Source organism: Halorhodospira halophila SL1, assembly GCF_000015585.1.
GTDB lineage: Bacteria > Pseudomonadota > Gammaproteobacteria > Nitrococcales > Halorhodospiraceae > Halorhodospira > Halorhodospira halophila.
Genome location: NC_008789.1, coordinates 2,607,086 through 2,662,541, shown reverse-complemented (window position 1 = coordinate 2,662,541; position 55,456 = coordinate 2,607,086). Strand labels below are relative to the sequence as shown.

General features: G+C 68.8%; 54 protein-coding genes and 1 tRNA gene (2 of these 55 cut by a window edge). 28 read left to right on the top strand and 27 right to left on the bottom strand.

Translation table 11 applies throughout. From position 1 onward, the window contains the following. Positions 1 to 141: the 3' portion of a DNA helicase II gene (uvrD, locus tag HHAL_RS12250; protein WP_011815209.1), read on the top strand. It extends 2,037 nt beyond the left edge of the window; the window shows 141 of its 2,178 coding nt (coding positions 2,038–2,178); its start codon lies off the left edge, out of view; it ends in the stop codon at positions 139 to 141. Here the strand turns inward: uvrD and HHAL_RS12245 are convergent. Both HHAL_RS12245 and HHAL_RS12240 read right to left on the bottom strand, forming a co-directional pair. Next, positions 131 to 496, bottom strand: coding sequence for a DUF2782 domain-containing protein (locus tag HHAL_RS12245; protein ID WP_011815208.1), 366 nt, complete (start codon positions 494 to 496; stop codon positions 131 to 133). The genes uvrD and HHAL_RS12245 overlap by 11 nt on opposite strands. 13 nt (positions 497 to 509) lie before the next feature. Continuing rightward, positions 510 to 1,235, bottom strand: coding sequence for an LOG family protein (locus tag HHAL_RS12240; protein ID WP_011815207.1), 726 nt, complete (start codon positions 1,233 to 1,235; stop codon positions 510 to 512). Between the two features lie 90 nt (positions 1,236 to 1,325). Here HHAL_RS12240 and polA point away from each other — a divergent pair, with 90 nt between their 5' ends. From polA to HHAL_RS12200, 8 genes are all read left to right on the top strand, one after another. Next, positions 1,326 to 4,040 (top strand): DNA polymerase I, encoded by a 2,715-nt coding sequence (gene polA, locus HHAL_RS12235; protein WP_011815206.1) that lies wholly within the window; start codon positions 1,326 to 1,328, stop codon positions 4,038 to 4,040. Positions 4,041 to 4,190: 150 nt separating this feature from the next. Beyond that, entirely contained in the window at positions 4,191 to 5,603 is a 1,413-nt protein-coding gene (locus HHAL_RS12230; protein WP_011815205.1) for a cytochrome ubiquinol oxidase subunit I, read from the top strand. 9 nt (positions 5,604 to 5,612) lie between these two features. Next, positions 5,613 to 6,608, top strand: a complete 996-nt coding sequence (locus HHAL_RS12225; protein WP_011815204.1) for a cytochrome d ubiquinol oxidase subunit II — start codon at positions 5,613 to 5,615, stop codon at positions 6,606 to 6,608. A 9-nt stretch (positions 6,609 to 6,617) separates the two neighbouring features. After that, positions 6,618 to 8,351: a thiol reductant ABC exporter subunit CydD gene (gene cydD, locus HHAL_RS12220; RefSeq protein ID WP_244857306.1), complete on the top strand. Its 1,734-nt coding sequence runs from the start codon at positions 6,618 to 6,620 to the stop codon at positions 8,349 to 8,351. After that, positions 8,344 to 10,011, top strand: coding sequence for a thiol reductant ABC exporter subunit CydC (cydC, locus tag HHAL_RS12215; RefSeq protein ID WP_011815202.1), 1,668 nt, complete (start codon positions 8,344 to 8,346; stop codon positions 10,009 to 10,011). Before cydD ends, cydC begins: the two co-directional genes overlap by 8 nt. Before the next feature lie 77 nt (positions 10,012 to 10,088). Next, positions 10,089 to 11,843 carry an arginine--tRNA ligase gene (argS, locus tag HHAL_RS12210; RefSeq protein ID WP_011815201.1) on the top strand — a complete coding sequence of 585 codons (1,755 nt, stop codon included), beginning with the start codon at positions 10,089 to 10,091 and terminating at the stop codon, positions 11,841 to 11,843. Positions 11,844 to 11,852: 9 nt separating this feature from the next. Further along, positions 11,853 to 12,494 (top strand): SPOR domain-containing protein, encoded by a 642-nt coding sequence (locus HHAL_RS12205; RefSeq protein WP_011815200.1) that lies wholly within the window; start codon positions 11,853 to 11,855, stop codon positions 12,492 to 12,494. Positions 12,495 to 12,629: 135 nt separating this feature from the next. Further along, complete coding sequence (locus tag HHAL_RS12200) at positions 12,630 to 12,977, top strand: hypothetical protein (RefSeq protein ID WP_041595200.1); 348 nt, start codon at positions 12,630 to 12,632, stop codon at positions 12,975 to 12,977. 42 nt (positions 12,978 to 13,019) lie between these two features. On the opposite strand, the gene HHAL_RS12195 is transcribed toward HHAL_RS12200, so the two are convergent. Both HHAL_RS12195 and speA read right to left on the bottom strand, forming a co-directional pair. Then, the gene (locus tag HHAL_RS12195) at positions 13,020 to 13,889 is read right to left on the bottom strand and encodes an NAD(P)-dependent oxidoreductase (RefSeq protein ID WP_011815198.1); all 870 of its coding nucleotides are present in this window, start codon (positions 13,887 to 13,889) and stop codon (positions 13,020 to 13,022) included. Between the two features lie 35 nt (positions 13,890 to 13,924). Then, entirely contained in the window at positions 13,925 to 15,805 is a 1,881-nt protein-coding gene (gene speA, locus HHAL_RS12190) for a biosynthetic arginine decarboxylase (protein WP_011815197.1), read from the bottom strand. A 122-nt stretch (positions 15,806 to 15,927) separates the two neighbouring features. Here speA and speE point away from each other — a divergent pair, with 122 nt between their 5' ends. Further along, positions 15,928 to 16,764, top strand: coding sequence for a polyamine aminopropyltransferase (speE, locus tag HHAL_RS12185; protein WP_011815196.1), 837 nt, complete (start codon positions 15,928 to 15,930; stop codon positions 16,762 to 16,764). Between the two features lie 37 nt (positions 16,765 to 16,801). Here the strand turns inward: speE and HHAL_RS12180 are convergent, their stop codons facing one another. From HHAL_RS12180 to HHAL_RS12160, 5 genes are all read right to left on the bottom strand, one after another. Beyond that, complete coding sequence (locus HHAL_RS12180) at positions 16,802 to 17,599, bottom strand: ABC transporter permease (RefSeq protein WP_011815195.1); 798 nt, start codon at positions 17,597 to 17,599, stop codon at positions 16,802 to 16,804. Beyond that, positions 17,596 to 18,201, bottom strand: a complete 606-nt coding sequence (locus tag HHAL_RS12175) for an ABC transporter ATP-binding protein (RefSeq protein ID WP_011815194.1) — start codon at positions 18,199 to 18,201, stop codon at positions 17,596 to 17,598. The genes HHAL_RS12180 and HHAL_RS12175 overlap by 4 nt, the downstream gene beginning before the upstream one ends. 9 nt (positions 18,202 to 18,210) lie before the next feature. After that, positions 18,211 to 18,993: a hypothetical protein gene (locus tag HHAL_RS12170; protein WP_011815193.1), complete on the bottom strand. Its 783-nt coding sequence runs from the start codon at positions 18,991 to 18,993 to the stop codon at positions 18,211 to 18,213. A gap of 144 nt (positions 18,994 to 19,137) precedes the next feature. Continuing rightward, complete coding sequence (locus tag HHAL_RS12165; protein WP_420842058.1) at positions 19,138 to 20,307, bottom strand: ammonium transporter family protein; 1,170 nt, start codon at positions 20,305 to 20,307, stop codon at positions 19,138 to 19,140. A 111-nt stretch (positions 20,308 to 20,418) separates the two neighbouring features. Further along, entirely contained in the window at positions 20,419 to 20,757 is a 339-nt protein-coding gene (locus tag HHAL_RS12160) for a P-II family nitrogen regulator (protein WP_011815191.1), read from the bottom strand. Positions 20,758 to 20,981: 224 nt separating this feature from the next. Between HHAL_RS12160 and ubiK the strand changes: the two genes are divergently transcribed. Beyond that, the gene (ubiK, locus tag HHAL_RS12155) at positions 20,982 to 21,257 is read left to right on the top strand and encodes a ubiquinone biosynthesis accessory factor UbiK (RefSeq protein WP_011815190.1); all 276 of its coding nucleotides are present in this window, start codon (positions 20,982 to 20,984) and stop codon (positions 21,255 to 21,257) included. Positions 21,258 to 21,325: 68 nt separating this feature from the next. Then, positions 21,326 to 22,837, top strand: a complete 1,512-nt coding sequence (locus HHAL_RS12150) for a YifB family Mg chelatase-like AAA ATPase (RefSeq protein WP_011815189.1) — start codon at positions 21,326 to 21,328, stop codon at positions 22,835 to 22,837. 32 nt (positions 22,838 to 22,869) lie between these two features. Here the strand turns inward: HHAL_RS12150 and HHAL_RS12810 are convergent, their stop codons facing one another. Then, positions 22,870 to 23,532, bottom strand: coding sequence for a TorF family putative porin (locus tag HHAL_RS12810; RefSeq protein ID WP_011815188.1), 663 nt, complete (start codon positions 23,530 to 23,532; stop codon positions 22,870 to 22,872). A 294-nt stretch (positions 23,533 to 23,826) separates the two neighbouring features. On the opposite strand from HHAL_RS12810, the gene HHAL_RS12140 reads away from it, so the two are divergent. Continuing rightward, positions 23,827 to 24,213, top strand: coding sequence for a SirB2 family protein (locus HHAL_RS12140; protein WP_011815187.1), 387 nt, complete (start codon positions 23,827 to 23,829; stop codon positions 24,211 to 24,213). 55 nt (positions 24,214 to 24,268) lie between these two features. After that, the gene (locus HHAL_RS12135) at positions 24,269 to 24,727 is read left to right on the top strand and encodes an RrF2 family transcriptional regulator (RefSeq protein ID WP_011815186.1); all 459 of its coding nucleotides are present in this window, start codon (positions 24,269 to 24,271) and stop codon (positions 24,725 to 24,727) included. Between the two features lie 42 nt (positions 24,728 to 24,769). Here HHAL_RS12135 and HHAL_RS12130 read toward each other — a convergent pair. After that, a tRNA-Gly gene (locus tag HHAL_RS12130) sits at positions 24,770 to 24,843 on the bottom strand. Between the two features lie 104 nt (positions 24,844 to 24,947). On the opposite strand from HHAL_RS12130, the gene thiS reads away from it, so the two are divergent. Genes thiS through trmB form a run of 3 tightly spaced genes read left to right on the top strand, consistent with a single transcriptional unit; the run spans position 24,948 to position 26,668 of the window. Continuing rightward, positions 24,948 to 25,151, top strand: coding sequence for a sulfur carrier protein ThiS (gene thiS / locus HHAL_RS12125; protein ID WP_041595720.1), 204 nt, complete (start codon positions 24,948 to 24,950; stop codon positions 25,149 to 25,151). 36 nt (positions 25,152 to 25,187) lie between these two features. Beyond that, positions 25,188 to 25,976: a thiazole synthase gene (locus HHAL_RS12120; RefSeq protein ID WP_011815184.1), complete on the top strand. Its 789-nt coding sequence runs from the start codon at positions 25,188 to 25,190 to the stop codon at positions 25,974 to 25,976. Further along, positions 25,973 to 26,668, top strand: a complete 696-nt coding sequence (gene trmB, locus HHAL_RS12115) for a tRNA (guanosine(46)-N7)-methyltransferase TrmB (RefSeq protein WP_011815183.1) — start codon at positions 25,973 to 25,975, stop codon at positions 26,666 to 26,668. Before HHAL_RS12120 ends, trmB begins: the two co-directional genes overlap by 4 nt. 22 nt (positions 26,669 to 26,690) lie before the next feature. On the opposite strand, the gene HHAL_RS12110 is transcribed toward trmB, so the two are convergent. Further along, the gene (locus HHAL_RS12110) at positions 26,691 to 28,748 is read right to left on the bottom strand and encodes a M3 family metallopeptidase (protein ID WP_011815182.1); all 2,058 of its coding nucleotides are present in this window, start codon (positions 28,746 to 28,748) and stop codon (positions 26,691 to 26,693) included. A gap of 111 nt (positions 28,749 to 28,859) precedes the next feature. Between HHAL_RS12110 and gorA the strand changes: the two genes are divergently transcribed. Both gorA and HHAL_RS12100 read left to right on the top strand, forming a co-directional pair. Beyond that, positions 28,860 to 30,221, top strand: coding sequence for a glutathione-disulfide reductase (gene gorA, locus HHAL_RS12105; protein ID WP_011815181.1), 1,362 nt, complete (start codon positions 28,860 to 28,862; stop codon positions 30,219 to 30,221). A gap of 16 nt (positions 30,222 to 30,237) precedes the next feature. Beyond that, on the top strand, positions 30,238 to 30,768 hold the full coding sequence (locus HHAL_RS12100; RefSeq protein WP_011815180.1) for a gamma carbonic anhydrase family protein: 531 nt from the start codon (positions 30,238 to 30,240) through the stop codon (positions 30,766 to 30,768). Between the two features lie 74 nt (positions 30,769 to 30,842). Here the strand turns inward: HHAL_RS12100 and HHAL_RS12095 are convergent, their stop codons facing one another. From HHAL_RS12095 to HHAL_RS12085, 3 genes are all read right to left on the bottom strand, one after another. Continuing rightward, positions 30,843 to 32,204, bottom strand: a complete 1,362-nt coding sequence (locus HHAL_RS12095) for a sodium-dependent transporter (protein ID WP_011815179.1) — start codon at positions 32,202 to 32,204, stop codon at positions 30,843 to 30,845. Between the two features lie 72 nt (positions 32,205 to 32,276). Then, positions 32,277 to 33,110, bottom strand: coding sequence for an endonuclease/exonuclease/phosphatase family protein (locus tag HHAL_RS12090; RefSeq protein ID WP_011815178.1), 834 nt, complete (start codon positions 33,108 to 33,110; stop codon positions 32,277 to 32,279). 128 nt (positions 33,111 to 33,238) lie between these two features. Beyond that, a complete protein-coding gene (locus HHAL_RS12085; RefSeq protein WP_011815177.1) occupies positions 33,239 to 33,883 on the bottom strand; it encodes a c-type cytochrome in 645 nt (214 codons plus the stop codon). Positions 33,884 to 34,063: 180 nt separating this feature from the next. On the opposite strand from HHAL_RS12085, the gene yihA reads away from it, so the two are divergent. Further along, complete coding sequence (gene yihA / locus HHAL_RS12080) at positions 34,064 to 34,684, top strand: ribosome biogenesis GTP-binding protein YihA/YsxC (RefSeq protein WP_011815176.1); 621 nt, start codon at positions 34,064 to 34,066, stop codon at positions 34,682 to 34,684. 241 nt (positions 34,685 to 34,925) lie between these two features. On the opposite strand, the gene HHAL_RS12075 is transcribed toward yihA, so the two are convergent. Beyond that, positions 34,926 to 35,171, bottom strand: a complete 246-nt coding sequence (locus HHAL_RS12075) for a hypothetical protein (RefSeq protein ID WP_011815175.1) — start codon at positions 35,169 to 35,171, stop codon at positions 34,926 to 34,928. Positions 35,172 to 35,487: 316 nt separating this feature from the next. Between HHAL_RS12075 and gspK the strand changes: the two genes are divergently transcribed. From gspK to HHAL_RS12055, 4 genes are all read left to right on the top strand, one after another. Beyond that, complete coding sequence (gene gspK / locus HHAL_RS12070; protein WP_011815174.1) at positions 35,488 to 36,348, top strand: type II secretion system minor pseudopilin GspK; 861 nt, start codon at positions 35,488 to 35,490, stop codon at positions 36,346 to 36,348. Between the two features lie 31 nt (positions 36,349 to 36,379). After that, complete coding sequence (gspL, locus tag HHAL_RS12065; protein WP_011815173.1) at positions 36,380 to 37,612, top strand: type II secretion system protein GspL; 1,233 nt, start codon at positions 36,380 to 36,382, stop codon at positions 37,610 to 37,612. Then, complete coding sequence (locus HHAL_RS12060; protein WP_011815172.1) at positions 37,609 to 38,133, top strand: type II secretion system protein M; 525 nt, start codon at positions 37,609 to 37,611, stop codon at positions 38,131 to 38,133. Before gspL ends, HHAL_RS12060 begins: the two co-directional genes overlap by 4 nt. Positions 38,134 to 38,225: 92 nt before the next feature. Continuing rightward, positions 38,226 to 38,963: a type II secretion system protein N gene (locus HHAL_RS12055; RefSeq protein ID WP_041595199.1), complete on the top strand. Its 738-nt coding sequence runs from the start codon at positions 38,226 to 38,228 to the stop codon at positions 38,961 to 38,963. Positions 38,964 to 38,972: 9 nt separating this feature from the next. On the opposite strand, the gene HHAL_RS12050 is transcribed toward HHAL_RS12055, so the two are convergent. The 4 genes from HHAL_RS12050 to HHAL_RS12035 form a co-directional block, all read right to left on the bottom strand. After that, positions 38,973 to 39,560, bottom strand: a complete 588-nt coding sequence (locus HHAL_RS12050) for a hypothetical protein (protein ID WP_011815170.1) — start codon at positions 39,558 to 39,560, stop codon at positions 38,973 to 38,975. A 158-nt stretch (positions 39,561 to 39,718) separates the two neighbouring features. Next, on the bottom strand, positions 39,719 to 40,375 hold the full coding sequence (locus HHAL_RS12045) for an NYN domain-containing protein (protein WP_011815169.1): 657 nt from the start codon (positions 40,373 to 40,375) through the stop codon (positions 39,719 to 39,721). Positions 40,376 to 40,571: 196 nt separating this feature from the next. After that, complete coding sequence (locus HHAL_RS12040; protein ID WP_144446145.1) at positions 40,572 to 42,050, bottom strand: two-component system sensor histidine kinase NtrB; 1,479 nt, start codon at positions 42,048 to 42,050, stop codon at positions 40,572 to 40,574. Then, positions 42,047 to 43,411: a sigma-54-dependent transcriptional regulator gene (locus tag HHAL_RS12035; RefSeq protein ID WP_011815167.1), complete on the bottom strand. Its 1,365-nt coding sequence runs from the start codon at positions 43,409 to 43,411 to the stop codon at positions 42,047 to 42,049. Before HHAL_RS12035 ends, HHAL_RS12040 begins: the two co-directional genes overlap by 4 nt. A gap of 285 nt (positions 43,412 to 43,696) precedes the next feature. On the opposite strand from HHAL_RS12035, the gene HHAL_RS12030 reads away from it, so the two are divergent. The 4 genes from HHAL_RS12030 (at position 43,697) to HHAL_RS12005 (ending at position 50,551) form a co-directional block, all read left to right on the top strand. After that, positions 43,697 to 44,644 (top strand): DmsE family decaheme c-type cytochrome, encoded by a 948-nt coding sequence (locus HHAL_RS12030; protein WP_011815166.1) that lies wholly within the window; start codon positions 43,697 to 43,699, stop codon positions 44,642 to 44,644. A 31-nt stretch (positions 44,645 to 44,675) separates the two neighbouring features. After that, positions 44,676 to 46,721: an MtrB/PioB family decaheme-associated outer membrane protein gene (locus HHAL_RS12025; RefSeq protein ID WP_011815165.1), complete on the top strand. Its 2,046-nt coding sequence runs from the start codon at positions 44,676 to 44,678 to the stop codon at positions 46,719 to 46,721. A gap of 42 nt (positions 46,722 to 46,763) precedes the next feature. Next, complete coding sequence (locus tag HHAL_RS12805) at positions 46,764 to 50,099, top strand: multiheme c-type cytochrome (RefSeq protein ID WP_011815164.1); 3,336 nt, start codon at positions 46,764 to 46,766, stop codon at positions 50,097 to 50,099. 131 nt (positions 50,100 to 50,230) lie between these two features. Next, positions 50,231 to 50,551: a high-potential iron-sulfur protein gene (locus HHAL_RS12005; RefSeq protein ID WP_011815163.1), complete on the top strand. Its 321-nt coding sequence runs from the start codon at positions 50,231 to 50,233 to the stop codon at positions 50,549 to 50,551. Positions 50,552 to 50,624: 73 nt separating this feature from the next. Here the strand turns inward: HHAL_RS12005 and gspE are convergent, their stop codons facing one another. The 7 genes in view from gspE to gspF are tightly spaced (at most 18 nt apart) and all read right to left on the bottom strand, a layout consistent with a single transcriptional unit that may run on beyond the window. Further along, complete coding sequence (gspE, locus tag HHAL_RS12000) at positions 50,625 to 52,094, bottom strand: type II secretion system ATPase GspE (RefSeq protein WP_011815162.1); 1,470 nt, start codon at positions 52,092 to 52,094, stop codon at positions 50,625 to 50,627. Beyond that, positions 52,094 to 53,173 carry a type II secretion system protein N gene (locus HHAL_RS12800; protein WP_011815161.1) on the bottom strand — a complete coding sequence of 360 codons (1,080 nt, stop codon included), beginning with the start codon at positions 53,171 to 53,173 and terminating at the stop codon, positions 52,094 to 52,096. The genes gspE and HHAL_RS12800 overlap by 1 nt, the downstream gene beginning before the upstream one ends. Next, entirely contained in the window at positions 53,142 to 53,813 is a 672-nt protein-coding gene (gene gspJ, locus HHAL_RS11990) for a type II secretion system minor pseudopilin GspJ (protein WP_011815160.1), read from the bottom strand. Before gspJ ends, HHAL_RS12800 begins: the two co-directional genes overlap by 32 nt. Beyond that, positions 53,806 to 54,237: a type II secretion system minor pseudopilin GspI gene (gene gspI / locus HHAL_RS11985; RefSeq protein ID WP_011815159.1), complete on the bottom strand. Its 432-nt coding sequence runs from the start codon at positions 54,235 to 54,237 to the stop codon at positions 53,806 to 53,808. The genes gspJ and gspI overlap by 8 nt, the downstream gene beginning before the upstream one ends. Further along, positions 54,234 to 54,797, bottom strand: coding sequence for a type II secretion system minor pseudopilin GspH (gene gspH / locus HHAL_RS11980; RefSeq protein ID WP_011815158.1), 564 nt, complete (start codon positions 54,795 to 54,797; stop codon positions 54,234 to 54,236). The genes gspI and gspH overlap by 4 nt, the downstream gene beginning before the upstream one ends. After that, entirely contained in the window at positions 54,766 to 55,200 is a 435-nt protein-coding gene (gene gspG, locus HHAL_RS11975) for a type II secretion system major pseudopilin GspG (RefSeq protein WP_011815157.1), read from the bottom strand. The genes gspH and gspG overlap by 32 nt, the downstream gene beginning before the upstream one ends. Before the next feature lie 18 nt (positions 55,201 to 55,218). Continuing rightward, a protein-coding gene (gene gspF / locus HHAL_RS11970; protein WP_011815156.1) for a type II secretion system inner membrane protein GspF crosses the window boundary here: on the bottom strand, positions 55,219 to 55,456 show its final stretch. The gene runs 995 nt beyond the window's last position; 238 of the gene's 1,233 nt are visible here — the last part of the coding sequence; its start codon lies off the right edge, out of view; the stop codon is at positions 55,219 to 55,221.

Genomic DNA, 55,456 nt, shown 5'->3' with positions numbered 1-55,456 from the left:
CACCACCCGCGGTTCGGCGACGGCGTGCTCCTTCACTGTGAGGGCAGCGGCCCCAATGCCCGCCTGCAGGTCCGGTTCGATAGCGCCGGGACCAAGTGGCTGATCGCCGGCCGCGCCGGCCTGGAACCGGCTACCAGCTGAACAGCCGCCATAGCGGTGTGCGCGGCGGGTCGTGGGCGTGGTAGTCGCCCCCGCTGCCGTCGAGGACGCCGTCTCCGGTCGTGTCGTAGAGCAGGTACGGCGGCCCGACGGCGGGCTGGATGCGTACCGCGTAGATCTGTCCGTCCACCCGGTACTCCTCGATGACCGCCCAGTCGCGCTGGACGATGGTGACCGTCGGCTCGAGGTCCGGTTCGTCACGCACCAGGGCCTCGGGCGGCGGCGGTGGTGTCACCGTGATCCGCTCATCGGCCTCGAAGCCGCCGGCGGCCTGAGCGCTCAGCAGCATCGCCAGGCCGACCCCAGCGGCACCGGCGGCAACCCGCTTACTCATCATGGCGGGCGCTCCTCTAGAGATCGAGCAGGATCTCCCGCTCCTCGCGGGAGGGCTGGAAGCCGCGGTCCTCGTAGTGATCGAAGATGGCTGCCACCACCTCCTCCGGGGTATCCACGACCTTGAACAGGTGCATGTCGTCGGCATCGATGGCCGCCTCGGCCACCAGCCGCTCCTGGAACCACTCCACCAGCTTCTCCCAGAACGGGCTGTGTACCAGGATGATGGGGATCTTTGGCGTCTTCCCGGTCTGGACCAGGGTGAGGATCTCGGCCAGCTCGTCCAGCGTCCCGAACCCGCCGGGCAGCACCACGTAGGCCGAGGCGTACTTGACGAACATCACCTTGCGCGAGAAGAAGTGCCGGAAGTGCAGGGCGATGTCCTGGTACGGATTCGCCTCCTGCTCCTTGGGCAGCTGGATGTTGAGGCCCACGCTGGGCGACTTGCCCGCCTGGGCCCCCTTGTTGGCTGCCTCCATGATGCCCCCGCCGCCGCCGCTGACCACCGAGAAGCCGGCGTCGGAGACCTCCCGCGCCACCTGCTCAGCGAGCTGGTAGTAGGGATGATCCGGGGCAACCCGGGCCGAGCCGAAGATGCTCACCGAGGGTTTGATCGCCGACAGGCGCTCGAAGCCCTCCACGAACTCGGCCATGATCTGGAAGATCTTCCAGGACTCGCGGGTGAGGGTGGCACCGTTCAGCGGGATGCGCTCCTGGTGCGCGAAGGGGTTCTTGGGATCCATAGGGCTCCGTGGCTGCGCTGTTGATCGTGTCCGGGCCTGCAACCTTTATCATAGCCGCGTAGCCCGCTGACAGTCACAGAGAGCGAACGCATGACACAACCGGACGACCGCCTGGTCCTGGTGGACGGCTCCTCCTACCTCTACCGCGCCTTCCACGCCCTGCCGGCACTGACCAACGCCAACGGCGAACCGACCGGGGCGCTCTACGGCGTGGTTAACATGCTCCACAAGCTCCTTGCCGAGGAGCCCGAGGCGCGCTTCGCCGTGGTCTTCGACGCCCCGGGCAAGACCTTTCGCGATGAGCTCTTCGAGCAGTACAAGGCGCACCGGCCACCCATGCCCGATGAACTGCGTGCCCAGCGGGAGCCGCTCAAGGCGATCATCGCTGCGCTCGGGGTGCCGGTGCTCGAGGTGCCCGGTGTGGAGGCCGACGATGTCATCGGGACCCTGGCCGCGCGCGCCTCGGGGCCGGTCCTGATTTCCACCACGGACAAGGACATGGCGCAGCTGGTGGACGAACAGGTGACCTTGCTCAACACCATGAGCGGCACCCGTCTGGACCCGGAGGGGGTGCGCGAGAAGTTTGGTGTCCCCCCCGAGTTGATCCGCGACTACCTGGCCCTAGTGGGCGACACCTCGGACAACATCCCCGGTGTTCCCAAGGTCGGACCGAAGACCGCTGCCAAGTGGCTCAATGCCTACGGCAGCCTCGACGCACTGCGCGAGCAGGCCGACGAGATCCGCGGTAAGGTCGGCGAGAGCCTCCGCGCCCATCTCGACGAGCTGCCGCTGTCGGTGGATCTGGTCACCATCCGCTGCGACCTGGCCCTCGAGGTCGCCCCGGAGGACCTGGTTCGCCAGAGCCCGGACCGCGAGACCCTCGGTGGGCTCTATCAGCGCTACGGTATGCGTCGCTTCCTCGCCGAGCTGCAGGCCGGCGACGCCGCCGCCGCAGCCGACGGCACCGGCGCCAGTCTCCCCCCCAACGCGCCCGAGGTGGCCTACGAGGTGGTCCTCGACGACCACGGTCTCGCCGCCTGGATGGAGCGGCTACGCAACGCCGATGCCTTCTCCATCGACCTGGAGACGAACAGCCTCAACTACATGGATGCCGAGATCGTCGGCGTGTCGTTGGCTGTCGAGCCGGGGCAGGCCGCCTATCTGCCCGTGGCCCACTGCGGGCCCGGTGCCCCGGACCAGCTCGACCGGGACCGGGTGCTCGACGCGCTGCGCCCCCTGCTCGAGGCCGAGCAGCCGGAGAAGATGGGTCAGAACCTCAAGTACGACATGAGTGTCCTGGCCCGCTACGGGATCGAGCTGCGCGGGGTGGCCTACGACAGTATGCTCGAGTCCTACGTCCTCGACTCCACGGCGACCCGCCACGACATGGACTCGCTGGCCAGCAAGTACCTGGGGGTCGAGGTCACCAGCTACGAGCAGCTCTGCGGCAAAGGGGTGCGGCAGGTCCCGTTCGCCGAGATCGACGTCGAGCGTGCCGGCCACTACGCCGCCGAGGACGCCGACATCGCGCTGCGCCTTCATCAACTTCTTTACCCCCGGCTGCAGGCCGAATCGGGGCTGCTGCGAGTCTTCAGCCAACTCGAGATGCCCCTGTTGCCGGTTCTTTCGCGCATGGAGCGCCACGGGGTGCGGGTCGATTGCGACCTGCTGGAGCGCCAGAGCGAGGAGCTGGCCGGGCGCATGGCCGAGGTGGAGCAGCGCGCCCACGAGGAGGCCGGCGAGGCGTTCAACCTCGGCTCACCCAAGCAGATCCAGGAGATCTTCTTCGAGCGTATGGGATTGCCCGTGATCCAGCGCACCCCCAAGGGCCAGCCGTCTACCGCCGAGTCGGTGCTCGAAGAGCTCAGCGCGCGGGGCCACGAACTGCCGCGGTTGATCCTTGAGCATCGGGGGCTGTCCAAGCTCAAGTCCACCTATACCGACAAGCTGCCGCAGCTGATCCACCGGGACACCGGTCGTGTGCACACCTCCTACCATCAGGCGGTGGCGGCGACCGGACGGCTCTCCTCATCCGATCCCAACCTGCAGAACATCCCGGTGCGCACCCCGGAAGGGCGGCGCATCCGCAAGGCCTTCGTGGCCAGCCCCGGGCACCGGCTGATCACCGCCGATTACTCCCAGGTCGAGCTTCGCATCATGGCCCACCTCTCCGGCGATGAGGGCCTGCGCCGGGCCTTCGAGCAGGGCGAGGACATCCACCGCGCCACCGCCGCCGAGGTCTTCGCCGCCGATGAGGTCAACGACGAGCAGCGCCGCGCCGCCAAGGCGATCAACTTCGGGCTGATCTACGGCATGTCCGCCTGGGGCCTGGGGCGGCAGCTGGGCATCCCGCGCGACGAGGCGCAGACCTACATCGACCGTTACTTCGAGCGCTACCCCGGTGTGCGTGCCTTCATGGATCGGGCGCGCGAGCAGGCCCGGGAGCAGGGTTATGTGGAGACCGTGTTTGGCCGCCGACTGCACGTCCCGGAGATCCACAGCCGCAACCGTCAGCGCCGCGAGTACGCCGAGCGCACCGCCATCAATGCCCCTATGCAGGGGACCGCGGCGGATGTCATCAAGCGGGCCATGATCGACGTCGACGCCCTGCTCAATGAGCGCTTCCCGGAGAGCCGACTGGTGATGCAGGTGCACGATGAGTTGGTGCTCGAGGTCCCTGAGGCGCAGGCAACGGCGGTGGGCGATGAGGTGCGCCGGCTGATGGAGGGATCGGATCGCGGCATGGTGTCGGTTCCCTTGGAAGTCGAGCTCGGTGTTGGCGATGATTGGGAACAGGCCCACTGATGGCCGACCGGAAGCGCCGCATCGGCCCACGGACGGGTGGTTATTTAGAACCCCTTTAGTTAAGGTTTCGTTGATTCAAGCGCCCGATCGGCGCTGCATGCACCGCCCGGCGGTGCCGGATTCAGTTCTCAGGCAGGAGGTGCCGCTACGATGGAAGCCCTCGACCCGCTGCTCTTGTCGCGGATGCAATTCGCTTTCGTGGTCTCGTTCCACGCCCTGTTCCCGGTGTTCACCATCGGGCTGGCGGCCTACATCGCCGTCCTCGAGGCGCTGTGGTACCGCACCGACAGCCCGACCTACCGGCGCCTGTCGGAGTTCTGGATCAAGATCTTCGCCGTGGTCTTCGGTATGGGCGTGGTCTCCGGCGTGGTCATGTCCTTCCAGTTCGGCACCAACTGGAGTGAGTTCTCCTTCGCCACGGCCAACTTCCTCGGCCCGATCCTCTCCTACGAGGTGCTGACCGCCTTCTTCCTCGAGGCCGTGTTCCTCGGCATTCTGCTCTTCGGCCGCGACCGGGTCCCGCGGGGAACGCACCTGTTCGCCGCCTGTATGGTGGCCATCGGCACGTTCATCTCCTCGTTCTGGATCCTCTCCGCCAACTCCTGGATGCACACCCCGCAGGGCTTCGAGTTCCGCGATGGCATCGTCCACGTCACCTCCTGGGCCGAGGCGATCTTCAACCCCTCGCTGTGGCCCCGCTTCGGGCACGTGGCGCTGGCCTCGCTGCTCACTGGTGGTTTCGTCGTTGCCGGCGTCAGCGCCTACTTCCTGCTGCGCAACCGCGCCGTGGAGATGAACCGCAAGGCGCTGAGCATGACCCTGTGGCTGCTGCTGCTGGTCGCCCCGGCGCAGATCTTCATGGGCGACATCCACGGGCTGAACTCCTTTGAGCATCAGCCCACCAAAGTCGCCGCCATGGAAGGCGCCTGGGAGACCCGCGAGGGCGCCCCCTTGTACCTCTTCGCTATCCCCGACTCGGCCGCCGAGACCAACCACCTGGCCGTGGGCATTCCCAATCTCGCCAGTTTCATCCTGACCCACCAGTGGGACGGTGAGGTGCCCGGGCTCAAGGAGGTCAGTGCCGAGGAGCGGCCGCCGGTGGGGATCGTCTTCTGGTCGTTCCGCATCATGGTCGGGATCGGCGTGGTGATGCTGCTGGTGGCTCTGTGGAGCGCCTGGCTGCGCATGCGCGGTCGGCTGTTTGAGAGTCGACCGTTCCTGCACACACTCCAGTTGATGATCCCGCTGCCCTTCGTGGCGGTGCTCACCGGCTGGTTCGTTACCGAGATCGGCCGTCAGCCGTGGTTGATCTACGGCCAGATGACCCTGGCCGAAGGGGTGACGCCGTCGCTGACCGGCTGGATGGCGCTGGTGACCCTGATCGGGTATGTGGTGGTCTACGCCGTGATCTTTACTGCCGGCCTCTACTACGTCACGCGGATCGTGCGTAACGGGCCGGAGGGGGTGGGCTCCGTGGAGGAGCCGGCGCACGCCAAGCGCCCCTTCTCGGCGGCGGATGTCCCGTTCGACGACGACCCGGATTTCTCCACCAGCTCGCGGTGAGGTAGCGACATGGAACTAATCGACATCACCATCATCTGGATGGGGATCATCGGCCTCGGGGTGTTCATGTACATCCTGCTCGACGGCTTCGACCTCGGCGTCGGGATTCTCTATCCGTTTACGCCCAGCGAGCAGGTCCGGGACGACCTGATGAACAGCGTCGCCCCGGTCTGGGATGGCAACGAGACCTGGCTGATCCTCGGTGGCGCTGGCCTGCTGGCCGCCTTCCCGGCGGTCTACGCCATCTACCTGCCGGCGCTCTACCTGGGCGTCTTCCTGATGCTCGCCGGCCTGATCTTCCGCGGCGTGGCCTTCGAGTTCCGTTTTAAATCCTCGAAGACACGCGGATTCTGGAACGCCGCCTTCGCCGGCGGCTCGATCCTCGCCGCCGCGGCCCAGGGCTTCGTGGTCGGCACCTACATCCAGGGCTTCGAGGTGGATGGCTTCACCTACGTCGGCGGGCCCTTCGACTGGCTGACGCCGTTCACCGTCTTCACCGCGGTCTCGCTGGTGGTCGGCTATGCGCTGCTTGGCGCCGCCTGGGGCATCCTCAAGACCGAGGGTGCCACGCAGCGGTGGCTCTACCGTGTGGCCCCGTGGCTGCTCCTGCTCTTGGTGGTCTGTCTGCTGGGCATCTCGGTCTGGACCCCGCTGACCTCCGAGCGTGTACTGGAGCGCTGGCAGGAGGCGTGGACCATGCTCTGGCCCTTGCCCCTGCTCGGTGCGTTGGCCGTAGGGCTGTTCTGGTCCGCGTTGCGCAAGCGCCAGGAACTGGTGCCGTTCATCGCCGGGCTTGGCCTGTTCGTCACCGTCTACCTCGGGTTGGTTGCCAGCCAGTGGCCGTACATGGTGCCGCCGGAGATCACTTTCCGGGACGCGGCATCGGCCCCGGAGGCGCAGCTCTTCCTCCTGCTTGGCATCCTCTTCCTGCTGCCGATCATCATCGGCTATACGGTCTGGACCTACTGGATCTTCCGCGGGAAGGTGCAGGGCGGCTACCACTGAGCCTTGCCGGTGGCCGATGAACCCCGCGGCGGCGAGCGGGCGGCGGGGCGCTGGCTGCTCGACCAGGCCCGCCAGGCCCGCCCCGCGATGGCCGCGACGGTCGGTGCGGGCCTGGCGGACACGGTCCTGGTCGTCCTCCAGGCACTGCTCATCGCCTGGGTCATCGATCAGGCGGTCATCCGCGCCACCCCGCTCGCTGAGCTTTGGGGGGCACTGGCCCTGCTGGCTGCGGTCTTCGCGGCCCGGGCCGGTGCCACCTGGGCGCGGGCGGCGGCCGGTGCCCGCGCCGCCTGGGTCATCACCGCAGCCGTCCGCCGACGGCTCTACCGCCACATCGCCGCCCTCGGCCCAGTGCGCCTGCAGGGCCACCACAGCGGGGCCGTGGCCAGCGCCCTGGTCGAGCAGGTCGAGGCCCTGGAGGGCTACTACGCCCACTACCTGCCGCAGATGGTGCTGGCAGTGGTCGCCCCGTTGGTGTTCATCGCCCTGATCACCGGCGTCGACCTGCTTGCCGGGCTGCTGCTGCTCATCGCTGCGCCGCTGGTGCCGCTGTTCATGGCGCTGGTGGGGATGGGGGCGGCGCGTCTGTCCCGGCGTCAGCAGCAGAGCCTGGCCCGGATCAGTGCGCACTTCCTCGATCGCCTGCGCGGCCTGGCCACGCTGCGTATCTTCCGCGCCACCGATGCCGCCGCCGAGGCGGTGGAGGGGGCCGCTGAGGAGTACCGGCGCCGGAGCCTGTCGGTCCTGCGCGTGGCCTTCCTCTCCTCGGCGGCGCTCGAGCTGATCGCCGCCATCTCCATCGCCCTGGTGGCGATCTACGTCGGTTTCTCCCTGCTCGGTTATCTGCACTTCGGTCCCGGGCCGGAGCTGGGCCTGTTCGCCGGGCTGTTCATCCTGCTCCTTGCCCCGGAGGTCTTCTTCCCTCTGCGCCGCCTGGCGCAGCACTACCACGATCGGGCCGCCGCCGTGGGGGCCGCCGCGGAGATCCTGGAACTGCTCGAGGACCCCCTCCCGGCGGCGGACGAGCCCGCCCCGGCGGCGCCCGGCCCGGTGCGACGCGATCCGCAGACCGACCTGCCGGTGCCCGACCCCCGGCCCCTCGGCTTCCACCGGGTTACCGTCGCCTTCCCCGGGGCGGAGGCGCCGGCGCTCGACGGCCTGGAGCTGCACATCCCCGCCGGCCAGCGGGTGGTCATCTCCGGCCCCAGCGGTGCCGGCAAGTCGACCCTGCTGCACCTGGCTGCGGGTTTCCTCCGCCCCGACACCGGTCGCGTGACCATCGGGGAGTCGGCGCCAGCGGCGGGGGCGGTGGCCTGGGTGGGGCAGCGGCCGTGGCTGTTCCACGGCAGCGTGCGCGAAAACCTGCAGCTGGCCGACCCCGGGGCCGACGACCGGCGGTTGAGGGCTGCCTTGCGCCACGCGGACCTCGACGGGGTCATCGCCGCCCTTCCGGAGGGGCTCGACACCCCGCTGGGGGAGGACGCGTACGGCCTCTCCGGCGGACAGGCCAGCCGTCTGGCGCTGGCCCGGGCGCTGCTCTCCGGGGCCCCGGTGCTGCTCCTCGACGAGCCCACTGCCGGCCTCGACCCGGACAGCCGCGAGCGCGTCCTGGCAGCCGTCGCCCGACTGGCCGACGGTCGGCGCACGGTGCTGATGGTCGCCCACGACCGAGACACCCACGACTGGGGGGATCGCCACCTGGTGATCGAGGCCGGCCGCTGCGTGGAGGATCGCCGTGCGTGAACTGATGCCCTTCCTGCGCGATCTGCGCCCGGAGTGCTGGCGCCTGGCCCTCGGCACGCTGCTGCTGATCGTCAGCCTTGCGGCCAGCATCGGCCTGATGGGGCTTTCCGGCTGGTTCATCACCGCCACCGCGGTCGCCGGGCTGACCGGGGCCTACCTGGACATCTACCGGCCGAGCGCCGGCATCCGCTTCTTCGCCCTGGCGCGGTCGATTTCCCGTTACTTCGAGCGCCTGGTCCACCACGATGCGGTCCTGCGCACCCTGGCGCGCCTGCGCGGCTGGCTGTTCCGAACCCTGGCGCCGCTGCCTCTGGCCCGCGTCGGCCGGCTGCGCCGCAGCGACCTGCTCAATCGCATGACCGCCGACGTCGAGGCCCTGGACAACCTCTACCTGCGGATCATCGGCCCGAGCCTGGCCGCCGTGGTGACCTTGGGGGGGACCATCGCCGTGCTGGTCCTGCTGGCTGGTCCGGCGGGGCTGGCGGTCGGAGCGGTGCTGCTGGCCGGTGGGATTCTCCTGCCGCTGTGGGCCTGGCGTCGCGGTTCGCCGCACGGCGAGGCGGTGGACCGGCACCTGCCGGCCCTGCGCGGGGCCGGTGTCGATGCCGTCCAGGGGCTGGCCGAGTTGCGGGCCTGCGGTGCGGTGGGCCGCCACGAGCAGCGCCTGATGGCGGCCGCTGATGGCCTCGCGGCGGCGCGGGCCCGGGCGGCCCGCCTGACCGGGGCCGGCGAGGGGGCGGTGGGACTGCTCGCCCACGGTGCGCTGCTCGCGGCGCTGGTGGTCGGTATCCCGCTCTACCAGGCCGAGGCCATCAGCGGTCCGCTGCTGGCGCTGGTGGCCCTCGCCGCCCTGGCCGGTGGCGAGGCGCTGACTGCGCTGCCGGGGGCGTGGCAGCACCTGGGTCGCACCCGGGCCGCGGCACGCCGCCTGCTCGAGCACGCCGATACCGCCGCCGACGAATCCGCGGCGGTGGTGGATCCGCCCCCCCGCCAGGCCCTCGGCCTAGCCCTGGCGGGGGTCACGTTTCGCCACGCGGCGCATACGCCCCCGGTCCTCCGTGATGGCTCGCTGACCGTCGCCCCGGGCGAGACGGTGGTGATCCACGGTCCTTCCGGCTGCGGCAAGTCGACCCTGCTCGATCTCGTGGCGGGCTTGATCCGGCCCGATGCCGGGACGGTCACCCTGGAGGGGGTCCCCGTCCACGCCCTGGCCGAGGCGGAGCGTTTTGCGCGCATCACCTACCTGACCCAGCGCACCGAACTCTTCGCCGACAGCGTTGCCGGCAACCTGCGCATCGTCGATCCCCGGGCGGACGAGGCCCGCATGTGGCAGGCGCTGCACACCGTCGGCCTCGACGAACGGGTGCGTAGCGCCCCGCGGGGCCTCGACGAGTGGGTCGGGGAGGGGGGCGGACGCCTCTCCGGCGGCGAGGCGCGGCGGCTGGCCCTGGCTCGTCTGGTGCTGACCGACGCCCCGGTAGTCCTTCTCGACGAGCCCTTCCGCGGACTCGACGATGCCACGGCCGCCGAGGTCGCCCGGCGGCTGGCGCCATGGCTGGCCGAGCGCACCGCGCTCATCATCAGCCACGACCCGGACAGCGCCCCGCCGCACGATCGGCGCCTGCCGTTCTTCGAACTTATCGCCCCTGGCGGCGAATAATCCGCCCTCCGGCTTGGCATTTTGCCCGGCGCGGCGGGATAATACCGGGCTTTTCCTGACCCGAGCGGAGACCCTCCATGAAGCGACACGTGGCCAGTCTCCTGGCGCAGGCCCTGAAGGCCATGCGCGAGGCCGGCGAACTGCCGGCGGACCTCGAGCTGCCCGAGGTACAGGTGGAGCGCGCCCGCGACCGCGCCCACGGTGATTACGCCGCCAACACCGCGATGGTCCTGGCCAAGCCCGCGCGGCAGAAACCGCGGGACCTGGCCGAGACCATCCGCAGCCGCCTGCCGGCCTCCGAGGCCATCGCCGGCGTGGAGATCGCCGGCCCCGGCTTCCTGAACTTCACCCTGACCACCGCGGCACGTCAGGAGAGCGTCCGCGTGGCCCTGCGCCAGGGCGCCGAGTACGGGCGCAGCGACGTGGGGGCGGGGCATCGGGTGCATATCGAGTTCGTCTCCGCCAACCCCACCGGTCCGCTGCACGTGGGCCACGGGCGGGGGGCCGCCTTCGGCGACGCCCTGGCCAGCGTTCTCGAGGCGGCCGGCTACCACGTCCACCGCGAGTACTACGTCAACGACGCCGGGCGGCAGATGGACATCCTGGCCGCCTCGCTGTGGCTGCGCTACCTCGAGGCCGCCGGCGAGCCGGTCTCTTTCCCGAACAAGGGGTACCAGGGGGATTACATCGTCACCCACGCCCGCGAACTGTTCGAGGCCGACGGCCGCGAACACGTGCGGACCGCCGCCGAGCTCGGTGCCGGGCTGCCGGCGGAGGACGATGACCCGGAGGGGTATCTCGACGCCCTGGTGGCCCGTTCCCGCGAGCTCCTCGGCGAGACCGCCTATCGGCGCGTCCTCGACTTTGCCCTGGAGGCCATCCTCGGGGACATCCGCGCCGATCTGGACGCCTTCGGGGTCCACTACCATCGCTACTTCTCCGAGCGGCAGCTGGTCGATCAGGGCCGTATCGAGCATGCCCTGGAGCGGCTCGATCAGGCCGGCTACACCTACCGGGCCGACGGCGCCCTGTGGTTCCAGGCCTCGGTATTCGGCGACGACAAGGACCGGGTCCTGCGCCGGGACAACGGCCTGACGACGTACTTCGCCGCCGACGTCGCCTACCACCTGGACAAGATCGAGCGCGGCTTCGACACCCTGGTCAACGTCTGGGGGGCCGACCACCACGGTTACGTGCCGCGGGTCCAGGCCGCCCTGAAGGCGCTGGGGGTGGATGCGGAGCGCCTGGATGTGCGCCTGGTGCAGTTCGCCATCCTCTACCGCGGCGGCGAGAAGCTGCCCATGTCCACCCGTTCGGGGGAGTTCGTCACCCTGCGCGAGCTGCGAGACGAGGTGGGCAAGGACGCGGCGCGGTTCTTCTATGTCATGCGCCGCTCGGAGCAGCACATGGACTTCGACCTGGACCTGGCCAAGTCGGAGTCGGCGGACAACCCCGTCTACTACTGCCAGTACGCCCACGCGCGCATCTGCAGCGTCTTCCGCCAGCTCGAGGAGCGCGGCCTGGCCTGCCGCGTCACTCCCGACGAGGCGGCGCTGGAACGCCTCGACGCCGAGCACGAGGCGATCCTCCTCGATCTCCTCGGCCGGTACCCGGAGGTGATCGAATCGGCGGCGCTGGCGCGGGAGCCGCACCAGGTGGCGCAGTACCTGCGCGAGCTGGCTGCCGCCTTCCACACCTACTACAACGCGGTGCCGTTCATCATCGACGACGAGGCGCTGCGTGACGCCCGCCTGACGCTGGTGCAGGCCACCCGGCAGGTCCTGGCCAACGGCCTGGGGCTGCTCGGTGTCGACGCCCCGCAGAGCATGTAGCGACGGACCATGGCGCAGAAGAGCACCAAGCCCCGGGGCAACACGCGCAGCAAGGCCCGCACCCCCGCCCGCAGCCGCGGTGGCGGGGCCCAGGCACGGCGAACCGAGCGGCGCGCCGTGCCCGGCTTCGTGTGGCTGCTGATCGGCGGGGTGATCGGTGCCGTCGCGCTGCTCTTCGTCCAGTACCAGCAGGGGCGCGAGGATGCCGCCCCGGTGGATCCGGCTGCCGAGATGGAGCCGGAGCCGGAGGACGAGCCGGCGGCCGAGGAGAGCGAGCGCAGCTACGACTTCTACGAACTGCTGATGCAGGATGAGGTCACCGTCCCCGAGGAGGATCTGGGCCGCGCCGATGAGCGGCGCACCCAGGACGAGGAGGAGGACGAGATCTCCCGCGCCGCCACCTTCGAGGAGGGGCGCAGCTACCTCCTTCAGGCCGGCTCATTCCAACGGCACGACGACGCCGAGAGCATGCGCGCCACCCTGGCCCTGGTCGGCCTGCCGGCGCAGATCCACACCGTCGAGCTGGATGAGGGCGAGGAGTGGCACCGCGTCCGGGTCGGCCCGTTCGAGGATAGCGATCGGCTGGAGGAGGCGCGGACGCGCATGGAGGACAACGACATCCAGCCGCTGATGCTGCGGCAGGATGGCTAACCCTTCGGGGTTCAGGGATCAGCGTTCAGCGTCGGGCTCGGTGCTGGGCGTTGGATGTTCAGGGTTCAGCGGTTTGGTGCCGGGCCGCTCGGCGGCGGGTCGGGCGCCCCGGTCTATTTCTGGAGGAGGGACTTCATGATTGTGTTGCGCAGCATCCTGTTGCTCGCCACCGTCGCCTGCCTGGGGTTTCTGGGCTACACCCTCTACGCCACCGACGTCTTCGGTGACCCGGCAGGCGTGGCGATGGAGCTGGAGACCCTGATCGACAGCCCCTGGGTGCAGGTGGTGCTGGCCGCCTACTACTTGGGCGTGCTCTGCTTCCTGGCGGCCATCGTCGTGATCGAGAAGCGGCCGGTGCCGCGGATCATCTGGGCCGTGGTCGGCCTGCTGCTGACCTACCCGGCCCTGGTCTTCTGGCTGCTCCTGCGCGGTCTGCCGGAGATGGGCGAGCGCAGCAGCCGCCGTCTGCGCACCCTCGGCTAGGGGCCGCGTTGCGGTCCCCGGGGTCGGCCCGGGGACCGGCGCTCAGTCGGCGCCCAGATCGGTCTTGCGCAGCCGGTAGAGCGCCGAGATGTCCTCATCCCCGTGCCCCTGCTCGACCAGACGGTCGTAGTCGGCCAGGGTGCGCTCGATCAGCTCCAGCTCGATCCCCTCGGCGGCGAGTACGTCGCGGACGATGCCCAGATCCTTGCGGTGTAACGCCAGCCGGAAGCCCGGCGGGAAGTGGTCCTCAACCATATTGGGGCCGCGCTGGAGCAGCTGCCAGTTGCTGGCGGCCCCCGAGCCGACCACCTCGATGACCTGCTGCAGATCCAGCCCCTGCCCCTTGCCGTAGGCCAGGGCCGCAGCGACCCCCTGCATGATCCCGGCGACCATGATCTGGTTGACCGCCTTGGTGGCCTGGCCGGCACCCACCGGCCCCATGGCGTGGGCGGCGCTGCAGATGGGGTCGAGCACCGGGCGGATGCGCTCGAGTACCGCGCTATCGCCCCCGACCATCATCACCATGGTCCCCTGACGGGCCCCCTCCGGACCGCCGGAGACCGGGGCGTCCAGGAACACGCCGCCCCGGGGGGCGATGCTCTCCGCAGCCTGGCGCGCGGTATCCGGCGCCACGGTCGAAGTGTCCACCACCACCTTGCCCGGCTCCAGGCCGTCCGCCAGCCCGTCGAGCACCTCCAGCAGGTCGGCGTCGGCGTCGACGCTGATGAAGATGACGTCGGCGGCCGCGGCCACGGTGGCTGGCTCGTCGGCCAGGGCGACGCCGTGCTCGCCGGCGAACGCCTCGGCCTTCTCGCGGGTACGGTTCCAGACCGCCGCCAGCTGACCGGTGCGGGCCAGATTGCCGGCGATGCCGCTGCCCATCGCGCCCAGGCCGATGACCCCTGCCTTCATGCCGTTGCCTCCTTGTTTGCGCCCCGTGCCCCCGCTCAGGGGCCCTCCAGATAGGTGCCGCCGAGCAGCCCGGCCTCGAGGTCGGCCAGGCAGGCGCGGCGGGCCGCATCATCGAGATCGGCGGCGGCGATGCGGCGCCGATACGCGCCGCTGAGCTCCCGCTCGTCGAAGCCCACCGAGCGCAAGACCCCGCCGATGCTGTCGCCGCGCGTGGCGGTGATGAATCGGTGCCCCTGCTCATCGACCTCCACGTTCACCGAGTCGGTGGCGCCGAAGAGATTGTGCCGATCGCCGAGGATCTCCTGATAGGCACCGACCAGGAAGATGCCCAGCCATAGCGGTTCGCCGGGTTCCGGCTCGGGCAGGGGCAGGGTGCCCTCCACCCCGTCGCCGTCGACGTAGAGCGAGACGGTGCCGTCGGAGTCGCAGGTCAGATCCTGGACCACGCCACGCCGGCAGGCCGGCCGGTCGAGCCCCGAGAGGGGGACGATGGGAAAGATCTGATCGATCGCCCACACGTCGGGGATCGACTGGAACACCGAGAAGTTGGCGAACAGCTTGTCGGCCAACCCCTCGTTGAGGGCGTCGAGCACCTCTCGCTGGTGGGGGCGACCGGGGTTGAGCCGCCCGCGCAGCCGCGTGCCGATGGCCTGATAGCAGCGCTCGGCGTAGGCCCGCTGGGGCAGATCCAGGACCCCGTGGAGGTAAAGCCCGCGCGCCTCCTGCAGGTAGTGGCAGGCGTCGTGGTAGGCCTCGGTGGCCGGGCGCTGGGCGTGCTCCTCCAGGGTGCGGTAGAGCTCGCGCAAGACCTTGGGGGCGTCCGCCGGCGGCGGTTCCGGGGCGCTGGCCTCGCGGCTGTCGGTGTCGATCACCGGCGTCACCAGCACCGCATGGTGGGCGGTCATGGCGCGGCCGCTCTCGGTGATCAGCGTCGGGTGTGGCAGCCCGGCCTCGTCGCAGACCGCCTTGAGGGCGGCCACCACGTTATGGGCGTACTCGGCGATGCTGTAGTTCATCGAGCAGAAGGCCCGGGAGCGCGTGCCTTCGTAGTCCACCCCCAGGCCGCCGCCCACATCCACCTTGCTCACCGGCGCCCCCAGGCGGCGTAGCTCAGTGTAGAAGCGTGCCCCCTCCGAGAGACCCGCGCGGATATCGTGGACGTTGGCGATCTGCGAGCCGAGGTGGAAGTGCAGCAGCTCCAGGCGCTCCAGCAGATCCGCCTCGCGCAGCTCCTCCACCACCGCCAGGGCATCGGCGGCGGTCAGGCCGAACTTCGAGCGTTCCCCGCCGGTGTTCTGCCACTTGCCGGCACCCATGGAGGCCAGGCGGACCCGCAGCCCCAGCCGCGGCGCCACCCCCAGCCGGCGTGCCTCGCGGATGATCATCCGCGCCTCGGAGCGTTTCTCGAGGACCAGGTGGACCTGCAGCCCCAGCTGCAGGCCGCGCAGGGCCAGGCGGACGTACTCGGGGTCCTTGTAGCCGTTGCAGATCACGGTGCCCCCGGTCGGGGCCAGGGCCAGCACCGCCATCAGCTCGGGCTTGCTGCCGGCCTCCAGGCCCACCCGCCGGCCATCGCCGACGATCTCCTCGATCACCGAGCGCTGCTGATTGACCTTGATCGGGTAGACCGGCTGGTAGGCGCCGCGGTAATCGGCCTCGGCCATGGCCGCGCCGAAGGCGTCGCACAGGGCGTCGACGCGATCGCGCAGGATCGCCGGGAAGCGGATCAGCACCGGCGGGGAGACGCCCTGATCGGGCAGGTCGGCGACGATCCGGCGCAGATCCACGGCCGGCCCGCTGCCGCGGTGGGGGCGGACCTGCAGTCGCCCGGCGGCCGAGATGTCGAAATACCCCTCGCTCCAGCGAGGGACGTTGTACACCTCGCGGGCGGGTCGGTTGCTCCAGTCGTCGCTCATTGGGTCGTCTGCAACTGGTGGAGGAGAGACTGCGGCGCGACGCGCCACACTGCCCGAGGATGGTAACATTCGCGCATCCGCAGCGAGCGGAGCCGGACAACAACCCCATTGGCGGAGGCGCGATGCGCGAGGGATGGTTTACCGAAGCGGTCGAGGACGAGGGCGTCGCCTTCTCTTTGGCCATCGACGAGCGGGTCCACGAAGAGCAGAGCGAGTACCAGCACATCGAGGTCTACCGGACCCGGCGCTGGGGACGACTGCTGGTCCTCGACGGCTGCGTCATGCTCACCGAGCGGGACGAGTTCCTCTACCACGAGATGATGGCCCACCCGGCGCTCTTCGCCCACCGCGAGCCCCGGCGCGTGGCCATCGTCGGCGGCGGCGACTGCGGCATCCTGCGCGAGGTGCTCCGCCATCCGGGCGTGGAGCACACCCTGCAGGTGGAACTCGACGAGCGGGTGACCCGGGTCGCCGAGACCCACTTCCCGGACCTGTGCACCGCCAACGACGACGAGCGCGCCGAGCTGCGTTTCACCGACGGCCTGCGCTGGATCCGCGAGGCGGAGCCGGAGTCGCTGGACGTGGTGATCGTCGACAGCACCGACCCGGTCGGCCCGGCGGCGGGGCTGTTCACCAAGGAGTTCCTCACCGACGTGCGCAGCGCCCTGGGGCCCGGTGGCATTGTGGTCCAGCAGAGCGAGTCGCCACTGCTCCATCGCGATTCGGTCATCGCCCCGCTGCACCGCGCCGCCAGCGAGGCCGGCTTCGACGGCGTGCACACCTTGACTTTCCCGGTGCCCAGCTACCCCTCGGGGTGGTGGTCGGCGACGCTGATGGTCAACGGCGGCGACCCGCGCAACTTCCGCGAGGCCGATTCGGAGGAGAAGCCCTTCGAGACCCGCTACTACAACGCCGACATCCACCGGGCGGCTCTGGCGGTGCCGGAACTGCTCAAGTAGTCGTGGAGGTGCCTGCGTCAGGCGGCCCCGCGGGGGCCTAGCGCAGGCGGTCCAGGCGCAGGCGTTCGCGCTCGTCGAAGAGTCGGCGGGCGGCGAACCAGACCGCCGCCAGGGTGCCGAAGCCGGTCCCCACGGTGATCAGGAACATGATCAGGATCTGGTACTTCACCGCCTCCATTGGCGGCGCCCCGGCAAGGATCTGACCCGTCATCATGCCGGGGAGGCTGACGATCCCCGCTGCGGCCATGGCGTTGATCATCGGGATCATCCCCGAGCGCATGGCGTCGCGGCGGATCTGCTCCACCGCTACCCCCCACGGTTCGCCGAGGGCCAGTCGGGCCTCGATGACGTCCCGCTGCTGCCAGGCGCCGTCGGTCAGCCGGTCTACCGACAGGGCGATGCCGTTCATGGTATTGCCCAGGAGCATGCCCAGTAGCGGGATGGCGTACTGCGGCTGGTACCAGGGTTCCGGCTGGACCAGGGCGATCAGCGCCAGCACCGCCACGCTGAACGACGACAGGAACATCGCCGCGGTACCCAGGCCGAAGCCCCAGAAGCCGGCGAAGCGCCGCTTCTGGCGGGCCATCACCTCGCGGCCGGCCACCAGGAGCATCACCGCACTCATCAGCGCCACCCAATAGAGCGTGGCGTGGGCGAACAGGGTCTCCAGGACCAGGCCGACCAGCAGCAGCTGGATCACCGTGCGCGCCGCCGCGACCAGCAGTGAGCGCTCGACCCCCAGACGCCCGGCCCAAGAGAAGCCGGCCAGGGCCACCACCAGGGCGCCGGCGAGGACCAGATCCAGCGGGTCGAGGCGAATCAGCTCCTGGGTCACGGTGAGCCCTCCTCGGCGGTGCCGTGGTGGATGGTGAAGCGCTGGGCATCCAGGCGGCGGACCTGGTCGGGGTCGTGGGTCACCCAGACCATGGCCACACCCCGTCGGCGCTGGGTCTGAATCACCCGTTCCACCGCCTCGGTGGTGGCGCGATCCAGGTTGGCGGTGGGCTCGTCGAGCAGCAGCACCTGCGGCTGCAGCGCCACCGCACGGGCCAGGCCCAGGCGGCTGCGCTCGCCGGTGGAGAGCCGGCGCACCGACCACTGCGCCACGTCGGCGTCAAAGCCCAGTGCAGCCAGCGTGTCGGTCTCTAGGGTAGCCAGGTGCTCACCGACCGTCTCGGCCCACCACGCGCAGTCCGCTGCCAGATAGATGACCCGGCGGCGCCACTCATGGCCGGTGAAGGTCTGCCGCGGGCTACCGTCCAGGTGCACCTCGCCTTCGTTGGGATCGAGGTCGGCGATGGCGCGCAGCAGCCGGCTCTTGCCCGAGCCGGAGGGGCCGGCGAGGGCGGCGCAGCCCCCGGCCGGCACCCCGAGCCGGGGCCAGGCCGCCACCGCACAGCGCAGATCGCGGACCGACAGGCGGTCTCGGGCGGTCAAACCGGTGCCTTACAGCGGCAGGCTGGCGCCGATGCCGAAGGAGACGTCAGGGCTGGCGTCGTAGAGGCCCAGGCCCAGATAGGGGCGCAGGTGGACCTGTTCGACCTGCAGGCCGGCGCCGACGATCAGGTCCATGTGGTTGCCGTCCCCAGTGGGGCTCTCGTCGCCACGCAGCTCGACGTTGAGGTTGGTGCCGGTGTCCAGGGGGTGGGCGTAACCGATGCCCCAGTTGGCGTAGGTACCGCCGATGTCGTTGTCCTGGATGGTGTAGCCGAGCTCGCCGTAGACCAGCCCGGGACCCAGGCTGCGCTGCATGGGCAGGTTGACGTAGAAGTCCAGGCCGTCGTTGGGGTAGGGGGCCACGTCGTCGGCGCCGCCGGCCCGGGCGCCCACCTCCAGGGCAAAGTGCTGGTTGAGCTGGAGCTTGGCGAAGCCGGTGATCCCCTCCAGGCCCGAGTCGTCCGGGGCGCCGTCGTCGTCATCGGCGTTGCTGTTGAAGGTGAAGTAGGCGCCGTACTCGAAGTCGTCGGTGAGGCCGTAGCGAAAGCCCAGCGGACCCAGACGCAGGTTGTCGTAATCACCGGTGCCGATGTCGTTGCCGGGACCCTGCCCCGCCCCATCACTGGCCTCCCGCCCGAACTCGAAGGCCGCGTGGCCGAACAGCTCGGTGTTGTCGGCGCCGATCACGGAGACGCTGGAGATCGTCAGCGGCCGGTAGTCGGCGGCGCTGGCGGTCGAGGCGGCGACGACCGCGGTGAGGGCGCAGGTCCATGGGATCCACTTCGATTGCATGGTTTTTCTCCTCGGAACGGGGACTTGGATGCTGGCACGCAGGGTACAGGATAGCGGTTCCCTCTGCCCCCGCAGCAAAGAAAAGCGGGCGCCGAAGCGCCCGCAAGGTCTCCCGTTCGGGAGAGGAGGAGAGGAGCGGTTGCCCTACTTGCGACCGGCGGTGAAGTCCGGGTAGGCCTCCATCCCGCACTCGGTCACGTCCATGCCCTTCTGCTCGTCCTCTTCGCTGGCGCGGATCCCCAGGGTGAAGCGCAGGATCAGCCAGACGACCAGGCTGGCCAGGAAGACAAAGGTGAAGATCGATAGCAGCCCGGCGATCTGGGCACCGAAGGTGGCGTCCGGGTTGGAGAGCAGCACCGCCAGGATGCCCCAGATGCCCGCCGTGCCGTGGGCCGAGATGGCGCCCACCGGGTCGTCGATCTTCAGCTTATCGAGGGCGACGATGGAGAAGACCACCAGAACACCACCGACACCACCGATGAACGCGGCCAGCAGCGGCGACGGGGTGTCCGGCCCGGCGGTGATGGAGACCAGACCGGCGATGGCGCCGTTGAGGGCCATGGTCAGGTCGGCCTTGCCGAACAGGGCGCGGGCCAGCAGCAGGGCGGCGACCACACCGCCGGCGGCGGCCAGGTTGGTGTTCATGAAGATGGTGGCTACCGCGTTGGCTGCACCCGCCGAGGAGACCGACAGCTCCGAGCCGCCGTTAAACCCGAACCAGCCGAGCCAGAGGATGAAGGTGCCCAACGTGGCCAGCGGCAGGTTGGCGCCGGGGATGGCGCGTACCTCGCCGCGGGGGCCGTATTTGCCCTTGCGGGCGCCCAGGACCAGAACACCGGCCAGGGCCGCCGACGCGCCGGCCATGTGGACGATGGCCGAGCCGGCAAAGTCCGAAAAGCCCATCTGATCGAGGAAGCCGCCGCCCCAGCTCCACAGCCCCTGGATGGGGTAGATAAAGCCGGTGAGCACCACCGCGAAGATCAGGAAAGACCAGAGCTTCATGCGCTCGGCGACGGCGCCGGAGACGATGGACATGGCCGTGGCGACGAAGACCACCTGGAAGAAGAAGTCCGAGAAGTAGGACTCGGTGGCCTCGCCGCTGCGCGCCATCTCGGCCGTGACCGGCTCCGAGGCGGGCAGCAGGAAGCTGAAGGTGGGCAGCAGGCTGCCCGAGCTCTCGTACATCAGGTTCCAGCCGATGAGCATGTACATGATCACCGCGATGGAGTAGAGCCCGATGTTCTTGGTGAGGATCTCGGTGGTGTTCTTGGCGCGCACCATACCCGCCTCGAGCATGGTGAAGCCGGCGGCCATCCACATGACCAGTGCGCCCGAGAGCAGGAAGTAGAAGGTATCGAGGGCGTAGGCAAGTTCGACTACGTCTTCCATGGTTCAGGTCCTCTGCATTGGTTGGGGGCGGGCCGGTTACAGTGCGTCCGAACCGGTGTCGCCGGTGCGGATGCGGATGGCCTGCTCGACGTCGAAGACGAAGATCTTGCCGTCGCCGATCTTGCCGCTGTTGGCGGCCTGGCGGATGGCGTCACAGGCGCGGTCCACTAGACTGTCGTCAATGGCGACCTCCAGCTTCATCTTGGGCAGGAAGTCGACCACGTACTCGGCACCGCGGTAGAGCTCGGTGTGTCCCTTCTGCCGTCCGAAACCCTTCACCTCGGTGACCGTGATACCTTGGACGCCGATAGCGGAGAGGGCCTCGCGGACGTCATCGAGCTTGAAAGGCTTGATGATTGCCGTTACCAATTTCATGAGCGTCGTCCTCGTTGTACGCGTTGGCCGGAGCCGCAGCGGCGTGCTGATGCGGCTGCGGTCGAGAAGGACCTTGCAGGAGGCGTGCCAGGCCCTCGGATCGGCCGCGAAACCGCGTCGTGCCGGGGGGATAGGCTGGTGGCGCGGGCGGCCTCTGCACCAAACGGGGGCGGCGACAGGGCAACCGCACGGATTCGGTGCGTGACCACAGGGTTGGAAAGGCGATGATCGATCAGAAAACCATCGACGAACTGGCGCAGAAGCTCACGGCGAGCCTGCCGGCCGGCGTGCGCGAGTTCCACGACGAGGTGGAGAAGAACGTGCGCGCCTCGCTGCAGTCGGGCTTCTCGCGGCTCGATCTGGTGACCCGCGAGGAGTTCGATGCCCAGGCCAAGGTCCTGGCGCGGACTCGGGCCCAGCTCGAGGAGCTCAACCGCCGCGTCGCCGAGCTGGAAAAGGACCAGGGTGGCTCGGGCGGCGCCGGCGGTAGCGGGAGCTGATCCGCAGGCGGGCCTGCGGGCTCGCCGCGTAGGTCGTCCTCTGTGCCCATGAACCAGGGAGGGTTCCCATGGCACTGGCGGTTACCCGGGCGCGGGCGGCGCTCGGTGTGGCGGCCCCCGAGGTCCAGGTGGAGGTCCACCTGGCGCCGGGGCTGCCTGCGTTCTCACTGGTCGGCCTGCCCCAGGCCGAGGTGCGCGAGGCCCGGGACCGGGTCCGCAGCGCCATCATCAACAGCGGCCTGGAGTTTCCCGTCGGCCGCGTCACGGTCAACCTGGCCCCGGCGGATCTGCCCAAGGGCGGCGGACGCTTCGATCTGGCCATCGCGGTCGGCGTGCTGGCGGCGTCGGGTCAGGCCCACGGCGAACTCGAATCGCTGGAGTTCATCGGCGAGCTGGCCCTGGGCGGCCAGCTCCGCGAAGTGGGCGCCATCCTCCCGGCGGCACGGGCCGCCCGCGAGGCCGGCCGGCGGCTGATCATCCCGGGCGGCGACGCCGCCGAGGCGGCATTGGTTCACCCCGGGGGCACGGTGGCCGCGCAGCGCCTGCTGGCGGTGCTGGACCACCTGGACGGCCGCGAGCCCCTGCCCCCGGTGGGGTCGCCGACCGGGGCGCAGGAACGCTCTCCAGGCCCCGATCTCGCCGACGTCCGCGGCCAGGCCGGCCCGCGCCGGGCGCTGGAGGTCGCCGCCGCGGGGGGGCACAACCTGCTGCTCAGCGGCCCGCCCGGTACCGGCAAGAGCATGCTCGCCGAACGCCTGCCCGGGCTGTTGCCGCCGCTCCCGGAAGACGAGGCCCTGGAGGCGGCGGCGGTGCGCTCGGTCAGTGGCGAGGGGGTGGATCCGGCCAGCTGGCGGATCCCGGCCTTCCGGGCCCCCCACCACAGCATCTCCCCGGCGGCGCTGATCGGTGGCGGGCAGCCGCCCCGCCCCGGCGAGGTCTCCCTGGCCCACCGCGGCGTGCTCTTCCTCGACGAGTTCCCCGAACTGCCCCGCAACGCCCTGGAGGCGCTGCGTGAGCCCCTGCAGGCGCGGCGGGTGAGCATCGCCCGCAGCAACGCCCGGGTCACCTACCCGGCGGCCTTCCAGCTGGTGGCGGCCATGAACCCCTGTCCCTGCGGCTACCACGGCGACCCCCGCGGCGAGTGCCGCTGCACCCCGGATCAGGTGGCGCGCTACCGCGACCGGATCACCGGGCCGCTGCTCGATCGCTTCGATATCGCCGTCGAGGTGCCGCGGCTCAGCGCCCGGGAGCTGACCGCCGCGCCGGCGGCTGAGGCCACCGAGCAGGTGGCCGAACGGGTGGCCCGGGCCCGGGAGCGGCGGCGGGAGCGCTCCGGGCGGATCGCCGCCGAGCTCAGCGGGGAGGTCCTGCACGCGGCCTGCCCCCTCGAGCCGGAGGCCGAGGCGACCCTGGAGCGGGCCACCGAGGTCATCGGCCTCTCGCCGCGGGGGCACCACCGCCTGCTGCGGGTGGCGCGGACGATCGCCGATCTGGAAGGCATGGATGCCATCGACGCCCGCTACGTGGCCGAGGCGGTGGGGTTGCGCCGGGGGCTCGAGCAGCGGGGCGGGGTGGGGTGAAAGGGGGGCGCCGGCGGCGCCCCCGGCTCAGGTTAGAAGGACCGTGAAACCATTACTGCGAACTGGTCGTCACTCCCAGATTCATCCGTATCTGTCCACATCACACTGAAGTCCAGGGTCTGATAGGTGTAGCTGGCCCCCACGGCGTAGTAGATGTAATCGCCATTGTCGTCATCGGGCTCCACGAAGCCCAGCTGACCCAAAGCCGATACACCGGCCCCGATGGGGTGAGCCAGATTTAACTCGCCGGTGATGTCGGGCTCGCTATTGGAGTAGAGGTAGAAATCGTAGTCTAGTTCGCCGAATGACGAAGCGATCCCGGCGTAGAGTTCCTCGTCGTCCGAGTCCCCCGCTGGGTAATAGGTATAAGCCACGGCGCCAAGATCCAGGCTGAGGCCAGGGGCGAACTCAAAGGCATACCCGGCATAAAAGTCGATTTCCGTTGCGTCCTCCCCGAGGACGACACTGCTACCCCAAGTCCCGATGTAGAACCCGCTAGCGTGGTCGAGATCGAAACCGCCCTGGATGGCGGGATCCTCGTCGCTTTCGGACCCACCGCGGAGAAGATAGTTGGAGGTGATCGCCACGTTGGACGACAGGCTCCACCCGGCGCCGAGCTCTTCGGCCTGGGCGTTGGCGGAGAGGCCGAGGAGCAGGCCGCCGGCGGCGGCGAGGAACGGGAGAGGCTTCTTCATGATCGGGCACCTTGTCTAGTTCTGGGTCCGTGGGTCGGGGCGGCCACCGCCGGTCTCGGCGTATGGCGCGCTCACGGAACCCTTAAGCATGATGCGTGCCAGCGAGGGGTGGTCCCCAAGAGTCAGGGGGTTACGGCGTAGCGAAGGCGCTGTGGGGATGCTCGGCGGCCGCCCTGCACCAGTCCGGCACGGTGGCCGCACCACCCCGGTGCGTGGGCCCGGCGTGGTTGCAGGCGGCCCCGACCGGCAGGAAGAATAGCCGCTTTCTGATGCGGACGATGCGAGGGGGTAGGAATGCACCAGGTGCTGCTGTCGACGCACGTGCTGGCCGCCGTGGCCAGTCTCGGTCTGTTCATCGCCCGGGGGATCCTGATGTTCCGCGGTTCTGCGGCCCTGGATCACAAGGTCCTGCGCGTGGCGCCGCGGGTCGCCGACACCGTGCTGCTGCTCACAGCGGTGGTGCTGATGGTGATGATCGCCCAGTACCCGTTCGTCGACGGCTGGCTCACCGTCAAGCTCCTCGGCCTGATCGCCTACATCGCCCTCGGGGTGGTGGCCCTGGGGCGGAGCCGTCCCCGGCCGATCCGCATGGCCGCCTTTGTCGGCGGCATCGTGGTGATCGGTTACCTGTACCTCTACAGCGTCACCCGCGAACCGCTGCTGATCGTCGGCCTGGGCTGATCCGGAAGGCCCCGGGCACTGCTATAGTGTCCGGGGCAGCCAACGGAGCCGGATCATGCGTCTAACCCGCCACAGCGACTACGCCCTGCGGGTCCTGCTCTTCCTGGGGGCTGCACAGGGCGAGCTGGTCACCATCGGGGCCATTGCCGAGCGCTTCGAGATCTCGCGCAACCACCTGATGAAGGTGGTCAACCGCCTGGCCGCCCACGGCTTCGTGGAGACCGTGCGCGGCAAGCGCGGGGGGATTCGGCTGGCCCAGCCGCCGGAGACGATCCCACTGGGCGAACTGCTCCGGCGCACCGAGGAAGACTTCACCCTGGTGGAGTGTTTCCGGGAGGAGGACCAGCGCTGTCGGATCGAGGGCACCTGCGCCGTCCGTGCCGTCCTGGACGAGGCCCTGCACGCCTTCCTGGCGGTACTCGATCGCTACACGCTGGCCGATCTGCTGCACAACCGCGGCGCCCTGGCCGTGGACCTCAATCTGATCGACCGGCGCGCGGCGGAGACCGGCTGAACGCAGCCCGGGGGTCGTCGAGTCGAAGAGCAAGGAAGGGTCTGGAGCGGGTGATGGGAATCGAACCCACATCGCCAGCGTGGGAAGCTGGAGCTCTACCATTGAGCTACACCCGCTGCGGACAGTCGAAATCATAGCGCTGTAAGCCGCCGAGGACAACCGGTGCCGCAGTGCCGCACGCCGCGTTACACTATCTGAGATGAGTAGTATGGCAACCAGCATACAGGTTCAGGTCAACGGCGAGGGCATGACCCTGCCGGCCGGGGCGAGCTGTGCCGACGTCCTGCAGCGGCTCGGTGTCAGCGAAGAGCAGCGCCTGGCGGTGGAGGTCAACGAGACCATCGTCCCCCGCAGTCAGCTCGGCGACCACCAACTGGCCGATGGCGATCGCGTGGAGGTCATCCAGGCCATCGGCGGCGGCTGACCCGAGTCCCGAAACAGCACGGAGTCCAAGAGAAAGATGGCGGATCGCGATCCCCTGGTCATCGCCGGGCGTGAGTACCACTCGCGTCTGCTGGTCGGTACCGGCAAGTACCGTGATATGGAGCAGACCCGCGCGGCCATCGAGGCGAGCGGTGCAGAGATCGTCACCATCGCCCTGCGTCGCAGCAACATCGGCCAGAATCCCGACGAGCCGAACCTGCTCGACGCCGTACCGCCGGATCGCTACACCATCCTGCCCAATACCGCCGGCTGCTATACGGTCAAGGATGCGGTGCGCACCTGCCGGTTGGGCCGCGAGCTGCTTGACGGCCACAACCTGGTCAAGCTCGAGGTCATCGGCGACGAGCGCACCCTCTACCCGGATGTGCCCGGGACCCTGGAGGCCGCCGAGCAGCTGGTGGCCGAGGGCTTCGAGGTCATGGCCTATACCAGCGACGACCCCATCACCGCCAAACGGCTCGAAGAGATCGGCTGCGTGGCCGTGATGCCGCTGGCCGCCCCCATCGGTTCGGGGCTCGGGATCCAGAACCGCTACAACATCCTGGAGATCGTCGACCGCCTGGAGGTCCCGGTCCTGGTGGACGCCGGGGTGGGGACCGCCTCCGACGTGGCCGTGGCCATGGAGCTCGGCTGTGACGCCGTGTTGCTCAATACGGCCATCGCCGGTGCGCGGGATCCGGTGCTCATGGCCTCGGCCATGCGCAAGGGCGTCGAGGCCGGGCGCGAGGCGTACCGTGCCGGTCGCATCCCCAAGAAGCGCTACGCCGCGGCGTCGTCGCCCGAGGAAGGGACCTTCTTCGAGTGAGCCAGCCGCGACAGACCCGCACATTCGTCCGCCGCGAGGGGCGCCTGACCCAGGGCCAGCAGCGGGCCCTGGAGGGGCTCTGGCCGCAATTCGGGGTCGATGTCCCCGAGCGCGGGGTGATCGACCTCGACGGCCTGTTCGGTCGTGCCGCGCCGCGGGTGCTGGATATCGGCTTTGGCGACGGCGAGGCCCTGGTGGAGATGGCTGCCGCCGACCCGGAGCGCGATTACCTGGGGGTCGAGGTCCACCGGCCGGGGGTGGGGCACTGCCTGCTCTGCGCCGAGCAGGCCGGGCTCGACAACCTCCGCGTGGCGACGGTGGATGCCGTCGAGCTGGTGCGCCACCACCTGCCCGGGCCCAGCCTGGAGACCGTGCAGATCTTCTTTCCGGATCCCTGGCCGAAGAAGCGCCACCACAAGCGGCGGATCATCCAGCCCGCCTTCCTCGACCTCCTCGCCGAGCGATTGGTGCCCGGGGGGGCGCTGCACCTGGCCACCGACTGGGCGGACTACGCCGAGTGGATGCTCGACACGCTGGAGGCCGACGCGCGCTTCGAGAACACCTGTGGTCCGCGCGCCTTCGTGCCGCCTCCGCCGCCGCGCCCGCAGACCAAGTTCGAGCGCCGCGGCCTGCGCAAGGGGCACCAGGTCCACGATCTGATCTACCGTCTGCGGCCGGACACCGCCGGCTAGCCGGCCCGCCTCGGCGGGCTGGCTAGCCGCGCGTCGGGGGATCTTCGCTGAGCCCGCTCTGGCGCAGCAGCGGCTCGATGCTCGGCGAACGGCCGCGGAACCCCTGGAACAGCTCCCGTGCCGGGGCGGCGCCGCCCATCTCCAGGATGTTCTCGGCCAGCGACTGGCCCACGCTGCGCTCCAGCAGGCCCTCCTCGCGGAACCGCTCGAAGGCGTCGGCCGAGAGCACCTCCGCCCACTTGTAGCTGTAGTAGCCCGCGGCGTAGCCGCCGGCGAAGATGTGCGCGAAGCTGTGCGGGAAGCGCTGCCAGGCCGGCGGATGGACCACCGCCACGCGGCGGCGGACATCCTCGAGGGTGCTCAGGATGCTGGCCGCCTCCGGCGCGTCTTTGCGCTGGTGGAGTTCCAGATCGAACAGCGAGAACTCCAGCTGGCGGAGCATGTGCAGGCCAACCTGGAAGTCGCGGGACGCCCGTAGCCGCTCAAACAGCTCCCGGGGGAGCGGCTCGCCGGTCTGGTAGTGGGCGGCCATCAGGTCCAGCCCCTCGCGCTCCCAGCACCAGTTCTCGAGCAGCTGGCTGGGTAACTCGACGGCGTCCCACTCCACCCCATGGATGCCCGCCACCGGACGCCAGTCCTGCCGGGTGAGCAGGTGGTGCAGGGTGTGGCCGAACTCATGGAAGAGGGTGACCACCTCGTCGTGAGTGAGCAGGGCGGGCTCGCCCTCGGCGGTGGGCGTAAAGTTGCAGGTGAGGAAGGCCACCGGCGGCTGGATGTCGTGCTCGCGCTGGCGGCGACTGCAACACTCGCCCATCCAGGCGCCGCTGCGTTTGCCGGTGCGCGCGTAGAGATCGGCGTAGAGGCCGCCGCGCGGGCTGCCGTCGGTGTCCAGCAGCTCGTAGTAGCGCACGTCCGGGTGCCAGGTGTCGACGTCGTTGCGCAGGCGGAACCGGGCCCCGAACAGTCGCTCGGCGATGGTGAACAGCCCCTCGACCACGTGTTCGGCCGGGAAGTACGGTCGCAGCGTCTCGTCGGAGAGCTGGAAGCGCTCCTCGCGCAGCCGCTCGCTGTAGTAGGCGACGTCCCAGACCTCCAGATGGTCGATGCCGTCACGCTCGAACGCGAAGCGCTGCAGCTCGTCGAACTCGGCCTGTGCGCGGGGACGGGCCCGCTCGGCCAGATCGGTGAGGAAGCCGTGCACCTCCTCCGGGGAGTCGGCCATGCGCCGTGCCAGCGCCTGATCGGCGTAACTCCGGTAGCCGAGCAGCTCGGCCTGCTCCGCGCGCAGGCGCAGGATCTCCTCCATGACCGGGGTGTTGTCGTACTGCCCGGCGTGGGGGCCGGCGTCCGAGGCGCGAGTGGCGTGGGCGGTGTAGACCTCGCGGCGCAGCTCGCGATCCTCGGCGTGCTGCAGCACCGCCAGCACGCTGGGCATCTGCAGGGTCAGCCGGTAACCCCCGGCGCCGGCCTCGGCCGCGGCCTGGCGCGCCATGGAGCGGGCCGAATCGGGTAGCCCGGCAAGTGCTGCTTCGTCGACATCCAGGTGCCACGCCTGGGTGGCATCGAGCACGTTTTCCTGGAATCGGGCGCCCAGTTCGGCCAGACGCTGGGCATTGGCCCGGAAGCGGCTGCGGGCCGGCTCCTCCAGCCCCACTCCGGCGAGTTCGAGATCGCGCAGGGTGTCGGTGATCACCTTGCGCTGCGCGGCGTCGAGCCCGAGGGCGGCGGCCCGCTCGGCCAGGTCCTGCACCGCCTGGAAGAGGCGTGGGTCCTGGGCCTGTTCGGCGTAGTGCGCGCTAAGCGCCGGCAGTGCCGCGTTGTAGGCCTGACGCAGGGCCGGCGAATCCGCCACGGCGTGCAGGTGCGAGATCGGTGCCCAGGCCCGGGCCAGCCGGTCGTCGGCGTCCTCAAGGGGCCGCATCAGGTTGTCCCAGGTGTAGGGTGGGCCGGCGGCCAGGGCCGTCTCGAGGGCCTGGCGACTGGTCTCGATCAGAGAGTCGACGGCCGGCTCGACGTGCTCGGCCTGGATGCTCGAAAACGGCGGTAGCAGGTGATCGCTAAGCAGCGGGTTTTCCGACATATCACCACCTTTGGAGCGGACGCGTTACACTCTAGCACGCGTGCGGCGAACGATCCCTGTACCCGAGCCGGGGCGATCCGTTCGCCCGAAGCTGCTTGTCGAGGAGGGTCCATGACGGACGAGTACGATCTGATCGTCATCGGTGGCGGTAGCGGCGGCATGGCGACGGCACGACGCGCCGCGGCCCACGGTGCTCGCGTGGCCATGGTCGAGCGCGATCGCCTGGGGGGCACCTGCGTCAACGTCGGCTGCGTGCCCAAGAAGGTGATGTGGTACGCCAGCGAGACGGCGGCGGCGCTGGAGCGCGCTGCCGACTTCGGCTTCAGCCTCGAGCAGGCTCCGGAGTTCGACTGGGGGGGGCTGTGCCGGGCCCGGGACGCCTACGTCGAGCGGCTCAACGGCATCTACGCCAGCAACGTCGAGCGCGCCGGCATCGATCTCTACCGGGGCACCGGAGAGCTCCGTGACGCCCATACCGTGGCGGTGGATGGCCAGCCCCTGCGCGGCCGCTATATACTCCTCGCCCCGGGCGGGCGGCCGAGCCGGCCGGACATCCCCGGCGCCGATTACGGCATCGACTCCGACGGCTTCTTCCAGCTCCACGAGCAGCCGCGTCGGGCCGTGGTGGTGGGGGCCGGTTACATCGCCGTGGAACTGGCCGGCGTGCTCCACCACCTGGGCACCGAGACCACCCTGACCGTGCGCCGGGACGGTCCCCTGCGTGGCTTCGATCCGCTGCTACGGGAGTCGCTGGCCGAGAGCCTGGAAGTGGACGGGTTCGACCTGCGCACCCACTTCGTCCCCGCCGCCTGCGAGCGCCAGGCCGATGGGCGGCTCACGCTGCTGGCCGAAGACGGTCAACGGATCGAGGACGTGGATACCGTCATCTGGGCCATCGGCCGGGATGCCGCCACCGCGGACCTGGGTCTTGAGCGGGCCGGCATCACCCCGCGGGCGGATGGCACCATTCCGGTGGACGACTACCAGCGCACCGAGGTCGACTCGGTGCTCGCCGTGGGGGACGTCACCGGCAACGACTTCCCGCTGACCCCCGTGGCCATCGCCGCCGGACGCCGGCTGGCCGACCGGCTCTTCGCCGGCCAGAGCGACAGCCGGCTGGCGTACCGGGACATCCCCTCCGTGGTCTTCACCCACCCGCCGCTGGGCACCGTGGGCATGACCGAGCCGGAGGCCGAGGCCGCCTACGGCGCCGATCAGGTCACCTGCTATCAGACGCGGTTCTTCCCCATGAACTACGCCCTGGCCCCGCAGGCGGTGAAGCGGCGCACGGCCATGAAGCTGGTGACCGTGGGTGCCGAGGAGCGGGTGGTCGGCGTGCACATCTTCGGCGAGGCCGCCGACGAGATGCTCCAGGGTTTCGCCGTGGCGGTGCGCATGGGGGCCACCAAGGCCGATTTCGACAACACAGTGGCCATCCACCCCACCAGCGCCGAAGAACTGGTCACCCTGTGAGCGCAAGGGAGCCGACATGATCCGCGAATTCGGAGGCATTCGCCCGCAGTTGGGGCCCGGCGCCTGGGTCGACGCCACGGCCCTGGTCATCGGCGATGTGAGCCTGCACGAGGAGGTCTCGGTCTGGCCTACCGCCGTGCTGCGGGGGGACGTTCACCGCATCGAGGTCGGGGCACGGACCAATATCCAGGACGGCGCGGTGGTCCACGTCGCCCACGACGGCCCCTATAGCCCGGGGGGGTTCCCGGCGCTGATCGGCGCCGAGGTCACCGTCGGCCACAAGGCCGTGATCCACGCCTGTCGGGTCGGGGACCACTGCCTGGTGGGGATCGGTTCGGTGATCCTCGACGGCGCCGTGGTCGGCCCAGAGAGCATCATTGGCGCCGGCGCCCTAGTGCCGCCGGGCAAGGAGCTGGAGGGCGGCTACCTCTACCTGGGCAACCCCGCCAAGCCGGTGCGCGAGCTTACTGATCAGGAGCGCGAGCACCTGCGCTACTCCGCCAACCACTACGTGGGCCTGAAAGAGCGACACCGCGGCAGCGCCTAGGCCACCGCGGTGTCGGTCCAGCGACTCCGGCGGTGCGAGCCGGGACCGCCGCGGCGGTCCCGGCTCGCGGCTGGTCAGCCGAGCAGCCCGAGGCTGTTGGCGAAGACCACCAGGATGGCCGCCGGCACGACGAAGCGCACCAGCACCAGCCAGCCCCGGTAGACCCAATCGGGCAGCGCCAGCTCCTCGGTGGTCACGCTGCGCGGCAGCACCCAGCCGGCAAACAGGGCCATCAGCAGGCCGCCTAGGGGTAGCATGACGCTGGTGGAGAGGTACTCGGCCAGCTCCTGGAAGTTCAGCCCGGCGATGGTGAAGCCGGCCCACACGTTGAAGGCCAGCAGCGAGCCGATGCCCACCAGCCACGCCGCGGCGGCGACGGCCGCGGCCGCCTTGGGCCGCTTCCAGCCGCGGGTCTCCACCAGGTAAGCGGTGGCCGGCTCCATGATGGAGATCGCCGAGGTCAGCGCCGCGAAGGAGAGCAGCAGGAAGAACAGCGTGCCGAACAGTGCCCCCAGCGGCATCTGCCCGAAGCCGTAGGAGAGGGTCACGAAGACCAGCCCTGGCCCGCTGTCCGGATCGAGCCCGGCGGCCAGCACGATGGGGAAGATGGCCAGGCCAGCGAGCAGGGCGATGACCGTGTCGGCGCCGGCGATCAGTCCGCTGTTGCCGGGGATCGAGGAGCGCTTCGACAGGTACGAGCCGTAGGCCATGATTGCCCCCAGACCCAGGCTCAGGGTGAAGAAGGCCTGGCCCATGGCGACCAGCACTGCATCGCCGCCGATGGCGCTGAAGTCCGGCGAGAACATGAAGTCCATCGCCTCGACGAACGCCCCGGCACCCATGCCGTAGCCGACCATCACCAGCAGGAGCAGGAAGAGGATCGGCATGAGCAGGCGCACGGCGCGCTCCAGCCCGTTCTGCACCCCGCGCAGGACGATGAAGGCGGTGGCCCCCATGAACACGGTATGCCAGAAGAGCATCTGCCACGGGCTGGCCAGCAGGTCGTTGAAGATCGCCTCGACCTGGCTGGTCTCCGTGCCGGTGAAGGTGCCGGCGGCGGTGTACGGGACGTAGGCCAGCGACCAGCCGGCCACCACCGAGTAGAACGAGAGCACCAGGAAGCCGGCGATCACCCCCAGCCAGCCGAGGATCTGCCACCAGCGCCCGGCGCCGAACTCGGCGGGCAGCGCCCGCATGGTGTTGATCGGGCTCTGGCGGCCGCGGCGGCCGATGAGGATCTCGGCCATCATCACCGGAATGCCGATGGCGAGGATGCAAGCCAGGTAGATCAGGATGAAGGCGCCCCCGCCGTACTCACCGACGACGTAGGGGAAGCGCCAGATGTTGCCCAGGCCCACGGCGGACCCCGTCGCCGCCAGGATGAAGGCCCATCGCGATCCCCACTCTCCGTGGATCGACTGCCGCAAATCCTTCATGGCCGTGCTCCCCGTCGGAACTTGACGCGGGAGCGTAATACAGTTCCGCGGGCGGCAACAAATCCCTGCGCGTTATGCCGCAGGCAGGCGGACCGCCTCGGGCAGGGCCAGCTCCATGGCGATCGGCAGATGGTCGGAGAGCGCGTGTTCCAGGACCCGGGCCCGCTGCACCTGCAGTGTGGAGCTGATCAGGATGTGATCGATATTGTGCTTCGGGCGCCAGCTGGGGAAGGTGTGCAGGCCGTGGATGGGCTCGGAGAGGTCTGTGCGCCGGCCGAGGCGGAGCAGCTCGGGGCTGTCCGCCTGGCAGTTGAGATCGCCCATCACGATGATGTGCCGGTGGGCGTTGACCAGCTCGGCCAGGAAGTCCATCTGCCGCATCCGGGTGCGTCGTCCCAGGGCCATGTGCACCTGGATGACGTTGAGCGCCTCGCTACCGGACCCGAAACGGATCTGCAGCGCCCCGCGCCCGGGGATCAGACCGGGCAGCCGGTGCTCGCGGATCTCTGCCGGCCGGTAGCGGGCCAGCAGCCCGTTGCTCTGCTGCGCCAGGCGGCCCATGTTGCGGTTGGTCTGGATGTACCAGTAGGGGAAGTCCGCCTTGTAGGCCAGGTGCTCCACCTGGTTCATGAACCCGGTCCGGAAGCTCCCGGCGTCCACCTCCTGCAGCCCGACCAGGTCGTAGGGCTCGATCCAGCCGCCGATGCGCTCCAGATTCCCCTGTCGCTGGCGGTCCGGGAGCACGTGCTTCCAGCCCCGCGTGAAGTAGTGGTGGTAGCGCGAGGTGGCGATGGCGTTCTGGATGTTGTAGCTGACCACTCGAATGGTGGCCGGCGCCTCGGGCGAGAGCGTGGGGTGGAGGGTGGCGTAGGCCCCCTCGCGCAGCCGGTAGGAGATGTTGGTCATGGGTGCCGAAGTCTGGAGCGAGTGAGGTCGGTTCTGCCTGTTGCACAGGAAAAAGCCCGACTATCCCCGCGGGTACGGGGGACAGCCGGGCTTCTCGGCGGCCGGGCCGGAACAGCGATGCCCCGCGATCACTCGTCCTCGTCGTCGAGCAGCGTCATGCTCGCCATGTAGGCGGAGACGGCCTCGATGTCCTCCTCGGTCATACGGCCCGCGGTGTCGCGCATCATGCGGTTGCGATCGCTCTCGCGGTCCTCGTTCTTGAACGCCGTCAGGGAGTCGTTGAGGTAGATCTCTTGCTGACCGGCCACCGCAGCGAACTGGCCGCCCTTGATGCCCTCGCCGTTGGGCCCGTGGCACGAGGCGCAGGAGGCGACGTTCTGATCGGCGATACCGCTGTGGTAGATCTCGCGGCCCTGCTCGGCCAGCTCTTCGTCCACGTCCTGGGACGGCGGCGGATCCTGCTTCTCGAGCCAGGCGGCCACGTTGCGGATGTCCTCATCCGAGAGCTCCGTGGCGTTGGGCGTCATCAGGAACTCCGGGTCCCAGCGGTTCTCGTCCCGGAACAGTTCCATGTGGTAGACGATGTAGTCCTTATGCTGCCCGGCGTGGCTCGGCCACTCGGGCACATCGCTGACACCGGTGGCGCCGTGGCAGGCCACGCAGACCTCGTTGTTGAGCTGCTCGCCCGCATCCAGGTCGATCTCGGCCTGGGCGGTGGTCGCGCCGAGCGCGAGGGCAGCGACCGTGTAGCCGGTCAGGGTGCGCTTGTGCATGACTTGTGTTCGCTCCGCTAATGGAGTGGGCTTTCCTTGTGCGTAACTCGGACGCAGAACGCTGCCACTTATATCAGCAGCATCCGCAAGCGTCAATTTGTCCGGCGGCGCCTGAACCGGCGACGATGCGTTCCGCCTATGAAACCATGATCCGACCGAATCCTGGCAAGAGAGGCAGGCATGACAGCAGACCGTATCTACCGCCGGGCGCAGTTCCGGCTAAGCGCCCCCACACCCGCCGACCTGGGCCCGGATGAGGGGGTCGAGGTGGCCTTCGCCGGGCGCTCCAACGTGGGCAAGTCCAGCGTACTCAACGCCCTCACCGGCCAGCGCAAGCTGGCGCGGACCAGCGGCACGCCGGGGCGCACCCAGGCGATCAACTGCTTCGACCTGGACGAGACGCGCCGGCTCATCGATCTGCCCGGGTACGGCTACGCTAAGGTGCCCCAGGCGGTCAAACGGCGCTGGGAGCGCGCCCTGCCCGACTACCTGCGGAACCGGCAGTCGCTCTACGGCGTGGTGGTGATCATGGATGTCCGGCACGCCCCCACTGACCTGGATCTGCAGATGCTGCGCTGGTGCGCCGACGCCGGGCTGGTGCTCCATGGGGTGCTGACCAAGGCGGACAAGCTCAAGCGGGGCGCCGCCCACAACCGGTTGCAGGCGGTGCAGCGGGCCACCGCCGAGGACGGGGTGACGCTGCCGAGCGTGCAGCTGTTCTCGGCGCTGAAGGGCGAGGGGATCGACGAGCTGACCGGCGTCCTCGATGAGTGGTTCGCGGTGGGGAACTCTCAGGCGTGACCGATGGTCGCACCTAGTGAGCGTCGCTGATGTGCGGTCCACAACCTCCTCTCTAGCGTGGCGCACACAACCCGGCTCCCCCCAAGGTCGGGTTGGCTGTTGGCCCCGGATCCCTCCCCCCGGATTCCGGGGCTTTTTTTGGGTATCGGCACCGTTCTGGCGGCGCAAAAAAAGGAGGCCCAATCCGTCCTGGATTGGGCCTCCCGATAGAGAGCCCGATAGGGGTTACAAGCAGCCAGTATTAGAAGTCCAGCTCCTCGTCGCCGGCATCAGTATCGTCGGCATCCTCGTCCCAGGGGTCGATCTCGTCGTCCTGCTCCTCGAACTCGAAGCCGTCGTCTTCGAAGCCGTCATCCTCAAAGCCGTCATCAGCCGGCTCTTCCCACTGGTCGTCTGCCTCGCCCTCGGTGTCGAACGCCATGGCGGCGGTGGAGCCCATGCCGACCATCAGGGCCAGGAGACCGGCGATCCAGTGCTTGTGATGCATACGTTACCTCCGCTTTCGGTTGCTTCGTTGCTCTGTCGTGTGCGTCGTCGCCGTGATCGACTTCGACCACTCGCCCTTCTCTAAGCAGGGTGCGTGCCAACATCTGTAAAAAACCGGGAAAACAAGAAGATAGGATCGGCGGCCCGGAGCGGAGGCAGGCCGGGGCGCCCCGTTTTGTCGCCGTCAGGCAACACTACGGCAGGGAGCGCGCGCTAAGTTGCTGATCTGCAGTGCTCGAGATTGTCGCTGCACGGCGACGCCGCCCTGCGACCGGATCGAGACGGCTTCATGACGCTCGGTGTAAGCTTGAGTGACCATGAGAGCGTATGGCGATATTCCTGGCCCTCAGACTCCACCTTGGACTCAGCGCGGTGTTGCGCTGATCACGGCCCTACTGGTGGTGGCACTGGCCTCGGTGGCGGCTGTCTCGCTGACCGCCAGTCACCAGATCGACCTGCGCCGGGCGCAGACCAGCCACGCGGCCAGCCAGGCGCAGCTCCACGCCATGAGCGTCGAGGCGCTGGCCGCCGAGGCGGTCCAGGAGGCGCAGATCGACACCGATCAGGCGGCGCAGATGCTCGACGAAGACTGTCGTACACCGCCTTTTACTACAGAGGTGGGGGGAGCCGTCGTGGAGGTGCGCCTGGAAGATCTCCATTGCCGGATCAACCTCAATAACCTCATCGACGAGGAGGATGAGGAGACCGAGGTCGGCTTCATCGAACTGGTCGAGGCCCTTAACCGCGACCACGGCGACTTCCGGCTGGACCCGGATGAGGTCATCCGTGCCCTGCGCGACTGGGCTGATCCCGAGGTGGAAGACGACTGGTACAGCCGGCAGGCCCCCCCCTACCGCCCTTCCAATCGGCCCTTGGCGGTGCCCAGTGAACTGCTGCAGATCCGCGGCGTGGATGCCGACTCATACCGCATCCTGGAGCCGTATGTGGCTGCGTTACCGGAGGTGGGCACCCGGTTCAACGCCCTGGCTGCGCCGGAACGGTTGCGCGAGGCTTACAACCTGCCGGATCCCGAGGATATGGACCCGGGGGATGAGGGCCTGGGCGATTACGTCCAGGTGGCCCTGAGGCTGGAGGTGGACGGCCGCCTCCACCACCAGTGCAGTGTGGTGCACGCCCCGAGCGGCGAAGTGGTGGTGCGCCGTCTCCGCCCCTGTTAGCGGGGCCGAGTGGCGATGGTACGGTGACCCCATGCCCGAGTATCTGCTGATCCAGCTCCCGCGGTGCGACGATGGCCGGTATCGCTTTGCCGTCGTTGCCGAGGGGGGCGCGATCCTGGATCAAGGTCTTCTGCGGCCGGAGGTGGTCGCACCCCACCGCGCTGGCCGGCGCTGTGTCGGCGTCGTCCCCGGGGCGCAGGTCCTGGTGACCCGGGTCTGGCTGCCCACTCGGCGCCGTCCGCGCGTGCTCCAGGCCTTGCCGTACGCGCTGGAGGAGCAGCTGACCAGCGATCTGGAGGCGCTGCACTTCGCCATCCGGCGGATCGATGCGGACGGCGGCGTGCACGCCGCCGTCGTCGAGCACGCTGCCATGCAGGCGTGGCTCGATGAGTTCGCATCCCTGGGGCTGGAGGTCGACGCCCTGGTCCCGGAAAACGGGCTGCTCCCGGCCGACTCCGGGCACTGGCGCGTCGAGGCGGACCGCAACCAGGTGGTGCTCGCCCTCGGGGCGGACGGCTTTGCCCTGGAGCCGGCCTCGGCGCCGGTGACCCTCGAGGCCGCGCTGGCCGTTGCCGAGCGACCGCCGCAGCGCCTCACGCTGCAGGCACCGGCGGCGCTGCAGACGCGCCTGGAGTCGGCGGCGGCAGCGGCGGAGCCGGCGCCGGAGCTGGAGTCGCGGGCGGTGGATGCCGATCTCCTGCCTCGTCTGGCCGCCTGGTACCACCCGCGCACCGCCGTTGACCTGCGCCAGGGGCCGTACGCCCGCCGCGAGCGCTGGGGTTGGTTATGGCGGCCCTTACGCCCAGCGGCTGCGCTCCTCGCTGTCTGGCTGCTCGGTCAGGGGGCGCTGCAGTGGCTGGAGGTCCAGCGGCTGGAACGCGAGGCTGAACAGCTCACGGCGGAGATCGAGCAGGTCTACCGGGAGACCTTCCCGGAAGGTCGGGTGGTCAATCCGCGGGTGCAGATGGAGCACCACCTGCGCACGATACGCGGCGATCGCGGCGGTGAGGGGGGCGGGCACCTCGCCCGCCTGCTGGGCAAGGCGGCACCCGCCCTGGCCGGCGACGGACTCCGGGTGCGGACCCTGCGGCTGCGTGACGGCAGCCTGGAGGTGGAACTGGATACCGTGGACATCGAGACCCTGGAGGGCCTGCGGAGAGCGCTGGAGGGCGACGCCGGCCTGGCCGTCGAGATCCGCTCGGCGTCGGCGCGGGAGGGTCGCGTGGACGGTCGCCTGGTCATTCGCGAAGAGGAGTCGGCGTGATCCGCGAGGCGCTGCAGCAGCTCCGCGCCGAGGCTGAACGCTTCTGGTCGGCGCGTAACCCTCGGGAACGCTGGCTGCTGGGTAGCGGCGGCTTGCTGGTGCTGGTGGTGGTGCCGTACGTGGCGGTTTGGGAGCCGTTGACCGAGCGTCGGGACCAGCTCCAAGCTCAGGTCGCCGAGCAGCGCCAGGATCTGGCCTGGATGCGCTCGGCCGCGGAAGAGATCCACGCCCATGATGGGGATAACGGTTCGGCAGAGCCGGTCACCGACGAGCGATCCCTGCTCAGCCTGGTGGATCGGGCCGCCCGGGAGGCCGGGATCGATGATCAGCTCAGCCGGGTGCAGCCGGACGGGGATGGCACCCTCCGGGTGTGGATGGACCGGGTCCCCTTCGATGAGCTCATGAACTGGCTCGACGGCCTGCAGCGCGCCGCCGGCGTTGAGGTAGATGCCTTGACTGTGGAGCGGACGCAAGAGGACGGCTTGGTCAACGTGCGCCTGACCCTGGAGGTGGGCACGTGACCGCCGCCCGCCCGTGGGTCCGGTTGTTGCGACGTCGAAGCCGGGGTGCGCCCCGGCTCAGGTGGCCGGGGCGACGATTCTGGGGGTTCACGGTGCTGGGCCTCGGTGCCTACTGCGCCTTCCTCCTGGCGCACTGGCCGGCGGCCCACGCCTGGTCGTTGGCCGAGCGCTACCTGTCCGTGCCGCCCGAGGTGCAAGTGGGCACTCTGGACGGTACCGTCTGGGACGGCCAGGGCATCCAGGTCGGGACGACAGACCTGCAGGCGGAGCAGATCCGCTGGCGCGTCCGTCCGGCGGCGCTGCTCACCGGTCGGCTGGAGGCAACGATCGAGGCCTCAATGGGGGACGGGTTCGCCGAGGGGCGGGCGACCCTCGCCGCCGGCGGGCTGAGCCTGCGCGATGTCCACGGCCGCTTCCCGGCGGCGCCGTGGAGCCGGTTGGCCGCCCAGTTCGGCGAGGAAGTGCTGCTCGCCGGGACGTTCGCCTTTGCCATCGACACCTTACGGGTCGACCGTGGAGGTCGCCTGCAGCAGGTCGATGGCCGCCTCGCCTGGCACGACGCCGCCGTCACTGTTGACGAATACGTTGAGCTCGGCGGCCTGACCACTCAGCTGCGGGCCGAGGACGGCGCGCTGGTTGGTGAGCTCGGCGATACCGGTGGCCCGCTTCAGTTGGGCGGGGGCTGGCGGCTGGATCCGGCCGGTTCCTATGAGCTGGATGCCGTCGTGGATACGCGGGACGGCGCCGCGGACATCCTGACCCGCAGCATCGAGATGGCCGGGCCCCGCCGGGAAGACGGGGTGCACGTGGGTATCGAAGGGACCCTTTAGCCCGGGGGGTCAGAAGCGAAACTGCAGCGAGGCGCGGTACTGGCGTGTCTCGTAGCCAAGGGTCAGGTCGCCAAACTCCGGATCGGGGTCCGTCACCAGGGCGTCGACCTGGAAGCCGAAACGGCCGGACCCGCGGTAGCCGGCGATGACCCCGGCGGTGAATCCCAGGTCACGATCGGAGCCGGTGTCGGCCGGCTGGATGCTCGTGCGCGTCAGCGCCACGTGCCAGCCGAGGAACCAGGGCGACTCGCCGAATAGCCGCCGCGCCTGGTAGTAGGCGTCCGTCTGGTTGACGCGGACGGTCTCCCCGCCGGCCCCCTTCGGGTGGGCGGCGGTCTGGGTGTAGGCCAGGCCGACCTCGAAGTCCCAATACCGCCCACGATCGTTGATCACATGGGCCCCGTTGGCCAGGGCCACGGTGCGGGCCGTTCCGGTATCGGTGCCGTCGGATACCGCCAGCGTCCCGGTGACCACGGCTACCCGCCAGCCGTCTTCGAGGACCCCGCCGTAGGCGCGCTCGTCCGCGGCGGCGTTGCCGCCCGCGGCCACCCCGGCCACCAGCAGACAGCCGGCCGTCGTCGCCCACCTGCGCCTCATCGGCGGACCTCGGCAGTACCGCGCCATCCAGCGTTCCGGATCAGGGCGTCAGCAGGGCGGGTTCCGGGCGTCTTCATGGGCTGGTGTCCATGGCGATCGGGTGGTGCCAGAGTGGCGGGTGGCTCGGGATGGACCCGAGCCTATCAGGGCCAAACCACTTACCATGTATCGGGTTTTCGAAGAGTTGAGTGTGGGATGCGTTCAGGTAGTTGAGCGTTGCTCAGGTGTACGGGGCTAAGGGTTTTGGACCAATGTGTGTGCTTGGCTAGGTCGGCTGGGATGCGCCGGTGATCATGGCCGGGGATGGGCGCGACGAGGCCTAGGCGGATACTGGGCTGATAGCGGCGTACGGTCGCAAGTGCCGCGTCGAGATCTGTGTCGTTGCTGCACACAACCGCCTGCTCATACGAACCAACCCAAGACCCGGCGATTAAGTCAGCGGCGAGGTTGACATCGGTTTTTTTCTCATGGAAGTCAAGGACCTGAACTCGCTCGAGATCCGGACGCTCTGGGATAGGTTGGGCTAGGCGCTTGAAGGGGGTCGTTGCGATGATTTTGCCCTCGATGATGGAAAGTCGTTCGGGGTGCATCGTGCGCAACGCCTGTAGGTAGCGCCGTTGGCGCTGGGGTGATTTGGGGTCGTCGCACATTCGCCCAAGCACTGGGGCGGTGTAGTATCGGACTTCCACCAGATCGACTTGCGGATCCAGGGCGTGATCGCGGAACAGAACGACGAGATCCAACCACTTGAACGCGGTTTTTCTCAGCAGTCCGTAGTACAGGTTGTACCCATCGACGTAGACGACGGTTCGCAAAACCCATCTCCAGAAATGACAAAGCCGCCCGGAGGCGGCTTGTCGCCCCGAGAGCACTTGGTCGAACCAAGCGGTCACGGGGTGAGTCGTGGAAAAAGTATACTCCAAACCTGCGTGGCGTGTCAACGGCAGTGTCGTCACGAGCGGTTTGGACCCATCCAGCGCCTAGCCGCCTGATACGGAAGGATCCAAGGCGTCAGCCCGCAGAGGCGATCCCGGCGTGGTGGGTGAGTGTACGGCCTGTGGTTTCCCCGGCCCCCGGCCAGTGGACCGTGAAACTGGTCCCGGTGCCGGGGGTGGAGTCGCAGACCACCTCACCGCCGGCCTCCTGCACATAGCGCTGGACCAGTGGCAGTCCCAGCCCAGTGCCGTCGGCGCGACTGGTGGCAAAGGGCTCGAACAGCCGCTCGCGTAGCGCCTCGGGGATGCCCGGGCCGTTGTCCGCCACCTGCAGCACCAGGGTGTCGCGGCGATCCACTCGGGCGTCCACCCACACCTGGCCGCCGGCGGGTACGGCCTGGACCGCGTTGCGCACCAGGTTGGCGTAGACGATCCGAAAGCCCCCCGGCAGTTCGACCCGCGCGTCGGCGAACGCCGCCGTCAGGGAGACGCCCTTGGCCTGGGCCTCGTTGCGCAGGACCGTGGTCCAGCTCTGCAGGATCTCGGTGAGAGCGCCGCTGCGCGGTTCGCTGCTGCGCCCGCAGCCGAAGGCCATAAAGTCATTGACCAGCTCGTGGATGTGATCCAGCGAGCGGAAGATCGCCTGCCGGTCTTCGGCCTCCAGCGGGGCCACCTCGCAGAGCAGGCGCACCGGCACGATGCTGTTCTTGATGTCGTGGGCCAGCTCGGTGGACATCTCGCCCAGGGTGGAGAGGGCCTGGAGCTTCTCCAGATGTTCGTTCAGCCGGCGGTACTCGCTCAGGTCGGTGATCTTGACCAGGGTCAGCTCCCCGAGACGGCGGTAGGAGACCAGGGCCGGCCAGGACCGCCCGTCCAGCCGCACCTCCTGCTCGAAGGTCCCGGTCTCGGCGCGCTCGATCCCGGTGCGGATGCGCAGCCACAGTCCGCCGCCGAGGAGATCCGGCACCGTGGCCCCCATGCAGTCGGGAACCGGACAACTCGCGCAGTGTGTGCCGATGGCGGCGTTACCGTGGCGGATGGTGCCATCGGCGTCGACCAGCATCACCAGGTCCTCGACGCTGTCGAGCAGCCACTGCGAGCGGCCCAGCTGGTCGACGGTGTTGAGCAGTTGCCGCTCGACGGCGTCCAGTTCGTCCTCGCCGGGGCGTGGCCGGGGTGTGCCGGGGCAGCGCGCGGGCTGCTTGCCGTCGCCCTGGGCGCGCCGGGCACGGCGGTGGCCCTGCTCGACGATACTGCGCATCCGCGTCCGCCAGCGCGCCGCGATCAGCGCCCCGACGCCGGCGGCCAGCAGGGCGCTGAGCCCCACCACCAGCAGCGCCAGGCCGCGCACGCGATCGAAAGCCTCCGAGACCACCGCGGCGTCGAGGATGACCCGCGCGTCGGCCCCCTCGACGGCGCGCTCGACGCCGGCCTCGATCATGCCCCTCGCGTAGTGGTCGAACCACAGCGTCAGCGGCAGGGCGACCATCAGGGTCACCAGCAGGAAGGTGGCGCCGAGCCGGACGGCCATGTTGCGTGGCAGCCAGCACCTCAATCCGTCGGCTCCTGCATGGCCTGCAGCCGGGCGCGCAGGGTGTTGCGGGAGACGTTCAAGGCCTCGGCCACCCGGCTCTTGTTGCCGTTGTAGTGGGTCAGGGCGCGCTGGACGGCCCGGCGCTCCAGGTCGTTGAGCAGCTCCGGCAGCCGGTCCTGGGCCAGGGCACGGTCCAGAGCGCGGTCCAGGGCGGTGTCGAAGTCGCTGTCACCGGCGGGTTCGGCGGCCGCGCCGGCCAGCTCCAGGGTATCGATCAGCCCCCGCTGGCGCTTCGCTGCGGCGCGGTAGACGGCGTTCTTGAGCTCGCGGACGTTGCCCGGCCAGCTGTGGCCCTGGGCCTGTTGGCGGACCTCGGGGGTGATACCGTGGATATCCAGCCCCATCTCCTGGTTGGCCGCCCGGATGAAGACCTCGATCAGCGCCGGCACGTCTTCCAACCGGTCGCGCAGCGGCGGGATGTGCACCGGGATCTGCGCCAGGCGGTAGTAGAGATCGCTGCGGAACTGACTGGCGTCCGCGCCGAGCAGCTGGCGGTTGGTGGCGGCGATCACGCGCACATCGGCGTGACGCGGCGCCGACTCCCCCAGGCGGTAGAAGCGCTTGTCCTCCAGGAAGCGCAGCAGCTTGGCCTGAAAGGCCAGCGGCATGTCGCCGATCTCGTCCAGGAACAGGGTGCCGCCGGCGGCGGCCTCCACCTTGCCCTCGGCGGCCCGGCTGGCGCCGGTGAAGGCGCCGCTGGCGTGGCCGAACAGTTCGGCCTCGAGGAGGCTCTCGGGCATGGCGGTGCAGTTGATGGCCACGAAGGGGCCGTCGGCCCGGTGGGAGTGGCGGTGGACGAGCTCCGCCGAAACCTCTTTGCCGACCCCGGTTTCGCCGGTGAGTAGGACGTTGAGGTCGTTGGCCGCGGCCACGCCCAGGGCCTTGAAGACCTCCATCATCGCCGCCGAGGTGCCGAGCACATCGTGGGCCTCGGCGCTCAGGGCGGACGCCGAGGCGTCGGAGTGCGTCTGGCTCAACGCCTCTTCCACGGCCCCGACCAGGGCCTCGGCCTCGATGGGCTTGGCCAGGATCTGCATCGCGCCGCGCTTGCTCGCCTCGACCACGTTGTCGGGGAAGGTGTGCGCCGACAGGACCACCGCCGGTGTCTCATCCCCGGCGCTGCGCAGGCGTTGAAGCAGCGCCAGGCCGTTGTCCTGCTCCAGCTGGATATCCAGGATCAGCGCGTCTGCCCGGGGCACCAGCGGCTCCGCCTCGGCGGCGGAGGGGGCGCTGATCACCTCCAGCCCGCGGCTCTGCAGCAGCCGCCGGACGGCGTAGACCACCTCGCGATGGTCATCCACGACCAGGACGCATCCGCGCATGAATCCCTCCCAGCGACCGGTTCCCTAATGGGTTGACATTAATCAACCCAGCCGTGGTGGCACAAGGGGCCGGCCGTCCCAACCGATCTCCGGCTGCGCAGCCTGAGACCACGCTGCGCAGCGCCTGACCGCGCGGCGGTCCCGACAGGGCTCTGTCTTGTCCCCGGGAATCGTATCGAAACCCCCGTATGACGGGGCCGTTACGCCGGTCGGCCCATTTTGGCCCGCCTTTTGCCTCCCGGCGTTGATAACAATCAAAACTCCATCGATAGGGAGGAGCGCGCCTTGTTCGCGCAAAGACTGATCCGGCGTCTGATGCCGTTTGGGTGCGCTGCGGCCTGTTTCGCATTGCTGGTGATCGCCCCGGTGGCTGGGGGTGAGGACCTTGATCCCGAACAGCTCGAGGAGCTCGTCGAGGAGGTGCGTGGTCTCTCACCGGTTGTGGCCGAGCGCCGTGCCGAGGATCTGCGCGCCCACATCGGCCGCATGGAGGAGACGCCCCACGCCGTGGGGTCCGATCCACGCACACCAGCGGGCCAGACGCGAGAGGATGGCAACTACTGCTACCAGTGTCACGGCGACGGCTGGGAGCACTTCTTCGAGATCGGCGAAGACGTGAGCACCAGCCAGGCCAACGAGACGTGCCTGGACTGCCACAGCGGCGGGGACCGCATGCACTGGGATGGTGGCGCTCACGAGTTCCAGGACATGGCCTGCGTCGACTGCCACAACATGCACAGCAACAACGACACCCTGCTCCGCGAGGAGGATCAGCTGACGCTGTGCAGCAGTTGCCACCAGGAGCGTCGGGTGGACTTCAACCGGCCGCACCACCATCCGGTCCGGGAAGGCCAGGTGGAGTGCACGGACTGCCACAACCCCCACGGCACCACTGGCCACGCGATGCTCCGCGGCGGGGGGGTGAATGAGACCTGCCATAACTGCCACGCGGAGTATCGGGGACCGTTCCTCTGGGAGCACCAGCCGGTGGCCGAAGACTGCACCCATTGCCACAACCCGCACGGCTCGATCCACCCGAACATGCTGGAGGCGCGCACGGCCCAGCTTTGCCAGTCCTGTCACGTCACCACAGGTCATCCCGGTGATTTGCTTGGGCCGGATCACGAAGGCCTGTCGCAGGGGCAGTTCATGACACGGGGGCAGGGCTGTACCAACTGCCACTCCGAGGTTCACGGCTCCAATCACCCGGGCGGCGCCTTCTTCAAGCGCTGAGCTCTGCAATCACGGCGAGGGCGCGAGAACCATGACTCGAACCACCACCAAATTGGGAAGCTCACTGGCGCTATCGGCGACGGCATTATTCATCGTGGCCGGCGCCGATGCCGGCACGCCCGAGTCCTCCGCGACCTTTGTGGGTCCGACGGAGTCGGAGATCTGGCTCGGCTTCGGCTATCTAGATCAGGACAACAGCCACTTCCGCCGCTACACGGGGCCCGTCGAGGACGGGCTCTACCCGGCCCTGGAGCTTGATCTGCGCTATCGCGGCGAGGACGAACAGGAAGGACGGTATGGCCGCCTTGAGGGGCGCGATCTGGGGCTGGATTCGCGGCGCCTGCGTGGCCGCTACGGGGTACAGGGGTCCTACGGGCTGCATCTGCAGTACGACGAGCTGCCGCGATCTTACGATCACGATGTGGTCAGCCCGTTGCGGGATGAGGGGGGTGATCTGCGGTTGCCTCAAGTGACCGGCGACGTCGAGACCGACAGCCGTGACTGGGAAGTGGGCACCCAGCGTGAACGCACAGCGGTGGGGGCCCATCGCGTCCTCGGCGACAACTGGAAACTCGATGTTGGTTTCAGCCGCGAGGAGAAGGAGGGGCACCAGTACCGCGGCTATGGCATATGGAGCGATGCGGCGCCGCGGGGGTTCCAGATGCCCGCCCCGGTGGATCAGCGCACCGACCAGCTCGACCTCGGTGCGGAGTACGCCGGTGATGCCCTCCAGGCGCGGGTTGGCTATCACCTCTCCGAGTTCACGCAGCTCAGCGGAGACTCTTTCGACGTCGACGACCCCCGAGCGGATGACTGGACCAATCTAGAGGAGGGTGATCGGCACCGCCTGTCCCGGCCCCCGGAGAACCGCTACCATCAGTTCAGTGGCTCCATGGCGTACGCCCTGCAACCGGGCACGTCGGTCAGCGGCAGCCTGGTCTACGGGCGCGCGGAGCAGGATGAGTCCTTCATCGACGATTCGGCCTACGAGGACGTCCTGGATGTCCTCGGCAACAACCTCGATGGCCGGATCGATACGACCCGTCTAGGTCTCCAGGGTACACATCGCTTCCACCCCCGCGTACGGGTGAAGGCGGAGTACGAGTACGAGGACCGGGACAACCAGTCGGCTCAGTGGGACGACCTGCCGACCATGAACCGCTCCACGCGCGTTCACGACTGGACCCGCCACAGGGCGGGGTTCGATGCGGACTTCCGGCTGCCGATGCGCAGTAATCTGATGGTCGGTTACCAGTACGAGGAGAAAGATCGTACCTACGCCGACGACGAAACCATCGAAGACACCTACCGCGGCCGTCTGCGCAGTCAGCCCACCGACAATCTGAGCATAACCGTGCGCGGTGCGTATATGGACCGGTGGGGGGCGAGCTATGCCGGGGGTGGCTCGGCTCTGGCCGATAATATTCCGGAGCTCGATCTTTACCACATGGCCGATTTGACGCGGCTGGATATCGGTGCGAGCGCTACCTACCACCTTATCCCCGAGCTTGCTCTAGGTGCCGAGTTCACTTACCTCGAGGATGACTATGTGCACTCGGATGCCGGCCTTGAGGGCGATGACCGCAGCGCCGTCACCCTCTCCGCCGACTACTTCCCGGTAGAGACCACCAGCGGTTACGCCTTCCTCACCTACGAGGAGCGGGATCGCGCCCAGGGCGGTGACGACCGCAGCCTGACCCAGGAGGAGGAGATCCTCACCCTCGGGGTCGGCGGCGAGACGAGCCTCGACAACGATCAGCGCTGGACGCTCGGTACCGAGCTGCTCTACGCCACCTCGGACAGCGACATCCTCGTCGCCGACCCCGACGGCGACCAGCGCTACCCGACCCTCGAGACCCGTCTCACCCAGCTCCAGCTCTACGGCGAGCACCAGATCACCGACTCCGGATGGGTGCGCCTCGCCTACGTCGGTCAGCGCTTTGAAGAGCAGGACTGGATGAAAGGCTTTGGCCCCGACCCCGACCCCGACGACGACGGCGAATTCGTGCTCATGGGGCGGGAGGCCTACGACTACACCGCTCACCTGGTCGTCGGATCGGTGGGCTTCAAGTTCTGAGTGTTGGACCGGATAAGAACGACTCCGCCAGGAGGGGGAACGATGACCGAGACCATCGCAACACAACGATCACGGTATGGGCGTCGGGGCCTGGTCACCAGCTGCGCCATCGCAGCGGTCCTGGCCCTCTCCGCCTGTGACCGCGACGAGACCACGGAGATCGTGGAGGAAGGCGGTGATGGTGGAACCGCCGCGGCCACGAGTTTCCATGAGGGTGAATGGGCGGACATCGAGGATCTGGATCCGCGAAGTGAGGAGTGCGCCGACTGCCACGAGCCCGGTGAGGATCCACAGCCGATCAACGAGGTCCACGATTTGGCTCAGGGGTCAACCCGCGATCAGATACCCGGCGGTGAGGATGAGAATCTGATCGAGCGTGTCGAATTCGAAGACAACGATGGGCCGGAGTTGACCATCAGCCTGTCCCAGGATCTGTCGGACAGACAAGCCGGGGACTTCACCGTGACGTTCGCGCGGCTTTCCCCGCGGTTGCGCGCTTCAGAAGACGACGATCCGGCCGGTGAAATCGATGAAAACGAAATCGGCCACGACTGGCAGAACTACTTCAACATCCCGCACAGGGCGGACTCCGTGCCTTTCCGGGCCGGTGACGCCGATACGGCCGTGCTTTACCCGGCGCCGGAGCCGGTCACCGCGGGGGTCGAGATGGTGGACGGCGAGACGCTCCGAGTCGATCTCGAGGACCAGGAGCTCACGAACTGGGAATGGCGCGAGAACGAACAGGTCAGTATTACTGCGTCTGGCGTAGACGAGACCCTCACTATTGAGCGCGGTGCCTTTACGGAGATCTCGGATCATGGAGGCCTGGGTCAGCACATCAACTGCACCGACGAGACCAACACCGAAGACGGCATCCATACACAGGAAGTGATCTGTTGGTGGCCCGATGGCACGGCGCTGCCCCAGGGCGTATTTGTCACAGAGGATGATCAGTTCGTCGTGGAGTTCGATGCCCGTCATACCCACCGACTCGGGCTGGAGGTGAGCGGGGTCACGGCCTATAACGAGACCTACGACTTCGTCCCAGAGCCGGTGGCGAACTATGCGTGGATCGAGGGGAAGGTCGAGAACGCGGCGATTATCGATCCGGGCGCCTACGATCCGGTCGATATGATGCATCAGACCACGGACCGGGATGACGTCCCGGCGGTGCGCAATGTCGTTACCACGGAGAGCTGCAATAGCTGCCACAACGGTTTTTCCCAGCACGGCGGCAACCGCTCCGAGGTTGAGCAGTGTGTCACTTGCCACAACCCGGGCCACATTTATGCAGCGTCCGGGCGCAGCGGGGACTTCAAGCAATTCGTCCACCGCATCCACCGTGGCTCTGATCTCCCCGCCTATGGCGTGGACGGAGATGCAGAGGTGGACCTGCTGGCCGCCGCCCCGGCGGCTAGCGACTGGAGTACGGTTCGGTTCCCGCAGGGTCCGTCGCCCGGCCAGGATGGGATCTGGAATACCGACGCACGCGAGGGCGTTGCGGAGAGAACGGATTTCGACAAGGGCATCACCAACTGTGTGAAGTGCCATCAGGGCGAGGATAGTGCGGCTTTACTGGACCACTTAGCCGAGGAAGACTTCGGGCTTGAGGAGGGGTACGTCGCCGACCGGCTCGATACCGCCGAAGTAACCGCTCAGGGAGACAACTGGCACGATGTCTTCAACGTGCAGGCGTGTCGTTCGTGCCACGATGATCAGTACTGGCACGTAAACGATAGTAGTGAGCCCGTAGAGGCCCTGTGGGGCGCAGACTACTTGGATGTCGGCACAGACTGGCTGGAGAGCCACCGCCACGGTGAAGAAGATACGACTTATGCCCCGCATGAGACCTGCTCGTCCGGGTGCCACGCTGCGGGTGCGTCGAAGCCCCTTAGCGACTGGATAAATGAGGACCTGGAGACCCATGTGGGCGTCGGGCCCGCTGGAAGCCTTGCACCGTTGAGAGCGTATGATCCGCTTGACGGTGACGATGTAGATGATGACCCGCATCTCCTCAGCTCCCACCTGCAGGGCCTCCGTCACGCTATGGTTGCGGACCGCTTTGAGGTGGTGATCGAGGGTCTTAACGGAGGTCCTCCGGAGGTAACGGAAGATGGCTTCGAGGCGGTCGTCTACGTCGAGGACGCTGCCAACGGAAATCTTTGGGACCAGGATTTGGATCTGAGCGTCTTCTTCGCCTGGATGGACGAAGGGTTCAAAGACTACACTCACTCCACTAGTGATCATCGCCAGCCTGGCGCCCCGACCGCCAGTGTCAGTATCGCTACGGATGAAGGCGGTGAGCCTGCTGGTACCGGGGTTGGCGTAGTTGAAGAACTCGGCGGCGGTGAGTTCAGGGTCGAGCTCGGCTGGGAGGAAATCACCGGTTACAGCGCCGCTGATTTCGACTTCACGGATTCTGGGGCCGTTGCAACTGCCGTAGCCGAGGGAACCATAACCCGGGACATTGAAGACGGTAACGGCGGCATTCTTGATACCCGTGAGTTGAGGCTGACGAGTCAGGCCGAGGACTTTGCCTTCGACGGCAGCCCGCTGCAGGAGTGGGAGATCCAGCCCGGGTCGACCCCGGCACGCGCTGCGACGGACGGTCGTGCTCAACTCGTGCAGTTTGAGGTGAACGACGAGAACGTGCCCCTCGATCAGCAAAACCAAGGGGTTCTCGGCTGCCGTAGCTGCCATATGCAGCTCTCGGTCCATGGGGATAATCGCACCAACAACCCGCAGGTCTGTGTGACTTGCCACACCCCGAATATGACCGATACCGCATGGCCGGACCGCTCGCAATTCGAGGGGTCGCCGTTCGGCGCGGACCAGAAGGCTCTCTACGATGAACTGAAGATGCCTGGTGAGCACGACGGGAAGTTTGAAGAGGCGACGGATTTCAAACGTCTCATCCACGCAGTCCATACCTCGGGCCGGGCTGGCGGTGGCTTTCGCCAGGAGCCGCTGCAGGTCCGAGACGAGTTCCGTAACAAGACGAGTTTCCCGGCCGGGGAGGACAGCTGCTGGTCTTGCCACTTCCCTGCAGCGGTTTCGCTCGAAGCCATGGGAGATGGCGTGATCGGCTCCACGGCCCTGACGGGGGACTGGTATGGAATCCATTACTTCATCAGCGACGCGGAGATCCACGATATCGGTGCGCACCGTAAGATGAGCCCGGTCTCGGCTGCCTGTACCTCCTGTCACGATGGCGGGATCGAGCGACCGGGAGGGGCTTCGGACGACGGAGATGTGCTCGGGTGGCATATCTGGGAGCGAGGCGGGATCGCCCCGCGGCTGGCGCCTCAAGGCCACGAAGCCACCGATCTCAATTTGAGGAATTACAGTGAGTACCCGCTGGAGGTGCCTCAAGAGTAGTGGTGTGAACGTCGAGGCATACCTTTTGAGTGACCGCCCCCGAAGCAGGTCGACTGCCCGGGGGCGGTGAACAGGGGGTTGCTGACCTTGGTTTCAAAAAGTTGTGGGAAAAAGCCAAGGAGGACGAGGTTATGACGGAATCCATCGACCACAACCGCCGCCGGCTGCTGCAGGCCTCGACGCTGATGGCCGCCGCCATCCCGCTGAGTGCCCTGGTGCATCACCGCACGGCCACGGCCGCGCCGCAGGCCGACGACGGCCACGCCCACGACTACGTCGGCGATGCCGCGGATGCCGAGGACCACGCCCGCTACCAGGCCGGACAGCAGTGCCAGGACTGCAGGTTCTGGGAGGGCGAGGTGGAGGGCGGCTACGGCGAGTGTTCCCACCCGGACTTCGCCGACGTCCTGGTCAGCGCGGACGGTTGGTGCGACGTCTTCGCGCCGGCTTGAGGAAGGCCTCGTGCCAAGCTGAAGGCTGCGGGGCGGAGGGGCGCCTCTGCCCCGTGTTCGGCTTGGTGCCGGGTTACCCCTCCTGCGTCACCCGCAAGACCTCTTCCACCGTGGTCTCGCCGTTGAGGATGCGCCGTGCGCCATCGGCGGCCATGGAGGGGTTGCTGCGCCGGGCGTAGCGCTCCATATCCTGCTCACCGGCGCCGTCGTGGATCATCTGCCGGAGCGTGGGGTCGAGCTCCACCACGTCGTAGATCCCGGTCCGGCCGCGGTAGCCCAGGTGGTTGCACGCCTCGCAGCCCACGGCCTGGTAGAGCGTCGGCAGTTCCCCCCGGGCGTCGATGCCGAGCCGCTCCAGATCGGAGGGCGTCGGCTGGTACGGGGTTTTGCACTCGGGGCAGAGCAGGCGCACCAGGCGCTGGGCCATGACGCCGATGAGGCTGGAGGCGAGCAGGAAGGGCTCGATGCCCATATCCCGCAGCCGGGTGACGGCGCCGATGGAGGTGTTGGTGTGCAGAGTGGAGAGCACCAGGTGGCCGGTCAGCGAGGCCTGGATGGCGATCTCCATGGTCTCCACGTCGCGGATCTCGCCGACCATCACCACGTCCGGGTCCTGGCGCAGGATGGCGCGCAGGCCGCGGGCGAAGGTCATGTCCACCTTCGGGTTGATCTGCGTCTGGTTGACCCCGTCGATGTAGTACTCGATGGGGTCCTCCACGGTCATGATGTTGCGCTGGCGGTCGTTGATGGCGGCCAGAGCGGCGTAGAGGGTCGTGGTCTTGCCCGAGCCGGTGGGCCCGGTGACCAGCAGGATGCCGTGGGGCGCGTGGATGACCCGCTGGAGGCTGGCCAGGTTGCGCTCGTCCATGCCCAGATGAGTGAGATTGAGCCGCCCGGCCTGCTTGTCGAGCAGGCGCAGCACCACTCGCTCGCCCTGACCGACGGGCAGGGTGGAGACGCGCACGTCCACCGGGCGCCCGGCGATGCGCAGGGAGATGCGCCCGTCCTGGGGGAGGCGCTTCTCGGCGATGTCCAGTCGCGCCATCACCTTCACCCGGGAGATCAGCAGCGGCGCCAGGGCCGGCGGCGGCTCGAGGACCTCGCGCAGCACGCCGTCGACCCGAAAGCGGACCACCAGGCGGGACTCGAAGGTCTCGATGTGGATGTCCGAGGCGTCCTCCTTGATCGCCTCGGTGAGCAGGGCGTTGATCAGGCGGATGACCGGGGCGTCGTCCTCGGTCTCCATGAGGTCCTGCGGCTCGGCCAGTTCGCTGGCCACGCTCTGCAGGTCCATGTCGTCGCCGATCCCCTCCATGGCCTGTGCCGCCTCGCCGGAGGAGCGTTCGTAGACTTCGCGCAGCAGTGCCTCGAAGCGCTCGGTATCGACCCGCTCCAGGGCCAGGGGCTGGCCCAGGCGCCGGCGCAGTTCGGCGATAGCGCTCGGCTGCACCCCGGTGCGGTAGGCGACGCGGACCTGGCCGTCGCCGATCTCCAGCGGTACCAGGCCGTGGCGGCGGGCGAAGGCGAAGGGGATCTCGTCCATTACTCGATCCTCAGGGTCATCTCTTGCTCGCTGCCGTTGCGCTCCAGGCGCACCCGTACCCGCGAGGCCTCGCGCATCTCCTCGACCAGGGACTGCAGCCCCTGCTGATCAGCTACCGAGACGCCCTCCACCTCGGTGATCACGTCCTCGTTGCGCAGCCCGAGCTGATCCATCAGTTCCGCCCCCCGGTCATCCATGGCGCTGAGCCGGAAACCCCGGATGGCGCCGTCGCCCATCACCGGCCGTACCTGCACCATGCGGGTGATCTGGCCGGGATCTTCGCGAAACTGCTGTTCCAGGGACTCGAGTTCCTCGCGGGCGATCTGCCCGGCGGTATCAGCCGGATCGGCGGGCGAGTCGTCTTTGGCCCCGGTGTCGGACTCTGCGGCGTCGTCATCGACCCCCTCCGCCTCGCTCAGCGCATCGGTGTCCTCGACGCCCAGGCCGGTATCCGCCTCCCCGGGTTGTCCGTGGACGGCGACTCCGGGGAAGTCGTCGTCGTCCACCTCCAGCGCGGCCTCTTCCACCTCGAGGACCTCCCGCTCCAGGGAGAGCATCTCGAAGTCCCCGTCCCGGGAGAGGATGACCCGGTCCCGCTCCACTCGCTCGACCACGGCGTTGCTGGCGAGTTTGGCCCCGGCGAAGTAGACGCGGTGCTCGCCCTCCTCCTCGATGATGGCGGCCCCCTGGCCCTCGCCGCCGATGGCCAGGACGCCCTTGAGGGCCAGGTTGAGGCGCGTCTCGGGGGCGTCCGTGGGGATCTCCGGTCTTGCATCGCGGTCGTCCGGCGGGCGGCCGAAGAGGTGGTGGTCGGCCACGCTGCGCAAGCCCTCCGGTGCGTCATCGGTATCTTCGTCGCCCGGGCGGGGGGCGGGGCCTTGCGCCGTGGCGGTGCTCTCCGTCGAGTCCGGGGGTGGGGCGACGACCCGCCAGGTAACCTCCGCGGCGGTGGCGGCGATCAGCACCACGGCCAGGGCGAGCAGCACCGTCCCCGCCCGGCGCACCCAGGGGGCGCCCCGCTCCGGGGTGGCAAGCGCCCGGAGGCGCTCAATCCAGATCTGCGTCTGTTCCGTTGCCATGGTCCATGCCCCGTGCCGAGAGGAGGCGTGGGATCTCTTCCCCGTTGCCCAGTTCCAGGGTCACCCCGAGCGCCAGGAGCTGGCCGGCCTCGCCGAGTGCAGCGTCCGGTGGCCAGCGGTCGGTCTCCTGAAGGGTGCCGTCCGGGTCCTGATAGTGAAAGGTGAAGCGGATGGCTTCGATCCGCCTCCGGCTTTCGTCCTCCGTGGTGCCGGCCAGCCGGCTGCGCGTCTGCGGATCCTCCCCGCCACCGTCCAGGGTGGTCCAGCCCAGGCGGTACAGGACGCCATCCTCCAACTCGTAACCGACCCGGCGCAATACGCTCTGCTGCGTGCCTTCACGGCCTGCCGCGGTGATCAGCTCCAGGCGGGGCTCGGCATCCAGGGCATCGTAGGCCAGTGCCGGACGCCGGTCGCCCCAGGCGTCGATCCACGGCCGATCCAGGTGCTGACGCAGATCCCGGGCGAGGACCCCCTGGGCCAGTTGCAGTTCGCCGAGCCGTTGCCCCTCCGCCTCGACTCGGTCGCGGGTCTCCAGCACGGTCCGCAGGCCGCCATAGGCCATCGCCGAGACCACGGCGAAGATGGCGACGGCGACGAGGAGCTCAAGGAGGGTGAAGCCGCGCTGGCGACGCTCAGTCATCGTTCGCCTCGTCGTCCTCGAGTTCGGCCCGCGGGCTCCGGTACCACAGCGATCGCGTGGCCACCGGCCGCTCCGTCTCGCCGCTGCGGTAGACCGCCACCTGCAGCTCCAGCAGTCCGGCCAGTTCCAGGTCCACCGGCACCGGCGGGTCGGCTTCCTCGGCGGTGAGCTCCCAGTCCCACTCCATGCCGGCCATCTCGGCGCTGCCGTTGCGCACCGTGGCGCCGTCCAGCGGCTGCATGCCGGACTGGATGCGGGCCAGCTCATTCTCAGCCACCCATCCGGCGTAGGCGCGCTCGCGCAGCTCCACGGTGTTCCCCGCGGCCTGGCTGCCGACGCGGATGGCGGCGGCCAGGGCGGTGGCCAGGATGGCCACGGCCACCAGGACCTCCATCAGGGTAAAGCCACGGCTGGGCCGGGTCATGGCAGCTCCCGTGGGCCGGGCCGGTCGATGGCCAGCGAGCCGTCCATCTCGCCGGTCAGGCGGACGGCGCGCTCGCGATCGTCCGAGTCGATCAGGAAGAGTTCAAAGGGGGTGATCTCCCCACTGCCCTCGATGAAGACTTGAGGGTCCGGGTGCTCCGGATCCAGCTCCAGCGGCGCCCCGCGCCCTGCGACCCGCAGGGCCAGCTCCAGGTCGTCGTCGAGTAGCGAGCGGGGCCGGAGGGTATCGGCATCGGGGATGTCGCGCCACTCCACCGTGTCGTCATCCACCAGCTGCTGGCGCTGGAAGTGGTAGCGGTGCCGGGTGAAGGCCACGCCCACCTCGCCCGCGCCGAGCAGGACCTCCTCGCGGGCCAGCTCGATCAGGGCGGCGAGGCGCTGCGCGTGCTGGTGGACCTCCCGGTCCCGCCCGCCGTCGCCCACCGAGATCACCACCAGCCCGGTGAGCGCCGCCATGATGGCGATGACCGCCAGGAGCTCGACGAGCGTGAAGCCGGCGCGGCGTCGGTCAGTCCACGTCCCAGTTGCCGATCTCGGCATCCACGCCCTCGCCCCCGGGGCTGCCGTCGGCACCGAGGCTGTAGATATCGATGTCGCCGTGCTCGCCCGGGTTCATGTATTGGTACTCGTTCCCCCACGGGTCGGTGGGGACGCTGTCCAGGTAGCCCTGCCAGTTCTGCGGCTCCGGGTCGCCGCTGGGTTCCTCCACCAGGGCCTCGAGCCCCTGATCGGTGCTCGGGTAACGGTTGTTGTCCAGGCGATAGAGGTTCAGGGCCGACTCGATGGCCCGGATGTCCTGCTTGGCGGCTTCCACCCGGGCGCTATCCGGACGGTCCATGATCCGGGGGACGACGATTCCGGCGAGGATGCCGAGGATCACCACCACCACCATGATCTCGATGAGGGTAAAGCCGCGCGATCGTCTCGGTTGAACGGTTGTCATGGTCAATCGGTTTAGCCTCTACTGAACAAGCTGGTTGATCTCGAAGATCGGCAGGAGGATGGCGAGGACGATGGTCAGCACGACGCCGCCCATGACCAGGATCAGCGCCGGCTCAAAGAGGCCAACGAGCACACCGGTGGTGGTCTCCATCTCCTGCTCCTGGCTCTCGGCTGCCCGGCCGAGCATCTGGTTGAGGTCGCCGCTCGACTCCCCGCTGGCGATCAAGTGTACCGTCATCGGCGGGAAATAGCCGCTG

What these genes read in the sequence shown, in the direction of transcription:
- HHAL_RS12245 (WP_011815208.1), bottom strand. Translation starts at nt 496, where the DNA reads ATGATGAGTAAGCGGGTTGCCGCCGGTGCCGCTGGGGTCGGCCTGGCG.
- HHAL_RS12240 (WP_011815207.1), bottom strand. Translation starts at nt 1,235, where the DNA reads ATGGATCCCAAGAACCCCTTCGCGCACCAGGAGCGCATCCCGCTGAAC.
- polA (WP_011815206.1), top strand. Translation starts at nt 1,326, where the DNA reads ATGACACAACCGGACGACCGCCTGGTCCTGGTGGACGGCTCCTCCTAC.
- HHAL_RS12230 (WP_011815205.1), top strand. Translation starts at nt 4,191, where the DNA reads ATGGAAGCCCTCGACCCGCTGCTCTTGTCGCGGATGCAATTCGCTTTC.
- HHAL_RS12225 (WP_011815204.1), top strand. Translation starts at nt 5,613, where the DNA reads ATGGAACTAATCGACATCACCATCATCTGGATGGGGATCATCGGCCTC.
- argS (WP_011815201.1), top strand. Translation starts at nt 10,089, where the DNA reads ATGAAGCGACACGTGGCCAGTCTCCTGGCGCAGGCCCTGAAGGCCATG.
- HHAL_RS12205 (WP_011815200.1), top strand. Translation starts at nt 11,853, where the DNA reads ATGGCGCAGAAGAGCACCAAGCCCCGGGGCAACACGCGCAGCAAGGCC.
- HHAL_RS12200 (WP_041595200.1), top strand. Translation starts at nt 12,630, where the DNA reads ATGATTGTGTTGCGCAGCATCCTGTTGCTCGCCACCGTCGCCTGCCTG.
- HHAL_RS12195 (WP_011815198.1), bottom strand. Translation starts at nt 13,889, where the DNA reads ATGAAGGCAGGGGTCATCGGCCTGGGCGCGATGGGCAGCGGCATCGCC.
- speA (WP_011815197.1), bottom strand. Translation starts at nt 15,805, where the DNA reads ATGAGCGACGACTGGAGCAACCGACCCGCCCGCGAGGTGTACAACGTC.
- speE (WP_011815196.1), top strand. Translation starts at nt 15,928, where the DNA reads ATGCGCGAGGGATGGTTTACCGAAGCGGTCGAGGACGAGGGCGTCGCC.
- HHAL_RS12170 (WP_011815193.1), bottom strand. Translation starts at nt 18,993, where the DNA reads ATGCAATCGAAGTGGATCCCATGGACCTGCGCCCTCACCGCGGTCGTC.
- HHAL_RS12165 (WP_420842058.1), bottom strand. Translation starts at nt 20,307, where the DNA reads ATGGCCGCCGGCTTCACCATGCTCGAGGCGGGTATGGTGCGCGCCAAG.
- HHAL_RS12160 (WP_011815191.1), bottom strand. Translation starts at nt 20,757, where the DNA reads ATGAAATTGGTAACGGCAATCATCAAGCCTTTCAAGCTCGATGACGTC.
- ubiK (WP_011815190.1), top strand. Translation starts at nt 20,982, where the DNA reads ATGATCGATCAGAAAACCATCGACGAACTGGCGCAGAAGCTCACGGCG.
- HHAL_RS12150 (WP_011815189.1), top strand. Translation starts at nt 21,326, where the DNA reads ATGGCACTGGCGGTTACCCGGGCGCGGGCGGCGCTCGGTGTGGCGGCC.
- HHAL_RS12810 (WP_011815188.1), bottom strand. Translation starts at nt 23,532, where the DNA reads ATGAAGAAGCCTCTCCCGTTCCTCGCCGCCGCCGGCGGCCTGCTCCTC.
- HHAL_RS12140 (WP_011815187.1), top strand. Translation starts at nt 23,827, where the DNA reads ATGCACCAGGTGCTGCTGTCGACGCACGTGCTGGCCGCCGTGGCCAGT.
- HHAL_RS12135 (WP_011815186.1), top strand. Translation starts at nt 24,269, where the DNA reads ATGCGTCTAACCCGCCACAGCGACTACGCCCTGCGGGTCCTGCTCTTC.
- HHAL_RS12120 (WP_011815184.1), top strand. Translation starts at nt 25,188, where the DNA reads ATGGCGGATCGCGATCCCCTGGTCATCGCCGGGCGTGAGTACCACTCG.
- HHAL_RS12110 (WP_011815182.1), bottom strand. Translation starts at nt 28,748, where the DNA reads ATGTCGGAAAACCCGCTGCTTAGCGATCACCTGCTACCGCCGTTTTCG.
- gorA (WP_011815181.1), top strand. Translation starts at nt 28,860, where the DNA reads ATGACGGACGAGTACGATCTGATCGTCATCGGTGGCGGTAGCGGCGGC.
- HHAL_RS12100 (WP_011815180.1), top strand. Translation starts at nt 30,238, where the DNA reads ATGATCCGCGAATTCGGAGGCATTCGCCCGCAGTTGGGGCCCGGCGCC.
- HHAL_RS12095 (WP_011815179.1), bottom strand. Translation starts at nt 32,204, where the DNA reads ATGAAGGATTTGCGGCAGTCGATCCACGGAGAGTGGGGATCGCGATGG.
- HHAL_RS12090 (WP_011815178.1), bottom strand. Translation starts at nt 33,110, where the DNA reads ATGACCAACATCTCCTACCGGCTGCGCGAGGGGGCCTACGCCACCCTC.
- HHAL_RS12085 (WP_011815177.1), bottom strand. Translation starts at nt 33,883, where the DNA reads ATGCACAAGCGCACCCTGACCGGCTACACGGTCGCTGCCCTCGCGCTC.
- yihA (WP_011815176.1), top strand. Translation starts at nt 34,064, where the DNA reads ATGACAGCAGACCGTATCTACCGCCGGGCGCAGTTCCGGCTAAGCGCC.
- HHAL_RS12075 (WP_011815175.1), bottom strand. Translation starts at nt 35,171, where the DNA reads ATGCATCACAAGCACTGGATCGCCGGTCTCCTGGCCCTGATGGTCGGC.
- gspK (WP_011815174.1), top strand. Translation starts at nt 35,488, where the DNA reads ATGAGAGCGTATGGCGATATTCCTGGCCCTCAGACTCCACCTTGGACT.
- gspL (WP_011815173.1), top strand. Translation starts at nt 36,380, where the DNA reads ATGCCCGAGTATCTGCTGATCCAGCTCCCGCGGTGCGACGATGGCCGG.
- HHAL_RS12050 (WP_011815170.1), bottom strand. Translation starts at nt 39,560, where the DNA reads ATGAGGCGCAGGTGGGCGACGACGGCCGGCTGTCTGCTGGTGGCCGGG.
- HHAL_RS12035 (WP_011815167.1), bottom strand. Translation starts at nt 43,411, where the DNA reads ATGCGCGGATGCGTCCTGGTCGTGGATGACCATCGCGAGGTGGTCTAC.
- HHAL_RS12025 (WP_011815165.1), top strand. Translation starts at nt 44,676, where the DNA reads ATGACTCGAACCACCACCAAATTGGGAAGCTCACTGGCGCTATCGGCG.
- HHAL_RS12805 (WP_011815164.1), top strand. Translation starts at nt 46,764, where the DNA reads ATGACCGAGACCATCGCAACACAACGATCACGGTATGGGCGTCGGGGC.
- HHAL_RS12005 (WP_011815163.1), top strand. Translation starts at nt 50,231, where the DNA reads ATGACGGAATCCATCGACCACAACCGCCGCCGGCTGCTGCAGGCCTCG.
- gspE (WP_011815162.1), bottom strand. Translation starts at nt 52,094, where the DNA reads ATGGACGAGATCCCCTTCGCCTTCGCCCGCCGCCACGGCCTGGTACCG.
- HHAL_RS12800 (WP_011815161.1), bottom strand. Translation starts at nt 53,173, where the DNA reads ATGGCAACGGAACAGACGCAGATCTGGATTGAGCGCCTCCGGGCGCTT.
- gspJ (WP_011815160.1), bottom strand. Translation starts at nt 53,813, where the DNA reads ATGACTGAGCGTCGCCAGCGCGGCTTCACCCTCCTTGAGCTCCTCGTC.
- gspI (WP_011815159.1), bottom strand. Translation starts at nt 54,237, where the DNA reads ATGACCCGGCCCAGCCGTGGCTTTACCCTGATGGAGGTCCTGGTGGCC.
- gspH (WP_011815158.1), bottom strand. Translation starts at nt 54,797, where the DNA reads ATGCCGAGATCGGCAACTGGGACGTGGACTGACCGACGCCGCGCCGGC.
- gspG (WP_011815157.1), bottom strand. Translation starts at nt 55,200, where the DNA reads ATGACAACCGTTCAACCGAGACGATCGCGCGGCTTTACCCTCATCGAG.